This is a genomic window from Patescibacteria group bacterium (genome assembly GCA_041675205.1).
Taxonomy (GTDB): Bacteria; Patescibacteriota; Patescibacteriia; order GWA2-46-9; family GWA2-46-9; genus JBAYUF01.
Genome location: JBAYUF010000005.1, coordinates 1 through 54798 on the forward strand (window position 1 = coordinate 1; position 54798 = coordinate 54798).

Here is a 54798-nt window from a genome sequence, read left to right on the forward strand (position 1 = left end):
CACGCGGTGCCGGCTCTGGAGTTGAATTGATGGCCATTGAGGGCGGGTACGCTCATTTGAAGTTGCCGTCAGGCGAAACCAGAATGGTTCGGCAGGAATGTGCCGCCACTATTGGCAGCGTTGGCAACCCAGACTACCGCCTCATTCGATGGGGTAAAGCTGGTCGTATGCGATATCGTGGTATTCGACCAACCGTTCGCGGTAAGGCTATGAACCCAGTAGACCACCCACATGGTGGTGGTGAAGGTCATAACCCAATTGGTATGAAGCACCCGAAGACGCCGACCGGTAAACCGGCCATTGGGGTGCGGACTCGAAAGAGCAAGAAGTCTTCACGATTGATTATGACCCGTCGCAATTCACGCGGTCGACGTCGTTAACTAGTTGTAATTTTATGTCACGAAGTCTCAAAAAAGGTCCCTACGTAGATGCTAAGTTGCTCAAAAAAGTGAGCGCCTTAAAAGCGAATGACAAAACAGTAATTAAGACGTGGGCGCGCGCCTGTACTATCACCCCAGAAATGGTTGGCTTTACCATTGGGGTCCATAACGGTAAGCAGCACATCCCGGTTCGTATTGTTGAGAACATGGTTGGTCATAAACTTGGCGAATTTTCACCAACGCGTAAATTCTTGCGTCATGGTGGAAAGATTGCAAAGGATATTGAGCAGAAACCGGCCGCTGCCGCACCTAAGACTAAATAGAATTCTATGGACGTAACCGCTTCAATTCGAAATTTACGCATCGCGCCAAAAAAGGTGCGGCTTATTGCCGACCTGGTGCGAGGTCGTAAGGCATCAGTGGCAGTCACTGAGCTTCGTTTTCGTGCGAAGCGCGCGGCGCAGCCAATGCGAAAACTTATTGAGTCGGCTGTGGCGAATGCCGAGCATAATTTTAAGTTGAAAGGTGATGACTTGGTTATTACGCGAGTTATTGTGGATGAGGCTGTAAAAATGAAACGTTTTTTCCCACGAGCATTTGGTCGGGCCACACCGATTCGAAAGCGGGGGAGTAACGTTACCTTAACCGTAAGCGACTCGGTGAAGGCTGCGCCAGTCGTTGCCAAGAAGCCGCACGTAGCGTCTAAATAATATGGGTCAAAAAGTAAATCCAATTGGTTTCCGTCTCGGTGGTATTTATACCTCAACGTCGCGCTGGTTTGCTGACCGACAGCAGTATCGTGATCGGCTTCGCCAAGATGTTGAGATGCGCCGATACTTAAAAGTACGACTGAAGGATGCCAGCATTTCAAAAGTTGAAGTTGAACGTTCGCAGAATGCTATTACCTTGACCTTGCATACAGCAAAGCCAGGGGTGGTCATTGGTCGCGGCGGTCAGGGTATTGAAGAATTGCAACGCGATTTGAAGCAACGATTCATCAAAGACACCAAAGGCACCTTGCAGTTGAATGTGCAAGAGATTGATCGTCCAAACCTTTCAGCGGCTCTGGCCGTTCAGGCCATCGCCGCTGATATTGAGAAACGAATTCCTTTCCGTCGAGCCATGCGACAGACCTTGATGCGGATAACAAAAGCTGGCGCCGCTGGAGCAAAAATTCAGGTTGGTGGTCGATTGAACGGGTCCGAAATTGCCAGAACTGAGAAGGTTGTTTTCGGCACACTTCCTTTACACACACTGCGCGCACACATTGATTACTCGCGAGGTGTGGCAAACACCACCTACGGCGTCATCGGCATTAAAGTGTGGGTGTATCGTGGCCCTGGTGACCAGTCGGCTGCTGCACCTGCTCGTCGAGCGCCGAGACGAGATCGTCCAACCGCTAACGCCTAACTATGTTGCTTCCAAAGAAGGTAAAACACCGAAAGCACCATAAGGGTCGCAGTCGAAATAAGCTTACCGCTACCACGAAGACCGCGGTTAGTTTCGGCAGTGTCGGGCTCAAAGCCATCACTGGTGGCTGGTTGACCTCTCGACAAATCGAGGCATCACGTCGAGTTATTAGTCGGCACTTGAAGCGAGGCGGTAAAATGTGGATTCGCATTTTTCCAGACAAGCCAATTACCTTCCATGGAAACGAGAACACTATGGGTAGTGGTAAGGGTGCGGTTGATCACTACGTGGCGGTCATTCGACCAGGCACCGTACTCTTTGAGGTGGATGGTGTTGCCGCGGCAGCAGCCAGTGAAGCGCTAGAGAGTGCGTCCCACAAGCTTCCCGTGAAAACGAAAGTCGTTACCCGATAACTATATGAGTATGGAAGTCAAAGATTTGCGAGCAAAATCAGATGCCGAACTTACGGTTGTGCTGGATGAACTGCGCCGGTCATTGCACGAGCTGGCCTTTAAAGCGGCATCGAAGCAATTGAAAAACGTGCACACCATTAGCGGCGTGAAGCGAGATATCGCTCGTGTCCTCACGGTGCTTCGCGAACGAGCACAGGTTAGCGTTTAATATGTCTACTATGAATACAATCCCTACAGAAAAGAAACGCATGATGCGCACCCTGAGTGGTGTGGCCGTTCATGATGCCAAGGATAAGACCGTCAGCGTACGGGTGACGAGAACGCGTATTAATACCAAATACGGCAAACGCTACACGGTCAGTCGTTTGTACCCAGTGCATGATGAAGTCAATCAATCCAAAGCGGGTGATGCAATATCGTTTATCGAGTGCCGACCACTTTCTAAACGGAAGCGATGGCGAATTGCTGCCTCGGCTACTCGTAAGGCATAGACTCCTATGATTCAGCAAAGAACAATGCTTATTCCGGCCGACAACAGCGGCGCCAAAAAGGTGCAGTGCATTAAGGTGCTCGGCGGCTACAAGAAACGCTACGCCCGATTGGGTGACGTTATTACCGCAGCAGTCAAAGAGGCGCAGCCACACAGCGCAGTAAAGAAGGGCGACGTCGTGCACGCGGTCATCGTTCGGACCCACAAAGAAACACGTCGACCAGATGGTTCCTACATTCGTTTTGACGATAATGCGGTCGTGCTTATCGACAGAAAATCGAAAGACCCAAAGGGGACACGTATTTTTGGACCAGTCGCTCGTGAGCTCCGTGGCAAGGGGTACATGAAGATTGTGTCTTTGGCGCCCGAGGTGCTTTAACCATATGGCTATGAAGATTCACAAAGGAGACACCGTCCGCGTTATCGCGGGTAAAGATAAAGGACGTGAAGGTAAGGTGCTTGAAGCCATGCCGAAAGTTAGCCGTGCAGTCGTTGAATCGGTTAACATTCGTAAGAAGCATGTTCGTCCACGAAAAGCTGGCGAGAAGGGGCAAATTATCGAGTCGCCAATTTCAATTAATGCTTCAAATCTTGTGCTCATCTGTCCGAACTGCAAAAAGCCAGTGCGAGTGGCCTCAAAGGTGCTTGCTGACGGCAAGAAGCAACGATGGTGCAGAAAGTGTAATACCGCAATAGCGGCCTAGGTATGTCTACAACAAAGTCAAAAAACGAAATGCCCGCCGCCATCACGAAGGCTCTAACCGCCCAGTTTGGCTATACCAACATTCACCAAGTACCGCGGGTGATGAAGATTGTGGTGCACATTGGTGTGGGGCAAGGTCACTCAGACGCAAAAATTCTGGAGACCGCGGAGCAGACCCTTCGCCGCATTACCGGTCAGCAACCAGTAAAAAGTAAAGCCAAGAAATCAATTTCTAACTTTAAGATTCGCGAAGGAATGGTTATTGGTCTTAAGGTAACCTTGCGCGGGGAGCGGATGCGTGATTTCCTAAAGAAACTTGTTACGGTTGCATTGCCTCGTGTTCGAGACTTCCGAGGATTGCCAAAGCGAATCGTCGACAAGACAGGGAACGCCACTATTGGCTTTAAAGAGCACCTCGTTTTCCCAGAGATTCACCCCGACGAAGTCGAGCGAATTCACGGGTTGGAGGTGACGATTGATACAACTGCCAATACTCGTGAAGAAGGCGTGGCACTCCTCACGGCACTTGGTTTCCCATTTCAGACTGAATAATATGGCAACAAAAGCACAGGTAAACAAGTCAAAGCAATCACTCATAAAGCCGAAGTTTAGCTCGCGCGTTGTGCGGCGTTGTTGGCGGTGTGGGCGAAAGCGTGCCTATATGCGTCGGTTCGATATCTGCCGCATTTGTTTCCGTGAACTTGCGCTGAAAGGCGAAATGCCGGGCGTGATAAAAGCCAGTTGGTAATTTCAATTCTATGACAGATCCAATCGCAGACATGCTTACCAGAATCCGTAACGGATTCATGGTTCACAAAACAGAAGTCATCGTACCGTTCTCGGTATTGAAGGCAGCGCTGGCTAAAATTCTTTTAGCTGAAGGCTATCTCATCTCCGTAGAAAAAGTTGGTAAGGATGCTATTCCACCATCCCCTCGACTTAGTAAGCGGGCGAATCGTCGCGGTCGTTCAGACATTCTTCGACTGGTCTTGAAGTACGACGCTGTTGGACGACCGGCGCTTACCGGTATTGACCGGGTCAGCAAACCATCACGACGGGTGTACGTACAAAAGGGTGAGGTCCCAATGGTTCGTTCTGGCCTTGGTGTAGCTATTGTTTCAACACCAAGTGGTCTCATGACCTCACGTCAGGCACGTACGGCCGGCATCGGCGGAGAACTTATCTGTCGCATCTACTAATATGTCACGTATAGGAAAGCAACCAATCGTAATACCGAACGGCGTTACCGTCACTGTCGACGGCTCGCAGGTTATGGTGAAGGGTCCAAAAGGCTCTCTGTCGTTAAGTACGCATCCATTGGTACATCTGGTGGTTGAAGGGTCTGAGATTTCGGTAACCATCGCAGACAGTGAAGATCGACAGCAGCGTTCTCTCTGGGGCTTAACGCGAACCCTTGTAAACAACATGGTTCTTGGTGTTACCACGGGCTTTAGTAAAAAGCTTGAACTGGTTGGTGTTGGGTATAAGGTTGCGGTTGCTGGACGAAAAGTAAACATGAGTCTTGGTTTTTCTCACCCCGTTGAAATTGATTTGCCGGAAGGTATTACCGCCGAGGCAGAGAAGACAACGCTGACATTGTCCGGAATGGACAAGCAGATGGTTGGAGAGATTGCGGCACAGATTAGACGTCTGCGCAAACCTGAACCGTATAAAGGGAAAGGAATTCGCTACGCTGGCGAAGTTGTCCGTCGCAAAGCTGGAAAGGCTGCTAAGGCATCAACATAAACCATATGCCAAAATTAAAGACATTCAATCTTAAGAGAGAGGCCCTGCGGTTCCGCCGAACACATCGGGTGCGCAGTCGTTTTTCCGGTACGTCTGCCCAACCACGACTCGCTGTATTCCGGAGCCTGAAGCACATTAGCGCGCAAGTCATTGATGACGCACTTGGACGAACGCTTGCTATGGCATCTGACAAGGATGTGGACCAAGCGCTCAAAGGCAAAGAGCGTGCCGCCGCTGTTGGTGCGCTTGTGGCGACGCGAGCAAAAGAGAAGGGTGTGACGGCAATTGTTTTTGATCGTCGACGATATCGCTATCATGGTCGTGTACAGGCACTGGCCGAAGCGGCTCGTGCTGGCGGGCTTACGTTTTAAAAGGAACTGGTATGACTGAAGAAGCAGAAAAAGATATTCCAAAGGACGACGTTGCGGCGCCAGTCGTGGCCCCCGTGGTAGTTTCCGCAGCCAGCGACGTTCGAGCACCAGCTCGCGGCGGCGCTCGACGCGGTGGTGGCCGTGATGCCGCCGGTGGGAATCGCCGACCTCGTCGAGATACAGGGGACCGCGATCAGGAGTTTGATCAAAAGATTATCGATTTGGCTCGGGTAACCCGTGTCATGGCTGGTGGAAAACGAATGCGTTTCCGAGCCTGCGTGGCCATCGGTGACCACAAGGGTCGGGTTGGCGTTGGTCTTGGTAAAGGTGCGGATGTTAGTTTGGCTATAGCCAAAGCTGCGGCGAATGCAAAAAAGGATTTGATAGAGATTCCTTTGTATGAAGATACCTTGCCACACGAGATATACATTAAGTATGGCGCAGCAAAAATACTCCTCAAACCAGCACCACGTGGTACTGGGATTATTGCTGGGGGCGCTGTGCGAAGTGTCCTTGAGTTAGGTGGCGTGCCGAACGTGGCCGCAAAGATGCTTGGTTCGCGAAGCAAACTTAATAACGCTCGTGCTACGATTTTAGCGTTGCGGCAGTTAAAGGTTCGACCACCCGCAAAGAAGAAAGCGATTTAAAATATGTCTATAACACTACACAGTTTAACGGGTCAGCCTCGCCGTTCACGGCGCCGAATTGGTCGTGGAAATGCCTCGGGTCGAGGAACAACTGCGGGCAAAGGTACCAAAGGGCAGCGGGCGCGAACGGGCGGTAGCCGCGGTATTGCTCGACGGGCGATGCAGCAGTACTTCCGTCGCATTCCGAAGCGGGGTGGTTTCACGGTTGATCGTCAGGCCGTGGCTATCGTAAAGCTTGGCGACATGAACACCGCCTTTGCAACTGGTGCAACGGTGACGCCTGCCGTACTCGTGAAAAAAGGTATGGCGCCGAGTGGAGCAATCATTAAGATATTGAATACCGGGGTCATTACCCGTGCGGTCACCGTTAAGGGGTGTCGCGTGTCGGCTACCGCTGCCGCAGCTATAACGGCTGCCGGTGGTACGGTTGTCGCTAAAAAATAAGCCGATGGGTGTAATGAACGTGCTTCGGCAAATTTGGCAGGCGAAAGATTTGCGCCGCAGTCTTATGATTGTGGTGGGAATGCTAGCTATTTTCCGCGTTCTTGCACACATTCCTTTGCCTGGTGTCGATCAAGAGAATTTGCGGGCGCTTTTTGCCGGCAACCAGCTCCTGGGGTTTGTGAACATTTTTTCTGGTGGTGGTCTTGAGAATTTTTCTATCGTTGCTTTGGGTGTTGCGCCGTATATTACCGCCTCCATCATTTTCCAGCTTTTGGCTATGGCGGTGCCGAGTCTTGAAGAGCTTTCCAAAGAGGGTGACTATGGTCGGCAAAAGATTAACCAGTACACACGCTACGCTACGGTTCCATTGGCCGCACTGCAAGGCATTGGTATTATCACCCTACTCCGTCAATCGCCAGCCTTGGGTGTACCGGTGTTGCCGGCTATCATGACCCCATTTGTGTATGGGTCGCTCATCATCACCATGATTGGTGGTTCGATGTTACTCATGTGGATTGGGGAACTCATAACTGAGCGAAAAATAGGTAATGGTATTTCGCTTCTTATCTTTGCTGGTATTGTTTCACAGTTACCATCGACCGTTATCAATACCTGGCAATTGTTACGGAGCCCAGGCGGCGGCATTGATACGGCACAATTAATGCAAATTGGCGTCTTCTTAGCCATTGCCGTAATAACTATTTATGGGGTGGTGTATGTAACGGAAGCGCAGCGGAATGTTCCGGTGTCGTACGCCAAGCGCGTTCGCGGGAGTAGAATGTTTGGCGGCGTTGATACGCATTTACCACTGCGGGTTAACCAAGCTGGCGTTATCCCAATTATTTTTGCCATTTCAATTTTACTATTTCCACCATTAGCCGCCCAGTTTTTTGCTGGTGCCACCACGCCATGGCTCGCAAATATGGCTAATGGCATCACGCGCCTTTTCCAGAATCAAACGTTTTACGCCGCTAGTTATTTTGTGCTTGTTTTCATTTTCACCTACTTCTATACCGCAGTCATTTTTCAGCCAATACAAATTGCGGAGAATCTTCAGAAGCAGGGCGGTTTTATCCCTGGTATTCGTCCCGGACGACCGACGGCTGAGTATCTTGGGTACGTTATAAATAGAATTATTTTTGCGGGAGCTCTCTTCCTTGGAACCATCGCCGTTTTGCCACTGGTGATGCAGCAGACCACCGGTATTACAACGCTCGCGATTGGCGGAACGTCGCTCCTCATCGTTGTTTCGGTGGTGATTGAAACAGTGCAGCAAATCAAAGCGCAGCTTGTCATGCGCGATTACGAAAGCTTTTAGATTGCACGCGCTCTGGTTTACTGCGGAAGTTGCTTGCCTGCGTCGTGCTATACTGCACTGATATGATGACGTCCGGTAGACACCGCTATGTATTATTAGGGCCACAGGGTTCCGGCAAGGGGACGCAGGGTGCGTTGCTCTCTCAAGAAATTGGCGTAGAGCATATTTCAACTGGTATTCTTTTTCGTTCTGCTATTGCTGACCGAACTGCGTTAGGCGTAGAAATTGCGGAAACAATGGCGCGTGGCGATTTGATTTCAGACGAGACGGTCAACAGACTCATCGCCGGCGCTTTTGCGAAGCAGTCGAGTGCTCCGTCGTATATTTTAGATGGGTATCCACGGACGCTTCCGCAATTGGCATATCTTGAGAAGCTAGCCGCACCGCGATTGGCACTGCTGTTTACGCTTACCGATGAAGAAGCGGTGAACCGTTTGGCGGGTCGGTTAGTTTGCACGCAGTGCGAAGCGATTTATCATATTAGTCGTCGGCCGCCGAAGAGTAATGGCGTGTGCGATCAATGTGGAGGGGTAATTGCCGCCAGAAGTGACGATACGCCTGAAGCTATTCGACGGCGCTTGAAGCAGTACCACGACGAAACAGAGCCGTTACTTACTGAGTACGAACGAGCCGGTAAACTCATACGCATTGATGGGCGACCTGACGCAGACACCGTCTACGTTGAGGTTCGACGTGTGCTTGGCCTTTTACAATAGTGTGGCGCGCTACACCTCAGCGGAAATTACAATCATTCGTGAGTGCGGCCGCTTGCTTGCACAAATTTTACATGAGGTAATAGCGCAGGTGCGGCCAGGTGTTCAGACTGCGGCGCTTGATGCGTTAGCTCGGGAACGTATGCAAGCAGTCGGTGGGGTGCCATCGTTTCTTGGGTATACTGCTGGTGGTTCTGTTCCATTTCCTTCAACGCTCTGTGTGTCTATAAATGGTGAGGTTGTTCATGGCCCTGCGTTACCATCACGAGAACTGCATGACGGCGACATCGTTGGTCTTGATATTGGTATGCGCTACCCAGCCAAGGGGGGATTCTGTACGGATATGGCAATGACCGTTCCCGTTGGACGCGTGAGTGAAGCAGACAGACGATTACTGGAAGTAACGCGTGAGGCATTGCAGCTTGGCGTGGCGGCTGCTTTACCGGGCGCTACTGTTGGCGATATTAGTCGCGCCATTGAGAAGCGGGTGAAAGCAGCTGGGTATGGAATCGTTCGCGAGCTTGTTGGTCATGGCGTTGGTCGTCAGGTCCATGAAGCCCCCGAGGTGCCGAATTTTTTTGTGCGCGGACCAATTGCGGCGACGGTATTGCAACCCGGCCTGGTTATTGCCATTGAACCAATGGTGAATGCTGGCAGTGCTGCTATTCGGACGCTGAAAGACAATTGGACCATCGCAACGCGTGACGGTTCTCGGGCGGCGCATTTCGAGCAAACTATCGTGATTGCTGAGCATGGTCCGGCTGAAATTTTGACCCCTTTCCTGTGACCGTCATTGCTATTGATTTTGGTGAGCGCTGGCTGGGGGTAGCCGTTGGTAGAGATGAGCCTAAAGTTTCAATGCCACTTTTTACCATTGACAGAAACAGTGAGCCTGATGCAGTTGCTCGGTTGCGAGCTGCAGCAGTGAACGAAGGTGCTGATGCAATTGTCATTGGTGCTCCAAACCCATTGCGTGCAGAACCCGGTGTTGCTGCCTCAGCCATAACACAAGCGGTTAGCGTTTTTGCTGCCTCGCTACGTGAGGCAATGCCCTACACTATCGAATTTATGGACGAGCGGTTTACCTCGAACGCGGCTGCAGTGCTTCGTCGAGATTTCCCAACCGCTGATGAGCATGCTTTGGCGGCTATGCTCATCGCTGATAATTATTTGGGTCACCGCGCATGAGCGCGTACTTGCGAACCCGTGCCGTCGTTCTGCGGCATGAGCAACCCAGAAACGCTGATGTTCGAATTCTGTTTCTGTCCGCCGCGCACGGTAAGGTAGATGCGGTTGCCCGTGGATTGCACTTACAAAAAAGTAAGCTGGCGGCGTCGCTGCAACCGTTTACGGTTATCGAAGCGTCATTTGTGCAAGGCCGGCAGCGGCGAATAGTAACTGGTTCGATCCCGGAACGACTGCAGGTGATTATTCGACAAGATCCAGCTCGGGCATTTTCGGCCGGACTCATCGTTCGTTTAGCGGATTTGATGTTGCCGATAGAGCAACCTGATGCTGCTACTTTTGAGCTAACGGTCGATGCGCTCGAGGCGCTTGATCGTCCCAAGGTCTCACCACAAGGTTTAAATATCCTGCCCTATGCCTATGCCTGGAAATTATTCAGTCGGGTAGGGTATTTACCTGATCTTGCTACTTGTCGGGTGTGTGGCCAAGCATTCGCTACGCAATCGTTGTTCCTTGATGCTCGTGGTGGCGGCGTTATACACCAGACGTGCGCAGCCAATGGGTTTATCGCTATGCCGATAAACGCCAGTATTATTCGGGCGCTTCTGCTACTCACGCAAGCGCCATTAGCTGAAGCCGTTCGAGCGCGTATGAGTACATCATTGCAAGACGCGATTATGCTGGTAACGAGAAGTCTCATGGAAGAGCGGTATGACGTGCCTATGCATGGCTCATTTTGGACTACGCTTTCGTTTGTCCGCCAGCCTGTCCACGAGACCTAATTTCTTGTATACTCAGGTCTATGCTGAGAACACATACTGTTGCCGAACTTATTACTTTGCCAGCTGGAACAACCGTAACGGTGGCTGGTTGGGTACATCGTCGACGCGATCATGGCCCCATTCTTTTCGTAGACCTACGCAATCGAACGGATGTTGTTCAAGTCGTTGTTCGGTTGAAAGATTTTAGTGCTGAAGTACAAGAACAAATTAAGGACGGGCTCCGATCAGAATCAGTTGTGGCAATCACTGGTACCGTCACCGCTCGTCGACCAGGAACGGAAAATGCTGAGCTCTTAACGGGTAACATTGAACTTGTCGCAACCACAGTGACGGTCCTCAATCGTTCCGAGACGCCACCATTTGTCATTGACGACCCGGCGCTCGTTGCAGGTGAAGAAGTGCGCTTAACCTATCGGTATCTTGATTTACGTCGTCAGAAGCCGCTTAGCAATATGCTACTTCGCAACAGTGTTATTCAAGCCATGCGACAGTATCTCTTAGAGCGAGATTTTATTGAAATAGAGACACCAGTCTTAAGCAAATCAACGCCAGAAGGAGCGCGAGATTATTTGGTGCCAGACCGTCGTCGGCCGGGTCAATTTTACGCCCTACCACAGTCGCCACAGCAGTATAAGCAGCTCTTGATGGTGGCCGGTCTGGAACGCTATTTCCAAATAGTGCGTTGTTTCCGTGATGAAGATACGCGAGGCGATAGGCAGCCAGAATTCACGCAATTAGATATTGAGATGAGTTTTGTTGAGCAGGAAGACTTGTTGCAGCTCATTGAGGCGCTCTACATTCATTTGGTAAAAACGTGCACACCAGAAAAAAAGATTCAAGAAATTCCGTTTCCTCGGCTCACCTACAAAGAGGCCATGGAAAAATATGGAAACGACAAACCAGATTTGCGAAAAGATAAAGATGATCCAACTGTTTTGGCGTTCTGTTTTATTCTGGATTTTCCAATGTTTGAACGCAAAGACGATGGAACACTGGGCGCCGTGCATCACCCGTTCACGAAGCCGCGGGTGGCGAACGCCGAAGCATTGCGAGCTGCTGAGCCAACATCCATTCTGGCCGATCAGTACGACTTCGTGTTGAACGGCTATGAGATCGGTGGCGGAAGCATTCGAACGCACGACCCTGAGTTGCTCGCCGCTGTGTTTGAAGTCTTAGGGCATCCACCAGAGGATGTTGAGCGACAGTTTGGGCATCTCCTGCGGGCCTTCCGCTATGGCGTTCCGCCACACGGCGGTATTGCGCCAGGTATAGACCGATTCATAATGCTCTTGGCAAATGAACCAAACATTCGTGAAGTCATCGCGTTTCCAAAAACGGGTGATGGACGAGACCTCATGATGGATGCACCAAGTCTTGTTTCAGATGAACAGATGAAGGAACTGCATCTTTCCGTTCGGAAGTAGGGTTGTTCGTCAGCGTTTTTGATGATGTATTCGGTAACGTTAGAACGGTTTGAAGGACCGTTAGATTTGCTTTTGAAGCTCATCGAGAAAGAAGAGCTACTCGTTACCGATATCTCGCTCGCCAAAGTTACTGAGCAGTATTTAGCCTACATTGATAACACGCCGACGCTGCGGGCTGATGATCTGGCCGATTTTTTGGTAATTGCCGCACGACTACTGCTCATTAAATCTCGTGTACTTTTGCCACACCTTTTCATGGCTGATGAAGAGGCCGTGACTGATACGCTAACAGAAGAGCTAGCGCGGTATCGACTGTATGTCTCCGCCGGGACCTTGTTGTATCGACAGTATCGGGCGAACCAAGTCTGCTTTGTGCGTGAGCGCATGGCCAGAGTGACTGTGGCGAGCTTCAGCCCCGCGTCTAACGCTGGTTTAGAGTACCTGGAGCAAGCATACGTAGGGATTCTCGCCGAAATTGGTAGGTTGGTGCGTCCGAAGCCGGAGCTCATAACACGAACAATCAGTCTTCAAGAGCGGATTACCGTATTGCGTACGCTGTTTTCAAACGCAAATAGTGTAGACTTTAGACAGGCGCTGGCGAATACAAAAACAAGAACCGAAGTCATTGTTACCTTTCTGGCCCTTCTCGAATTAGTGAAGCAGCGACACGTTGTCGTTGCACAAGAAGAGGGGACTGATATTATTCGTATAACTCGCTATGACAACAGCACCACTTAAATCACAACTCGAGGCAATATTGTTCGTGGCCACTCGGCCGCTTTCAATTGATAAGTTGGCTGGTATCGTACATGCTGAAGCGGCAGCCGTTGAAACAGCGCTCGGCGAATTGGCGGCAGAGTACGACGAACGGGTGGTGCACGCTGGTGGCGTCCAGCTGCTGCGACACGCTGGTGAAGTGCAGTTGGTCACCAGCAGTGCCGTGAGTGACGTCGTAAGAGAATTTTTAAAAGCGGAAACCACTGGCGAGCTAACGAAGCCGGCCGTGGAAACCTTGTCTATCATTGCCTACCGTGGGCCAGTAACGAAAAGTGATTTAGAAAAAATAAGAGGGGTAAATTGTACGTTGATATTGCGCAACCTCATGATGCGCGGACTAGTTATCGTTGAGGAGGATAAAAAGAAAATGCTGCTCTACTACACAGTGTCGAGTGATTTCATTCGACATTTAGGTTTAACGTCAATTCAGCAACTGCCACAGTACGAAACGCTCCATCGTCCTGAGGTTGTCGATCAGCTTTTAGCTGAGCGGACCGATGAAATACGAACCACTGTCACTGAGTGATTCTCGGGTGGCGCTCGTTGTCGCGCTGGTGGTGCTTGCCGTGCTAGCGAATGCGTTGCTTTTCGTTGGCTCTTTTCCTGGTGTCCGTGTGTCTGCGGCTACAACAGCAACGTTACCAGTACAGCGAGACGTATACCGACCGACTGTGCCGGGAGCGCTACTGTCCGAGGTAACAGCCATGAACGTCTATATGAGTAGTGAAGGGTCGTCACCCTTGCCGCTCATGAAATATCATGCCGATGACCCGGTACCGTTGGCCAGTCTTACAAAGCTCATGACCGCGCTTATTGCCTTGACGTATAATCCGGCCTGGGACGAGTCGGTTACCATTCTGGCAGAAGATAGGCGACCGGGTGCGCGGCAACGCTTGCATCCTGGTGACACGGTTACTGTGGCAGATCTTTGGAAGTTATTACTCATCGCCTCAGACAATGATGCCGCTGCGGCGCTTGCACGAAGCTTGGCTGGGAGCGAGAGCGCGTTTGTTAATGCCATGAACGCTTTGGCGAACTCGTGGTCATTGTCAGCCGTTACGTTTGCTGATGCCAGTGGCCTGAGTGATGGGAATCGAGCATCAGCCCGAGACTTTGCGGTAATTGCTCGCAAGGCTTTTTCGGAAGAGCGCATCGTTACCGCAGCAAGTGTGACCGACAGCACAGTGTTTATCGGTGGTGAAGCTGAACGCATTTTTAATACCGATCAAGTACTGCAAGATAATGCAGAAACAGCCACCTACGGCTGGACGCTCACGGCGGGCAAAACAGGGCACACTGAGGAAGCTGGTTATAACATAGCGCTATTAGCTGGAAATGAAACAGGGGAAGCGGCGCTCATGGTTTTACTTGGCGGAAAAACAGCAACAGATCGTGCCGAGGACGTACTCCGTTTAGTACCCTGGGCACTTACCACGACAAAAAATTTGCCAACTGGTGAACGACACGATGAACGTCTGCTATACTAATTGCTATGAAGATGCCGATAGTTGTCGCCAATTGGAAAATGTATTTGAACGTACCTGAAAGTGTTGCCTTGGCTCAGAAACTGGTGCGGGCACCGCGTCTGCCTGTTACGGTCGTCGTTTGCCCGAGCGCTATAAGTATCTCAGCCGTGGCTGATATTCTGCGGGGTAGCGCTACCAGCCTTGGTGCGCAGTTGGTTAACACAGCGGTACGCGGTGCGCATACGGGGGGTGTATCGGCGGCAGATTATGCTTCTCTTGGTGCCACCTATGCCATTGTTGGCCATTCAGAGGTACGTCGACGAGAGGGAACTGATGTGCATGCTTTGCGTGAGCAGTGCCTAACAGCACTCGCCAATGGCTTGACGCCCATACTATGCATTGGGGAGACGCTGGAGCAGCACAATGAAGCAAGCTCGATACTGCGTGAACAATATACACAAGTAGTTGGTTCAGGACTCCCTGGTTCTTTTTTGGTTGCGTATGAGCCACTATGGGCAATCAGCGCCACGTCCGGCGCGCATCCGCTGTTAATTGAAGACGTTGCCGAGTCTAGTGCACTGCTTCGGTCGTTTATTGATGACGCGGTGCCTGTTTTGTATGGCGGCAGCGTGGACCAAACAAATGCGGCAGGGTTCATCGGCGCACATGGTTTTGATGGTGTACTCGTTGGTGCGGCGAGTACCGAGGCGGTTTCATTTCAAAATATTATTGCTCAAGTAGCTCGTTAAGTATGCTGTACGACGTTTTACCCATCCTCGTTCTCTTCGGTGCTATTGTTGGTTTTGTGATAACGGTTGGCAGACGGTGGTCGGATATACGCTTAATGAAGATTGAACATCTTCCTGAAGTTATTACAGCTACGAAGAAGCGACAGTTATTGCTTCGTGGTTTGCAACGTCGTTTACGCGAGCGAACAGGGCACCTTTGGCAGCGCACTGCGGCGCTTCGCGCTGAAACGGGGGAACGTCTTGGTGACTTCTATGAACGGCTTCTCGAATTAGATCGCCGGTATCGACATGCGAATCCTTCATCCGCCGCAGATGTCTCAACGACCGATATTGCCTCGCTTTTAGCTGTTGCAAAGAACGCCGAACAGACAGGTAACAAAGAAGAAGCGGAACGCACGTACCTCGATATCATTACGCATGACCATCGCAACACGGAAGCCTACCGAGGTCTTGGCCGTATTTACTGGAACGCCGGAAACCGCGAAGAAGCTGCGCAGTCGTTCGAATATGCGCTGCGGCTTGATCCACGTGACGCCGAAACGTATGCATTGCTCGCCGCAGTGAGCGTGGAGCTAGGTGCCTTGGCGCGAGGTTGTAGTGCCTATGAGCAAGCCGTCTCCTTTGAGCCCGATCATGTGCCGTATCGTATTGGTCTCGGTGACACGCTTGTCAGTATGGAAGACTTCCCAAGTGCCATTGCAACATTTGAAGCGGCGGTGGCGTTGGAGCCGTCAAATCCTCGTTGCCTTGACCGACTCATCGATGTTTGTATACTTGGGGGTAATAAGCGGCTTGCGACTAGCACTTTACGGCACTTAGCCACGGTTAATCCTGACAATAATAAGCTTCAGGAGTTCGAGGATCGTATAAAAGCGATGCCTCGAAAACGCCGGACGACTGAGCCGTCGAGCTAGACCAAACAAGCTGTTTTTTACGTCTTTGTAGGCCCACTTAGCTCAGTTGGTAGAGCATCTCCATGGTAAGGAGAAGGTCCGCAGTTCGAATCTGCGAGTGGGCTCCATTCGACTCGGTTTGCCTATGGCAAACCTCGCTCATGGCAAGCCATCTATATTGAGTCGAATGTCCTGAGCGACTGTAAGGAGTCGAAGGGCGAGTGATAAGTTTTAGTCTGGGTGGTTACCGAAGTAGTCAAACGGACCTGACTGTAAATCAGGTGGCCCTGTGCCTTCGAAGGTGCAAATCCTTCACCACCCACCAGCCTTCGCTCAAGCTTCGGCTGGCGTGCCAGCCATAGTTTCAACGACGGTTGGCGGCCAGACGATATAGTAAAGCGGCTGTTCGCCGTAGTTTTAACGAAGGAGAACAAATTGTCAGTTGCCATAAGTAAATATACGCCGCCTTAGCTCAGCTGGTAGAGCAACACTTTTGTAAAGTGAAGGTCCCCGGTTCGAGTCCGGGAGGCGGCTCCAATAGCGTACATTTTGATTTATCAAAATGTTTGCAACGTCAGTAGTCCCGCCAGCGGGCGGGGCTCCAGTAGTGTATAAAACAGGATTAACTACTAAAAAATGTTTCTTTTCTTTTTCAATCCGTTTTTGCTAGGGTACTTTATTTTACCCGCGTCATTGTTTGCTCTGGCGGTCGGTTTCTATAAATATCGTCAAAAGGAATTATCCGTCAATCAGAAAGCAAAAAAAACTGCCTTTGTTTCAGCAGTTCTGGTTTTTGTTGTGTACACTGCCTACACAATTTATCTGATTTCAATCTCGACTAATTCAACCGCAATTTTGGGCGTAATAGAAATACCATTCTCTGGCATTCCGCTCGCATTATTTGCTTACGCAATTGAATGGTCCCTAGCATATTTGTTTTTTTCTAAAGTTACAAAGGAATCATATACCGGAGAAAATCATTCGCGACGGATAATCATTGCGGCTGTCGTAGTTGCACTCGTCGTAATTCTAGGATCGGTGGAAAGCTATAGAACCGCTCTTGCCATGAAAGTCAGCAATAGTACAAAGGCAGGGGAGATACAAAAAGTCTACGATTCTTTTTTTGTGAAGTACGATGATAAAATTCTGAGCCAAATTGCAAGTAATGAGTACACTCCTGTTGAGGTTTTAAACGAACTTGCCCACGATGATCGCGAACGTGTTCTTCACGAGGTTGCTCGTAATCCAGCAACGCCTCTCGAAGCGCTACGCTTTATGTATGAAAATCAGGGCAGCGAAAGATTTGGTGACAGATACGTAGCGTATGATCTCGCAGTTAATCCTAGTACACCGCTCGACATATTGCTTGAACTTAGCAAGAGCGATGATGATGTGGTTCGAAGCAATAGCACATATAATCCCAATCTTCCCCTTGAAATTTTGTGTGAGCTAAGCAAAGAGCAAAAGGGCGTAGTGTCGTCGCAGGCCAAGTCAAATATCAAAGCCCGCGGGGTCGCCTGTCCTTAGTTGACAGTTACCCCATTTTCTATCACACTGTGTTGACTTACTAGTATCAAAACAATAGAACGATATGTCCCAGGATAACCTGATAAAATTGGAGTGCACGGTTTGCAAGCGTGTTAACTACCATACTTTTAAGAATAAGAAGAAGATTAAGGAGCGTCTTGAGATCAAGAAGCACTGCGAATGGTGCAAGAAGCACACGTTGCATAAGGAAACGAAGTAACTAGTCGTGGATGGCTTATGGCAAGTAGCTGTAAGTAGCATTCATTCCGGGAAAGAATTAAACTATCAGGGTGTTATGACAATCTAGCGTTGCCATTTGCCAATGGCCTTTGCTAACTACGGGGGCGTAGTGAAGTGGCATCATGCGGGTCTCCAAAACCTAAGTCGTAGGTTCGATTCCTACCGCCCCTGCCAGAAAAATCCGTCACCATTTGGTGTACGGATTTTTCTGTTATTGGAAGGCGGAGTCGAACCTGGGGAAGGGGTCGGGGAACGGGAGTTCCCCGTGGCGGAATTATTCAAACCGAGGGGTTTGAAAGAGTCGCGGAGCGACGATGGTTCTAGCGAAGCGGATTCTACCGCCCCTGCCAGTTTGAGCTAGCACAAGAAGCATCGTTTCAAGAGAGTACACGTTAGGATCAATACCCAGGCGAAAGCCTGGGTATTGGCGTATTAGGGCGAAAGAATTGAATTTGCATATATGATATTATGTCCTTATGCGCGATGATGAACAGCCGGTATGTCCCAACTGTGGTTGGCCACTCCACATAGGCCAGCATGGGCCCCATCCTGAAGATGCTCCGAGAGAACCAACTCATCCATTGCCGGAGGATTTGGCTCATCGGTTTGTGAACGGCACTATTTTTAATGATGCTGAAGTAGTAGCTGAAGGAGAACATGGTGATATCTATCGAGGCTTTATTCGGGAGGAGCCGAATATTGGTATTCAAGCGGCGAAACTTCGGATAGATTTTCAGAAATCTAGTTCTTCAAATGCTGACACTCCAAAACAGGTACGCTTTGAATACGTACAGCCGGATAAAGTTGATTCAGAAAGTGATGTATTAGTGGCAGAAATGCATATCGCTCCATGGGGTAAAAATAAATTTGTTTTACAGCACCGTTACGTTCAACCTGAGTTTCAAGGTAAACTTGGTCTTGGGACTAAACTTTTGCAGCAGGTAGAAAGTTGGTTAGCGCAAGTGGCGAGTGAAAAGAAAGAGGATGTGATTCTCGAAGTAGATACAGGCCAGAAGGGAGTGATTTCTTGGGTCGAGAAAAATGGTTTTTCTGTTGATCCTGATCAAGTCAAAGAATTGCAGGAGGTTGTGGATCATCCTGACCGATATGCGCTCGAAGACGTTCCTGATGTTGACGGATTGACTAAACCCGAATTCATTTTTAGAAATGATACCCCGGGCAGAACCGTTATTGACGCAGTTCGTTTTACTTTTAGTAAGAAGATTTCTGGTTGAACAGAGTCCGCTCGAGGTGCATTGTTTTGATCATTGAAACAAGGCCCCAAAAGCCTTACTGGTGTTGACCGATTGAGGTTCGATCTCGAGGTGGCCTGCCAAAAGAGTTCTGTCTGTGAAAGGCCTTTTTAATACAGTAATCATTGACAAGGGATGCCTTTTTCCATACAGTGCTGCTCGTCGTGGATGTAGAAGATTCGTAAGTTTCAATTCACAACTCAGGGCTTGGTCGGCTCTGACCCACAGAGAAGCCGAAGAAATTCGGCAAGGAGGAACCATGACCGCAATCCGAAGAGTAGTTGATATGCTGGGGCTCAATTGCTTGCCGTTACTCGTCTCGTTCCGCAAGGCACATGACGATCGACGGCAGGGAGGTGCTCGCAAGCCGCGTCGCATCGCGCCTCGTGTGCTCATCCGCTGCGGATGCTGCAAGCAACGCGTCGAGGTGTGTGTTGATGAGCATCCGACGGGAGATCCTCATGTTGACATGCTCGAAATCAACGGCGTCTATGGCAGCATCGACCAGTGGCGACAGGTGCTGCTGCCACTCCTCGGTGTACCGATGCCGGACGCTGAGCGTCGCGAAGCTCGTCTCGCGCTCGTTCGCCGTCGTATGGTGAACGACGGCAGGATGAGGGAGGCGGGAGACTGCAGATCGTGTGGCGATCCGGCGGAAGAGCCTGAAGGCGAAGACGTTCCCGCCGGTCTCTGTTCGGAGTGCCAGGATATGCAGAAGAAGGGCTGGCTCAGCAACACGGAGCCCTCGCGACCACTGGTGCCACGCGCATCGGATCGGAGAGAGCCTCTTACCCGAAGTGGCCCGGCGTATTCGCTTTACGATCCAGCGCGTCAGGGCTGATCGAATGTGCGTGGGGCGGGTTCGGTTGGTTGCAACAAGCTTCCGACCGACCCGCCCTTCGTCCTTTTCAAACATTTTTTTATTTGAAGTTACTGAGCTCGAGGTGCGGCGTTTCGTTCATCTAAAATAGACCCCAAAAGCCTTACTGGTGTTGACCGATTGGGGGTTCGGTCTCGAGGCGGCCTGCCAAAAGAGTTCTGCCCGAGGAGGGCGGGACTTTTTTGTTTTTATTTTATTCAGATTCAATTTCTCTGTCTGATACCAGGTCTTTCGGCGAGATATGACAGTATCAGAATCTATATAAAATCGGTTTTTTGAAAATGCTGCCAGTCTTTTTGTTGCCATGTTCCGCCCCAGTCCCATCCATATTTCTTAAAAAGCTTAACCACATGGCCGTCCGCTACTATTGCTCCTGTCGCACCGGGGTCATATGTCGCCCCTGGAGGAAAGACTGTTCCATCAATCGCGACGTAAGGGTTTGTTGCCGGGTTGATATCTATAGCAAGGCCGTATGAGTGATTAGACGGCTTATTTGTGCCGTAGATCAAGCGGTAGTTAAATGCTGAAGTGTTATTCGCAGCCATGCTGTTCTCGTCAATCCAGTTGTAGGCGACAATCGGAAGCATTTTTTCAATTGGGAAGCGTATCTCATAAAGTTGCTTGAAAATCTCCAGTACTTCTTGTTGCACCTTTTTATTTATAACTAGTTGTCCTGTATGTGTTCTTTTGTCAAAAGAAATGTAGTCGATAGTCAAAAGAGCTTGGCTATGACGAACTTCGTCGGGCATTTGTCCAGCCAAGGATTCTTCTATTGTCATTGCGCTATCAATAATTTTGCTCATGTTTGCTCTCAGCAAGGTTATAACTTGCATATAAATATTATCATAAATAGGAACTCGTGATCGGGCCGTGTCACTTTTGTCACTTTTCACTAAATCCGCAGGTGCTCGAGGTGTGTCGTTTTGATCATCGGAAAAAGGTTCCAAACGCCTTACTGGTGTTGACCGATTCGGGTTCGGTCTCGAGGTGGCCTGCCAGAAAAATCCGTCACCGTTTTGGTGGACGGATTTTTCTGTTGTTGGGTGAAAGGAATCGAACTTGAGAAGGGGGTCGTAACTGCAAGAGGAGAAGAAAAATTAGATTATGATAGAATAAGGTTATGAAAATTGCAGATATCAATAAGTATAGTTGGATAAAAAATTGGGGTGGAAACTGGAGTTTCCTGACGTGTTTTTACTTTGCCAATTACTATACAGGTGAAATGTGGAAGCAGATGGGTAAGGGTATAAAAAAAGCCGTCATCATTTCGAATAATGGATATGGTTTTTGTTATTTCGATCCTAGTGATCGAGAATTATATGGAAAATACATAGGACTAAAAATAGGTAAGAATAAAGCGGCAGCTTTGAAATTTAGTAATGAACTAAAAAATCAAGCCGACACCTTGATTGAATATACTCACAAGTTAAGGAAGATGAAGACCGTTTCCTCAGTAGAGTATTATGATTTTCTGAGAAAATTTCTAGCATATTCTGGCCCGCACATGAGCATTCGGCCTACAGTTGATTATCTGCCAGAAAAACAGGTGAGACTGGTTCTGCCAATTTTCGAAAAAACTAGATTGTACGTAGAGGATGTTTATTTTGCGACAGAAGTGTTTATGCGTCATTGGGCCGAACAATTATCTGAACGAATGCGAGTCAATCCAAAATTCATACTCTCTTGCACGCCGTCCGAAATTAAGAATTATTGGCTTCATCAAAAGCTACCACCAACAAAGATTTTAAAAGCGCGATTTGTATCAAGCGGTATTATTTTTGATCGATTAGAAAACAAGGTTTTTGTTGGCCGCACCGTGGAAAGAATTGAAAAACTTCTTCAAGGCAGGCCGGACAAAAAAGAAATTAAGGGCCAAACAGCCTACGGAGGATTGGTTAAAGGTAACGCAAGAATCATTTTTAATCCTACGGTTCATAGCGCGCGAGTTTTTCAGAAGGGCGATATATTAATTACTGGAATGACAAGGCCAGAATTTTTACCTTTGATGCGAAAAGCTGGTGCAGTTGTTACAGATGCTGGAGGTATTTTAAGTCACGCTGCAATTACAGCCCGTGAAATGAAAATACCGACCGTCATAGGCACTACTGTTGCGACCAAAATTTTCAAAGATGGTGATATGGTTGAAGTTGATGCCACCCACGGAGTAGTAAGAATACTAAAATCACAGTAGCTCGAGGTGCATCATTTTTGCCATCAAAATAAGGCCCCAAAAAGCCTCACTGGTGTTGATTGATTGGGGTTCGATCTCGAGGTGGCCTGCCGTAGAAGGAGGAGTGTCCGAATGGCTGTTCGTCTTTTCTGTTATATGAGTTGTCTAGACAGGTGTGTGTGCCTTCACTATACTACTTACTATATGGATGAATCACTTATCATACAAAAGCTGGTTTCCTTGGATGAAAAGATTAGTGGTATTGCGACTCAAGACAGCCTGATAAAACTTTCTGATGACATCACGCAGGCACTTGATGACCAGCTTGTTATTTTGCAAAGATTGGATTAAGAGAGGCTTTTCACTATGGAACGAATAAAGAGAATTGAAGCGGATGTTGAAGAATTAAAATTACAACTGAAAGTGGCTTAAGAGCTTCGACTTCATCTACCGCCCTTGCCAAAAGAGTTCTGCCCGTCGGGGCGGGACTCTTTTTACGTGAGAGAATATTGAAAAAGAGGGTATTTTTTATTGTAGAAAGATAGTACAGCGAGAATCAGAGGTATGGTAAACTGATTTTGCTGACTAAATGACTCTATGAGAACTAGAAAAGAATTAGAGAGGTATGTTACTTCAGTCGGAAAGGATATTAAGGATTGTAGAATAGCTGTCGGTTCACTCATTTTTGACAAGGAAAATAAAGTCATACTACTTGAACGTGGAGATAGTTCACGCGATAGTGCTGGTAAGTTTGAAGGTGTAGGCGGGGGTGTTGACGCCGCCGAAGAAAATTTGCACGAAGCGCTACAACGAGAGATACATGAGGAAATCGGTGAAGTTCAGGTTGATATAAAAGAGTTACTCACCGTAATGATTCTACCAGGCTCGACGGGCGGTACGTGGGTTGTTCCAATTTATTTATGTAGATTAAAAAGCGGGGAGCCAATAGTTATGGAGCCTGATAAGATAGTTAAAATACATCATTTCAAGCTGGGGGACATACCCTACAATAAGCTGAGCGCGTATCAGAAAAGTACGATGGATGCTTATCGTGAGAAGTACGGCCAAGAAGTATTTGACGTTCTTTCGAGTTGACTTGCAGAAGGGATTATCTGTTTGGACTCACTACGTAAGCGAAATATGAAGTTTGATAATTTTGAAATTTACGAAAGAATTTATAGTAGCCATTGGTTTCTGACTTCCTACAATGGAATCGGATTTATTTTTGATTTCCCAAAAATCGGCGGTGGCAATTTTCTAAAGAAAGTCATTTATGTGATGGAAAATCAGATGTGTCGCTATATATTTAATCATAAGGAGTTTGAGCTGGCTGCCAACTATACTGCCGATAAATTAATCAATAATAACAAATGGAGAAAAGAAGTTTACGAAAAAATTGATTATTTTACAAAACAGTATTTTGATGCAGGAGAAAATTTAAGAGATTCAAATTTATCTTTGCTCTCTAACAAAGAGCTAATTAAACGCATTCGACGAATAATTGTTTTTCAGCATTACCATCAAGTCTACAGTGTTTTGGCCAATGGAGTAGTTTTAGATGGCCGCAATCATATGTCGAATAAAATTCGAGATGAATTACGAAATAATTTAAACTTCCCTCCGAAGTTTGAGAATTATTGGAGCACATTAACTCAAATTACGAGGATGAGTCTTCGGCAGAAAAAAGATTATGAAATTTCTCTTTTAGCAAAAAAGGTTGGAATACTAACTCAGAAACAAATTGAATCAAAATTAAAAAAGCTGCATAAAGAGTATTGTTGGCTCGACTATAATAATATGGGACCGGCAACGTCGTTTGATGCGTTTCGACAGCAACTTAAAATGGCAAAGCGGAGCGATAAGGACTTGAATGTACCGAAGCGTTTGGCAGTTTTGAAGAAAAAACAAAGACAATTGATGTCTACATTGAAATTTAACCGAAGGTCTAGATTTTTGATTGCATTAGCCCAACAGGTGATTTGGCAGAAAGGGTATCGAAAGGATGTTCAGTATCATGGATTTTATTGCTATGAGCCCTTGTTGCAAGAGCTCGTAAGAAGAAAAAAAGTTTCTGATTGGCAAACATTGAGTTTCCTATTCCCTTGGGAACTTGAGGGTTATATAAAATCAAATAAACCGACCACTGCTGAATTGGAACAAAGGCGCAAGCTTTCAGTCTTTATGGTGACAAGAGCGGGACATTCAATCATGGTAGGAAAAAAAGCAAAGATGACTGTAAAAAAATTTGGATCACTTGAAAATTTTACAAGTGTAACCGAAGTAAGGGGTCAAGTTGCGTATACAGGATTAGTTCGCGGTAAGGTTAAAATCATTCAAACTCCGTCAGACATGGTCAAAATGAACAAAGGGGATGTTCTCATGTCCCAGGCAACCAGTCCTGATTTACTGCCCGCAATGAAAAAAGCTGGTGCAATTGTTACGAATACCGGTGGTTTAATTTGCCATGCTGCAATAACTTCTCGCGAATTAAAGATTCCTTGTGTAGTTGGCACAGCAAAAGCAACCTTAGTCTTTAAAGACGGAGATTTGGTAGAGGTTGATGCAACTAGCGGAGTCGTAAAAATAGTAAAATCAGAATAGCTCGAGGTGCGTCGTTTTCGTCTTCGAAACAAGGCTCCAAACGCCTTACTGGTGTTGACCGACCGGGGTTCGATCTCGAGGTGGCCCGCAGCAACAAATCTGCCTTAAACGGCAGGTTTTTTATTACTCAAAACGACAGGCATCGTGAAGTTAGAACTGTGATAGAATGTATGTATGACCTTTTTACAAAAAACTATATTTGTTCTGATTATCCTGCTTATCCCCATAGCCTTTTTGCTAGGAGGTTTTCTTGGCAATTTGAAATATGCAGCACCTTTGGCACACTGTAATCCTGCCTCCGTGCCATATGAAAACGCTGAAACCCAAGAAGTATCTCTACCGATGAGTACTATGTTCAGAAACTATTATGGACATACGTATAATTTTAGTGGTCATATTGTGCCTAAAGGGGTCAGTCTAAAAGATTATTATTCAACATTTAACTCTGGTGGTTTTCATTATCTTAAAACTACCAATGGAGAGGTAGTCGCTTGTGGATTTTATAAGTAGCGAGCGGGGACTAATCGCAAATCAGGAACATAAATAAACTCACACTGCCGCTGAATAATGGTTTTGACGTCCTCCACGATGCCCTGCCATCAGAAACGACCCGTAAACTCGGGTCGTTTCTGGTAGAGGGGAGTGGGACATAGAACTGTGATAGAATATTTAAGTATGCAAAAAATTACTACAAGCGAGTACGCGGATTTGACACAGCACGAACTAGAGGCGCTGAAACATGAGTTTAACCTTGCGGATGCACATACTCATCAATCGCAATCGCTCACCCAGCGGAAGATTATAAGTCGACTACCAAGCCTCTGGTACCAATCGGAAAGAGCCACACAGGTCGAAATGGAGAATAAATTTATTCGTTCTTTTTTTCAGTATCATCAACAGCCTACGGCATTGAAAACACCTTCATTGTTAGTCTATGCAGCCTCCATTGGGATGGTAATTGTCTCTAACTATTTCAAGAAAAAACAACTGTCCGTTCAGCTGATAACCCCTTGTTTTGATAATCTTCCTGACCTACTAAGAAATCTTGGAGTACCAATTAAGCCGTTGCGAGAAGAGTTATTAGAGGACGCTAGTGCTATTTATCAGAATCTAGAGCGACATTGTAAAAGTGACGTTATTTTTCTTGTCTCTCCCAATAATCCGACGGGGTTTGAACTTACAGGTAACGTAGGCACTGACTATAAGGCACGATTTAAGGAACTGATTCGCTTTGCCAAGAATCATAATAAAATCCTTGCGTTCGACTTTTGTTTTGCTTCGTTTATAGTGCAGGATGCAAAAGTACCTACGTTTGATGTCTACAGCCTGCTAGAAAAATCGGGTGTGAGCTATATTGCCATTGAGGACTCTGGGAAAACGTGGCCGCTGCAAGATGCCAAGGTGGCACTTATTAAAGCGAGCAAGAATCTTTATCCTGAGCTCCACAATATTCATACGGCGTATTTGCTCAACGTTTCACCATTTATTTTGAATCTTGTAAGCGAGTATTGTGAAGATTCGATAAAAGACAAGGGTTCTAGTATCAAGAACCTGCTTGAACGAAATCGCAAGATTGTTAAAAAGGAATTAAGCGGAGACCTGCTTGAGTTTATGGAACCTGGCACACTTGTTAGTGTCGCGTGGTTCAAGATTAGAAATTCGAAGATTATGGCAACGACCTTGCAGAAGCATCTCTATCGCAAGGCAAGGGTGTACGTATTGCCAGGAACATACTTTTTTTGGGATAAGCCGACCAGGGGAGAAAGGTATATACGAATTGCCTTAGCGCGTGACACGATTATGTTCAAAAAAGCAATCGCAAAAGTTAAGAAGGCTCTCTATGCATACAGGTAAAGAACTCGCGATTCCTTTAGTATCCCCTATGCTTGACGGGGCGATAGATAAAGAGTCCATCAGACGCCTTGTGTCATTCTGCGAACCGTATGTGGATATATATGTTCCATGTCTTTCTTCGGGTGAAGGTGAGAAACTTAGTTCGAGTCAGTGGTCAGAAGTGGTTAGTGCAGTGAGAAGCGAAACAGACAAACCCGTCTATTGTGGGATTTTGAAAGAGGGAAAAGAAGAGGTACAACAGTATTTGGTTTTGGCGGCCAAGTATGGGTGTGAGGGCGTTGTTATTAAGGTGGAGATGCTTCATCCAAACAATGGTTTGGATTTTTCTGGCCTGAAGCTCATTCTTTATAATCAAGAGGGGTCTAAAGCAACGGCGGCTGAATTACTACAACTATCAAGGCATCCTCAAGTAGTCGCAATTAAAGACAGTTCTGAGAATGTAAGTTTATTCAACGAGCTCTCGGAGTCTTTAGCTCGGGAGGGGAGTGCGGTGAAATTATATCAAGGAATGGAAACCACGATTCTTCAAACGCCTGACGCCGATGGGATGCTCATTTCATTGGCTAATGTAGAGCCGAGCTTTTGTAGAAAACTGCTATCGGAGCAAGGTGGAAAGGCTGCACAAGAGCTCGATGGCTACATTGAGCGCTATAATCTAAAAGACGGTCAGTGGTATAAGTCCTTAAAAGAAGCCCTGTATAGTATGAAAGTCATTAACTCTCCGCAACTTGTTGGCCAGGAGTAATATGAAAAATATTTACGTAGATTCAGGCGTATTTTTGGCGATGCATAGCATTGATGAAAAAATCCGTGTTACGTGCAAGAACTTTTTTGTTGCCAATTTTTCAAAGCAGTTGTTCATGTTGCTGGAAGATGTTGGGCAGTGTGATGCCGTGATTTGGAAGGAAGAAAGAGAATTGCAGGATGCTTATTATCCATTCATGGACAACTTGCATACGTTGATGAAAATCGAGCGAGTTCCTTATAATAAGGGCGCCTTAGAGAATATTGATGAGCTACGGATAATTGATAGTAGTTTCTCTATCAGCGACCTTCTGACCTTGTCTCATGTTAAAGCGAGTGGTGCAGTACTGTATACACTTGGGGTATCTCGTTTGAAAATTGATAGCATATGTAAAGCCTTGCCTGAACAGGAGGCGAGTGAACTTAGTTTCGAGCAGCAGCTTGAGCGACTATATCAAGAGTCTTTAAAACTAAGAGTGGGTCAGTAGCTCCGTGTATACATATCAGGACGGTAACTAGATAAAGCAAAGTTCTGCAGTTGAAGTTCTAGTTTGATAGCTACCCAATTCTAGGTTCAAACTTGTGTACTAGCCCTGCCATCAGAAATGACCTATAAACTCGGGTCGTTTTTGATAGAGCGAAACAGGACATGGAACTGTGATAATATAACTTGATGAAAGACAAAGTCATTGTTATTACGGGTGGAAGCAAAGGCCTCGGCAAGGGTCTCGCTAATATTTTGGCAAATAACAGTAATAGAGTAGTCATTTGCGCTCGACATGAAGTTGAATTAGATAAGACTGCGAAAGAGATTGGCGCAATCCCTTTTCTTGCGGATGTGGCAAAAGAAGAGGATGTAGAATTGCTTGCCGCCTATGCTGTAAAAGAATTTGGATGCATTGATTTATGGATAAACAATGCCGGCATTTGGTTGCCCCATGCATCGATTGAAGACACCGATCTAAAAAAAGTGCAAGAGATGTTTTTGGTTAATGTGTTTGGTACGATGAATGGCTCAAAGATTGCGCTTACGCAAATGAGGAAACAGGGTCATGGAACGGTCGTTAACATTATTTCAACAAGCGGATTAATTGCTCGGCCTCAGTCGTCAGGATATGCGGCAAGTAAGTGGGCAGTTCGTGGATTTACTGATTCAATTCGTGAAGAAGTTAAGGGCACGGATATCCATGTTCTGAGTGTGTACCCCGGGGGCATGCAAACAGATCTATTTGGCGAACAGAAACCGGAAGAGATGAATAAGTATATGACGTTCGAATCAGTGGCAGAGAAAATTATTGAAAATTTAGATGCCCTGGAACCATTGACGGAACTAATCATCAAGCGCACGTAAGTTCTGTTCGTTTTTGATAGAAGGTGACGATGATTCTAGTCCCGCTGTGCGGGACGGATTCAACTATTTCCGAGCCGCTCCTTGTTACGATACGAGACATAGTTGAGTACCTCAAAATCCTATTTATGCGATACGATTACAAAATTAGCCGCGCTGTTTCATTCGCCATTGAAACGCACGAAATTAACCAAAAACAAAAGCGGAAGGGAAAAGATATTGCCTACATCACGCATCCTCTCACTGTTGGGCTTATATTGTCGCGCTGCGGTGCTAGTGACGAGGTCGTAGTGGCGGGCATACTGCATGATACTGTTGAGGATAGCGTTGACGATCACAAAGTAACTATCGCGATGCTTCAAGAACGTTTTGGTAAGAAAGTTGCTGAACTCGTTACTAGTGTCACCGAAACAAACCGAGCGCTGCCATGGAGTGAGCGCAAGCGTGAAGCACTCGAACATGTTGCATCATTTTCACATGAGGCGTTGCTGGTGAAATCCGCCGATGTCATTAGTAATGCAACCGAAATCATAGATGACCACAAGCATGATGGCGACTCAGTGTTTGCTCGTTTTAATGCGCCAAAGATTGATGTTCTTCAGAACTACTTATGGGTAATTACGGCCATTATTAAATGTTGGCCAGACAGCCCACTTGCAGAAGACTTGCGTTCCGTTGCTAATGGACTACAGGATATGGCTGCGCTTCATTTCATGCAGAACCATCGAGCTATTGTTATTGAGTATCGGGATTACAGTGAAGACATGCCTATTCAGTGCCCGGTGTGTGATTGGAGTGGTACGCCCAAGGAAAGTGGACTCCTCAATACTGACAGCCAGGCAGCGCTTGATGTCTCCTGCCGTAATTGCGACAAGATTCTGCTCGTCGTAGAGTATGCCTCTGGCAATGAGGTGGGTAACGAAAGTGAGATTGCATTTATTCCCAAGATGAAAAAGAAAATGGACGAAAGTAGCTAGGCATTGCTTCGAAGCACTTTCTTTTTAAGCTAGAGTGATCCTGGATCAAGCACCGCAAGCGTTTTCAAGTCTGGTACATAAAATCCGTTTGACTGCCGTATACTGGTTCTAACGTCCTCTATGATGCCCGCCAGTTTGAGCTAGCACGAGAAGCATCGTTTCAAGATAGTTAGAAATCAACACCCAGGTGAAAGCCTGGGTGTTGATGTTTGATAGGTAAACCAGAAAAGTTTGGAACTGTGATAAAATTACATAATGCAAGATGTTAACTTTTCAGTTGATGGAAAAAAGCTCACAGGTAACACTTTTTTCCAGAAACACTTCAGTTAAAAAATCCAGCCGCTTTGATTATTCATGGATGGGAGAGTAAACAGGACAGAGGTTTTTTATTAGCGGAGGCGCTCGCTGAACAACGTGACTAAAAAGTTTTATCACAAATTGCCAGGAGGGGGAGTTGAGGAAGGTGAAGACATTGAGACTGGATTGCGTCGAGAATCGTTTGAGGAGATTGGTTGTACAATTGAGTATATTCATGAGCTAGGAACTATTGAAGAATATCGAAATGAATGCAGAAACGGGGGAGGTCGGCATCAAATCTCACATTGCTTCATCGCCGAAATTGCTGGAGATACTTGAAGTTGCTATCGAGAAATTAGAAAGCGAGGCAAGTGTTGAAGATTATGAGGGCAAATTTATAAGATTAAGAGATCTTTTGTTTCTTAAAGAAGCAAGTTCGTGGATGCAGATCAATTGAAGCCCCTTCTTGATAGCTGTTGTTCTGCTGTGAGGTGGTTTTTAATAATAAAGTAATCATTGACAAAGAAAGTTTTTTTCAATAAGGTGTTGCTCGTCGTGGATGCGGAACGATTTTTAAAAACGAAGAAAGATTCAAATATTCGGTACGGAGGAATCATGAACGAGGTGAAAACATTGGCACAGGTCTTGGCAAGGATGACCTCAGAATTCATGCAAAGCGAAGCATTCAGGTTTCTCGCGAACCGGAGGCAGTATACGAATGAAGTGGTGCGTCGCGTCGATACATCCATCCCTGAGCTGAGGGTATTCGTTCAGGCAGTTATCTGTGTCTTCGGTAACAGAGGTGCTAGTGGGCTCACATTTGCCCTGGGTATCATCTTCCACTTGGTGGACCAGGATACACCAAGTCGGGTGTGGCTTGAAAAGCACTTGCTGTTGCTTGATGACGAGATTGTCGAGAGGGCCGTCGACACGTTGCAGGAGGAGCCCCGCTGTCTCGTTGCTGCGGGTGAGCGTTCATCCGCAGGTGCTTATGAGGTTGCGGGCACTATAGAAGGCATGGGTACTTTCGAGGGTGAAGATGCAGCCAGGGGCGCATTTGCAATCTTCGGATTACTGCAACAACTCGACAATGCACCCGCTGATGACGATCCTGGCTCTGCGTACTTGATTTAATCACCACGGGTAACACTCAGTGGTGCTGACAGGGGGGCGGTCTGATTGGTTGCAACAAGCTTCCAAACGGCCCGCCCCTCGTCCTGTCCAAATATTTAATTTTCATTTGAAACCATAGTTCTCAAGGTGGCCTGCCATCAGACATGACCCGTGAACTCGGGTCTTTTTTGGTAGAGAGGAGTAGCACATGGAACTGTGATAGTATTCGTACGTATGGAACTATTTCTAACATCGAGCGTTCACGCTGTGGCGCAAGACATTGCCAAGAAGATTAACCTTGTTAAGGCAAACAAGCTAGTGTTTATCACTACTGCCGCTGAGCCGAAAGAGGAAGGGGATTTAACCTGGCTTTATAACGATAGACAGGCGTTGGTCGATGCTGGCTTTAATGTCGTTGATTATACAATTACTAATAAGAACAAAAGCGAGCTAGAGCGTGACCTTGAGGGTTTCGACTACATCTATCTCTCAGGAGGGAATACCGCTTATCTTTTACAACAATCTCAAAAATCAGGATTTGTTGCTTTGGTAAAAGAACTCGTTCAGAAGAAAGGTAAAGTCTACATCGGGACTAGTGCAGGCTCAGTCATTGCCGGGCCGAGACTCTCTGATTACTACATTGACGAATCAACAGAGTTGGAAGACAAAAAAGGATATGGGTTTGTAAATTTTACAATTGTTCCGCATTGGGGTTCTGGTGATTTTAGAAAAACGTACTTAGGCGAGAGATTGAAGATTGTGTATAAAGAAGATCAAGTGCCCCTACTTCTTCTTACTGATAATCAATACGTTCACATAAAAGATGAGCAGATGAAGATCATTGATGTGAAAGAGTAAATCGTGAGTTTTTTATGAAGTTGCTAAAAACAATAAGTGATACAGAAAACCCACCCTGGGGGTGGGTGGGTGGGAAAAGGTGAGGATATAGAGACCGGGTTGCGCACGAGACAATCTGCTAGAAGATAGTGAGTAGCAACCTTGTTGAATAGTAGGACAGCGATTATTCCGTAAGGCTTGATGTAGGACGGAGCCCCATACCTCGATTCAGGGGCCTAAGGTGAGCAACAACAATTGAAACAGCAAGGGAACACCGAGCAACACGATACCCCAGCCAATACCTCGCCCGAGTTGGATCCATGGAAAGGGGAGCCTTTTGGCCAGTACACCCGGAAGCAAGATGCCTATTACGATCAGAGGCAACCAGATAATCTCGCTGCGAACACTCGACCTGAATGTAGCCTGAAAGAACAAGAAAACGGTAACAGTGAGCAGGAGTAGAGAAGGGCTTACCAGAAAGCCGACTACGTATTGAATCAACGGGTAACGATATCGGGGTGTCATATGAATCAAGTATACGCTTGGTGGACCGGTGACTGTGTGGATAAGTGGTGTCGAGCCGGCCGGAGAGTGAACGTCGGGATCTTGGCGGTTCCAGCCGTCGACGGGGCGGATTGGCTTCGTTCAGCAATTCTTCCGACTGACCTGCTCCTCGTCCTTCTCTGACCTCCAAAATAGTTCTCGCTAGGATGAAATTTTAATTATGTTAGAATAAAATCATGAAAGATAAAGTCATCGTTATTACTGGCGGTAGTAGAGGTCTTGGGAAAGGGATGGCACAGCTTCTTGCGTCTAAAAAGAATACAGTAGTAATTTGTTCAAAAAATAAAACAGAAGTTGAAAAGACGGCGAAAGACATAAATGCCACTGCCTTCGTTGCGGACGTTACCAAAGAAAGCGATGTTAAAGCCCTGGCTGATTTTACAGTGAAACAATTTGGAGGTATTGATGTTTGGATAAACAATGCTGGCGTATGGTTGCCACATGCAACAATTGAAGAGGTAGACATGAAACGAGTAGACGGTATCTTTGCGGTAAATGTGTTCGGCACTATGTATGGCGCAAAAACCGCCTTGCTTCAAATGAGGAAACAGCAATGCGGAACCGTTGTTAATATCGTTTCTACGAGTGGTCTTGATGCGAGGCCGACATCCTCAATCTATGCAGCCAGTAAATGGGCGGTACGAGGCTTTACGGATTCCATCAGAGAAGAGTACAGAGAGACGAACATTAAGATACTGGCAGTATATCCAGGCGGAATGCAGACGGCTTTGTTTGATGAGAAAAAGCCAAATGATATAAACACATACATGAGCTTTGAATCCGTTGCAGAAAAAATCGTTGCCAACCTGGAGTTGGCGGAACCTTTAGAGGAATTGATTATTAAACGGCCATCTTGAGGGCGGGTATATGAAACATTACATGAAATTATCAGCAGAACCTTTTCAAAAAATTAAGAGCGGCTCCAAAGTAATAGAGTCACGATTATATGATGACAAGAGAAAACTAATTTCGGTGGGCGATGAAATTGAATTTAGTGAGAATGAGTATCCAGAAAGTAAGGTATGCACGAAAGTTTTAGAACTCCTACGTTATCCAACCTTCGCTGAGCTTTTTGCAGACAATAATCCGGTTCTATTCGGTGACAGCAGCAGAGATTCTCTTTTGAAAATAATTAGAAAGTATTACTCCGACGACGACGAGAAAAAGTTTGGGGTGGTTGGCATTCGTATTGCTTTAGTTGACAAAACCGCATAAATTCAGTAGGTTTTCGCCGTACCCAATCACGGGTACCAAAACCCTAGTTGCTTAAGGGTTGATGCCCTAGCAACACACAGAGAGGGGTTCTTTCAAATGGTAGACATTCGAAATGTCACACGCGATGACTTACCTGTTGTCGCCGAGATGATGCACGAGGCGCTCGATCCGTACTACGGAGGAGATCACCGTGCACACGCGAAACGTATCGTCGAAACCGCCGCAGAAGGGAGTGCGGATACGAAGGGGCATTTTTCAGCAGCGCAGATCATGTACGTGGCGGAAGAAGAAGGGCAGATTATCGGCCTTCTCAACTTCGTGGTCAAGCATCAAGGGACGCTGAAGGTCAGTCCGCTCATCGTCCTCGAAGCTGCGCGAGGGAAAGGCGTCGGTCGTCTTCTGTTGCAGAAAATGGAAGCGTACGCGAAGGAGTACGGTATTCGGCAGATTTACTGTACCGTTGCAGCTCAGAACAAGCTCGCGTTGTCGTACTTCCTCGGCCATGGCTTCATTCGGGCGGGCATGGCGCATGGACACTACCGGCCCAACGCAGACGAGTGCATGCTGTACAAAGTTGTTGAACATGGACCGCTTCCCGAGGAACGTCTCATCTCCGTGCTACCGATGATTGACGACGAAAAACCGCAAGTGCGCGCGTTCGTCAAGGCTCGTCTTGCGCCATACTTCGAAGGCGTCGATGACCGGTGGATGGATGCTCTCTTCGCAGGGTACGCGCGCAAAGACAGTCGTGACCCCAATGAAAAGTACAAGATCATTTGGGTTGCCAAAGCATCCGACGGCACTGTCCTTGGTGTTGCCGCGGCCACACCGAAGAAGGGGGAGCCAATCAAGTTGATGCCACTCGTGGCAGAAGACATCCGGGCATTCTCAGCCCTCGTTGCGGAGCTCCCTGGTTTACTCCGCGAGTATGGGCATAAGCTCTACACGCATACCGTACCAACGAGTGTTGAAGCTGAGACGCTTCAGCACCATGGATGGCAGGTGGAAGCGATGATGCCCGAGGCATACAAATGTGGCGTGGTCACCCAACAATGGGGACTCGCACTAGAGGAGAAGGTTATGAAAACAATGCGAGTGAAGCGACAGTATTTCGACGCGATCATGGCTGGCACTAAGCCGATCGAAGCTCGCGTGGGGTACGACAACATCCGGCGGATCCAGGGCGGAGACAATATTCAGTTGGAATGTGGACGACTCTCGGGGGTCGTGCAAGTTGTCGACGTACGCGTCTACCGCACGTTCGAGGAGATGCTCCAGACGGAAAATGCTAGGAACATCGTTCCTGACAATCCGGTTGGCGCGCTGGAAGTTCTCCAGCACATCTATCCACCCGAGAAGGAAAAGCTTGGTGTCTACGTGTTTGAGCTGATGGTGCTGAGGGGTCCGGTTTCTCGGTAGGTCGGTTTCGTAGAGCGGGCGGTTATCAGTAATGGTAACCGCCCGCCAGTTTTTTCCTACCTTCCATGGACAGGATTTTTTCTTTTGTTAACTACAGCCTATTCGTAAAGTTTACAATGCGGTAGTCTGAACTCAATAGATTATGCGTACAAATTCACAAGTTATATTAGGAGTGATTGTGGGCGCTGTTGTTGTTGCCGCCTTGGTTTATGCTTGGCAGCGTTTCGCAGTGTCTGACGAACCGCAGCCAATTAATTCAATTAATAAACTGGGCGAAGCCTTTCAGCAGGAGGGGAACCTTGTTAAAGATGGTCCAGGCTTCAAGCCAGGTGTTTGGTATCTCATATATGAAGCGCCGGGGCAGCCGGGTTTGAGTGTTGAACTTTCTTTTGATGCAAATAGTACCTGTGTGATATTAGAAAAAAGCTCGGCTTGTCAGCTGTCCGATTTACAAATAGGGGACCGCGCAGCAGTGGAAGGCTATATCTTGGAATCGTTAGTGAATGTAGAAAAAATAATAGTGATTTCGCGAGCAGACCAAGTTCCGGATAAAAGCGATCTCATTCAAGCAACCATGCCTGTCGCAAATCAAGTCGTTGCCAGTCCGCTTGTGATTGCAGGAAAAGCGCGTGGCACCTGGTACTTCGAGGCATCATTTCCCGTAAGTTTGTATGACGCCAATAATAAACTTTTGGGGTCCACGCCTGCGCAAGCCGAGAGCGACTGGATGACGACGGAATTCGTGCCATTTAGGACAACGTTAACGTTTACGAAACCAACAACCGCAATCGGAACGTTAGTGCTTCAAAAAGATAATCCATCCGGCCTGCCAGAGCATGACGATGAGCTTCGCATTCCTGTTACGTTTTCAACGGCAACGCGACCCATAAAACTCTATTACTATAATCCCAATCTCGATAAAGACGGCAGCGGTAACATTTTATGTTCTGCCAACGGGTTAGTGTCTGTTGAGCGAGTAATTCCCGTTACCACAGTACCCATTCAAGACACGGTTCGACAGCTGTTACGTGGGGACCTAACGGTTACGGAAAAAATACTGGGCATCTCAACCGAGTTTCCGCTGGCAGGTGTTGAGTTGGAGGGAGTGTCACTTTTGAACGGCGTCCTTACATTAAATTTCAGCGATCCTCAGAACAGGACGGGTGGCGGTTCTTGTCGGGTGGGCATTTTGTGGGCGCAAATTGAAGCTACTGCCAAGCAATTTCCCGAAGTGAAAAGTGTCCGTTTTACGCCAGAAGAGCTTTTTCAACCGTAATATTTTTCCATAAACTCAGTTTATGGAAATCGACGAATTACAACCTATTGCAGGTGAAAAGAAGTATATAATTTTCGATCTTTCTGAAGTTTTATTAACGGGCATTAAAGATACTGGTTTAGCGCTTGCTGAGAAGCATCAACTGAGCGTTGCAAAAGAGCATACCGCCGCATGGACTCACCACGCGACACCCTTGTTGACGCCGTTAGTAAAGGAATTTTTCAATGGGAACGTGAGCGAAGATGAATACATCAACGAAGTTCTCGCCACCTATCCGCAACTTGGTGAGGCTGAGTCACTGAAGCAACATATTAGAAATAACTTTAAGGAAGTCGAAGGAACGAGGGATATTATTATAAATCTAAAAACATCAGGTTACACGCTGGCTCTATTCTCCGTCCATGCGAAAGAATGGGTGGACTATTGTGAACAGAAATTTAACTATCATGACCTGTTTGATGTGCGTGTTTATTCCTATGAAGACAAGGTTTCTAAACCAGATCCTGTTTCATTCCAAAAAGTACTTTCACGTCTCGCAGCTGATCCAGCAGAGTGCCTCTTTATCGACGATTCAGTGTTCAATATTGAAGCCGCAAGAAATTTAGGCATTCATTCTATTTTATTCACAACGGCCGATGAGCTGCAGAGTGAGTTGAGGATAATGCTGCCAGATCTCGCACCATAGTGCGCCATTTATACCAGTTTTGCTGTTTTGCGAACCACGACCTACAGAAGAGAACATGATAAACTTCAATTATGAACGCTGAACAACAGGGCGTTAATTTTACATCCTGGCAACTAATTAAGGATATTTTTCAACTGACTAAGCCTTATAAGTTTAGGTTTATTGTCGCGTCGTTAATTAGAGTAGCGGGCGACCTTGCGCAACTTTATCCGGCGTTTGCTTTTGCCTCTACTGTTGTATTTCTGACTCACTATAGTGCCGGGCAGTCGCTAACTCCTTTATGGGTGATTATAGGTTTATGGTTTGGGGCAACAATAATTCGAGCACTCAGTCAGTTTTTCTCGAAATTTAGCGGCTACTGGATTGCTGAAAGAGTCGCCTTAGACGTTACCTTAAAAGCAGTTCAGCACCTGTTTCTTCTTGATATGGTGTGGCATGAGCGAGAGAATTCCGGAAATAAAATAAAGAGGGTTCAGAATGCCGCAGATGCCTACACTAAGATTTTACGTCTTTGGTTTAACAGCATTATTGAGGTTATTGTAAACCTTGTTGCCATCAGCATAATCATTTCACGGTTTGACCATACGGTATTAGGGGTATTAATAGTTTTTTTGATTAGCTACTTCATTATCTCCGCAATCATGACCCGAAGGGCGGGGAATGCATCGTATGCGGTGAACGCCCGTGAGGAAGATGTGAACGGATTGTTATTTGAAGCAATCAATAATATCCGAACAGTTAAGGTCATGGCCATGGCGAAAACGTTATATGCAACGATTGTAAAGGGTACCGAAGCTTTGTTTGGCAAGATACTCATACGAATCTTTTGGTATCAATCAAGAAATTCCTTCCTCTCGTTTTGGGCAGCAGCATTTAAAATTGGCATCATTGTAATAATCGTCAAAGGCATTATGGTGGGCAACTATGAAATAGGATTTCTCATTTTGTTCAATAGTTATTTTTCAGATTTGAGGGAGTCAATTGATGAACTTTCTGTCGCGAGCGTAGATTTTGTAACCTCACGTTTTAGTATAGCGAGAATGAGGACCATTCTAGACGAACCAGTGACGATAGATGATGAAAATAAAAAAAATATACTTCCCACAGAGTGGCAAAAAATTGTATTGAAGAATGTATCGTTTGCCTATGGCGAGAATGAAGTTCTGAATGACATATCCTTTGAAGTACGACGTGGGGAAAAAGTTGGCATTGTTGGACTTTCCGGAGCCGGAAAATCAACATTGTTTAAACTGCTTCTTAAAGAGCGAGAAGATTATAGTGGCGATGTCTTCTTTGACGATTTATCAATTAAATTAATTAGCAAAATTGACTACTTCAAACATGTTTCCGTTGTGCTTCAGGATACAGAGGTTTTCAACTTTTCTCTCAAAGATAACATTACAATCACAAATAATAAGAAGAAAACAAATCAAAAATTACTGCAACAGGCGCTCACAACCGCCCACATGGCTGAGGTGGTTAACAAACTCCCCAACGGCCTAGATACGATTATAGGAGAAAAAGGCGTGAAACTTTCCGGTGGGGAAAGACAGCGGTTGGGTATCGCTCGAGCGGTGTTTAAGGAGCCACAAATTCTCCTTCTCGATGAAGCTACTTCACACTTAGATTTGGAATCAGAACAGAAAATTCGTGATTCGCTACACAAGTTTTTTGAAAATGTAACTGCAATTGTCATCGCCCATAGGCTCACAACAATTAAAGAGATGGACAAAATATTAGTTATTGAAGACGGAAAAATTGTCGAAAGCGGCACTTTTGACGAACTTCAGGCACGCGGCGGTAGATTCCGAGAACTGTGGGATAAACAGAAATTGTAAATTACGTCGTAGCGTTTTTGCTCTACATGTGCGAAAATTAAACTGAACAGAGTAGAATATAATGGCACGCTAGACTCGTTTCGGGAGAATAAGAAATTCACGAGAAGTTTAATAGGGGCTGTTTGAAGTTAACTGTGATAAACTCAAAATGAAGATTTTATAATGGTAGTATTTATATTGTTTAATACATTCATAGCGAGTATATATGGATACAACGATTTTCCTCGCCAAGATATGGGGACCTGTTATCTTAGCTGTTGGGCTTGGCGTTTTTGTGAGTCGTAGCTACTACATTAAAATATATAGAGACTTAGAAAAGGAAACGCTCGCTGTGCTTATCTTTGGCATGGTAGGGATGGCCGCCGGTATTGCCCAGGTACTTTCGCATAACGTTTGGGGCACACTTTCACAAATTATTATCAGCCTGCTCGGCTGGGGGCTACTTATTAAAGGTTTAACATTTGCCATTACTCCTCGAATCGTTGATTGGAGCGGCAATTTGGTTAGCAACACCAAGCTGATTTCTTTCGTGGGAGTATTCACTCTTGTAGTTGGTGCGTATCTCTCCTCGGTTGGTTATTTCGGTTTTTAGCTATAAAGCAAAGAGCTACATTGCGTGATGTCTTTTTTATCTGAAAGAACATGGGCACGACACGCTAACCCATGGAGCGGATGGACGCGGGTGCTGACTATGCCTGTGCTTGCCGCAGGACTCTACAGGCATAGTTTTTTAATTCTTGGAGCGGCGGTGGTTTGGATGGTAATTAATCCGATGGTTTTTTCGAAACCAAAAAGAGTAAATAACTGGATGAGCAAGGGAGTACTTGGTGAGCAACGGTACTACCGAGAGGGAAAGAAATTTAAAAGGGATTTACCAACATTATTGAACGTTATCAACGTTCCTGTTTTTGTTTCTTTTTTGTACTTTGGTTGGCAACAAGAGTTTGTGCCGATGATTCAGGCGGGTCTACTCACCATGACTATTAAGTTCTGGTTTATTGATCGGATGTATCGTTTGGCTGATGAGGTTTAGTAAGTCAACGTATGAAGCTATAACGCGCAAGCCCCAGTCAAAAAAGTTCTGCTCATGAGGGCGAAACTTTTGTTATCCTCATATTCTAAAATGTAAAGTCAACTTGACATACAAATTGTGAAGGTTTACGCTAAGGACAGTATTCAAAGTGTCTCTTGGTTCACTTGAGACGCTGCTAATAATTTTATGAATAACAAAATAATCGCAATTGCAGTTACCGCGCTTGTCGTGATTGGTGGTGTCATTATGTACGCCAACCGCCCAGGTACAGCACCCGTAGACACGTCCGATAGCATGATGAATGAGGATAGTAACGTACCGGCTGACGCTATGATGGGCGACGAGGCAACAGAAGAAGGAGAAAAAATGATGCTCGACGACGGCACGTCAAAAGACAAAAATAGCATGATGGAGCAAAAGGATGATAGCGCCATGATGAAGTCATCGGCTGGAACTTACGTCGACTTTTCCCCAGAAGTTTTAGCGGCGGCGCAAAACGAACAAAAAGAGGGACGTAAAATTGTACTCTTTTTTCACGCAGCATGGTGCCCTTTTTGTATAGCGGCGGACAAGGATTTTCGTGAGACGCTTGCAATGAATAGTTTTCCAGCCAATGTGACGCTCATAAAAACTGATTACGATACGCAAAAGGAGCTAAAGAAGAAATACGGCGTAACCAATCAACACACTTTTGTGCAAATCGATTCAAACGGCAATCAGATTACAAAGTGGGTGAGTGGGGAAACTGCGTCGCTCATTGCTAACGTTCGGTAGTCGTTCAACAGATTTCTATGGTACATATTGCCCTTGCATTCGTTGCCGGCGTCTTAACCATAGCGGCGCCGTGTATTCTCCTGCCTCTGCCAATTATCTTTGGTGGCTCTGTCGGAGTGAGAAGTAAAACCCGGCCGTTGTTTATCACGTTAGGATTCGTGGTCAGCTTTTCGGTGGTGGCCTTGCTGATCTCCTATTTAACGCAGCACCTCGGGCTTGATCCGAACACATTGCGTACGGCCGCCGTCGTGTTGCTTGGGGCCTTTGCATTGTTCATGATTTGGCCGACGCCGTTTGAGCGGCTCATGGCGCACTTCAGTGGGTTACTGAATCGAGCAGCAGTGATGGGACAGCAAACAGGACAAGGAAACCTTGGCGGGTTTGTACTCGGTATGATTATTGGGATTTTGTGGGCTCCTTGTGCTGGCCCAATTCTCGGGTCCATATTGACGCTGGTCGCTTTGCAAGAGAATCTCGGCGAAGCAAGCCTGCTGTTGGTTGCCTATGCAGTTGGTGCTGGTTTACCTATGCTGGCAATTGCGTATGGAGGACAGGCACTAACGACAAAAATTAAGAGTATATCCAAGTACGCACAGCGATTGCAGCAGGGTTTCGGTATCATTCTTTTACTTTTGGCCACAGCTGTTTATTTTCAATACGATACGGTTGTTCAGGCCGCCTTGGTCAAGCGACTGCCTGTATTTAGTGTGACGCTTGAAGAAAAACTTACGTCAGCCTTTTCTCCTGCAGCACCTGGTACGAAGAACGATTACGGCGCTGCACCGGATTTTGTCGGCATAGCGAACTGGCTAAACACTGATCCTCTAAAAATCGCCGATTTGCGCGGCAAGGTTGTCCTTGTCGATTTCTGGACCTATAGCTGCATTAACTGTATTCGTACTTTACCGTACATTACAAAGTGGTATGACAAATACCAGGACGAGGGTCTTGTCATTGTGGGTGTGCATACCCCTGAATTTGCATTCGAAGAAAATACCAATAACGTGGCTACTGCTTTGGTGCAGCACGGAATTAGGTATCCTGTGGCTCAAGATAATGATTATCAAACCTGGCGGGCGTACAACAATCGCTACTGGCCTGCTAAGTATCTCATTGACCAAAATGGACGCATTGTTTACACCCATTTTGGTGAAGGAAACTATGAGGAGACAGAGGCGGCAATTCGGTCGTTGCTAGGACTTAGTTCGGTCGATGGCGAAGAAGAAAAGCCTCGCGCTAGCAGTAAGTCCCCGGAAATGTATTTGGGAACTGATCGCATTGCGAACCTAGCACCCCAGCAAAAACCATCGGCTGATGCAGCAACGTACATTTTACCCCCATCGCTACTACTCAATCAGTTTGCACTGGCGGGGGAGTGGCGATTTAGTCCGGAGTTTGTATCGACGGTGGCACCTGGTGCTCGTGTGCGTTTACGATTTAACGCTGGTAAAGTTTTTATGGTTGCTAGCGCATCGAAACCAGCAACCATCTCGGTGCTGGTCGACGACGAGCCGCAACCCGATGTTGTTGTTAGCGCCGCAACACTGTATACATTATTTGATTCGGATGATTATCGTGAACATACCCTTGAGTTCATTGTCCCAGAGTCTGGTTTTGAACTCTTTACGTTTACCTTCGGATAGTCGTTATGCCTGTGTATAATGACATCAAGAAAATGAGGATGGCCAAAGGTATCACGCAAGATGAATTGGCAACTGCAGCTGGCGTCTCTCGTCAAACGATTGTGGCTATAGAGAAGGGGAACTATACACCCTCGCTCCTACTTGCCATGGACTTGGCCCACATTTTTAAGGTGCCGGTCGAAAGGCTTTTTAGTATAAAAAAATAGTTATGAAAATAATTTATTACAATCTGTTCCTTCTGATTTTCTTTATACTTTTTGCAGGTTTTTTGATGAGTACCCCCATGGCAACAATGAGTATGACTGAGGGCGTGACCATCGCTATCGTACTCGGTTTGTATGTTGTAGCGATGTCGCTTGTTGGTGAGGGCAAAGTTGTTGATGAACGAGGAATGCTTCACCGATACCTAGCCAATCGTTGGGCTCTTGTGTCCGGAACGACCGTGTTAACCCTCGGAGTCGTATATCAGCTATTTGTCAGTCATGAACTCGACTACTGGCTACTCAGCACCTTAATTGCTATTAATGTCGTCAAAATTGTCGGTCTAATATATTCTGAGTACCGGCGATAAACACTTCTGAGTTACTAGATTTTTTTAAATTCTAATGTGCTCACGCTGTGTCATCGGTTCCACTCAATAGGAAGTTGGCCTGTAAAAGGTTTAAGACCAAACAGTACGTCGGCCACTCCTTGCCCTTCGCTCCCTGGCAGCCATGAGGCTACGACACCATCCCAGGTGCTACTGTAGGGTGAAATTTCTAGTGGTCTTCCAGCAACAATTAGTACAACCAACTTCTTACTTTGCTTTTTTAATTTATTGATTGCTGCCAGGTCTTCGTTACTTAAGCGAGGATGTTCATTGTCACCCCATCCTTCGGCGTAGGTTTTTTCTGAAACCACCGCGATACCTACATCTGCAAGACTCTGTTTTGATGCAAAATTAGCATCTACGTTGTATTCAACCTGTGTGTCCTTCGATACAGTGTTTTTTATCCCTGCCAGTATTGTGGTGCCTGGCAGCCAGTTACCATCGACCCCTTGCCACTCTACTGTCCACCCGCCGCTCTGGCGCCCTAAATTATCGGCCCCTGAGCCAGCGACAAAGATTTTCTTTACAGACGAAGACAGTGGCAGAATATCGTTACTGTTTTTCAATACTACTTGCGACGCTGCAACGGCTTGTCGTGCTAACTCTTTATGCTTTTGATTACCAATCACAGAAAGACCGTTCGCCGTTGCAGCCGGCCGATCAAACAGACCTGTTTTAAATTTCACAGTGAGAATTCTACGGACGGCATCATCCAGACGGTCTCTCGATATGTCACCGTTGTGTATGGCCGCTTGCATATTTGATACAAAATCTTTGTACTCAAACGGGGTCATTACCATGTCTACCCCTGCATTAATAGCCATGACAAGAGACCGATATCTATCGTTATCTAATATATATACGGCATACCAGTCCGAAACGATAAATCCAGAAAATCCGAGCTCCTTTTTTAAGACGTCGGTTAACAGGTACTGATTTGAAGGATTTTTAATCCCATTCCATGCAGCGGTACCCACCATGATTGTTTGTACGCCTTCGGTGACGGCTTTATGAAAGGGGGTTAAATGAGTTCCGCGTAATGCTTGTTCGTCGAGCGTGATATTTCCTTCCTCTATTTTAAAATCCTTATTGCGTGACGTTCCGTATTCCATGGCGCCGCCGCCAAGAAAATGTTTCGCCGTCGCTAGGACGTTAAAATAACCAGTAGACGATTCTTGCGTCCCGGCTAAGTACGCCGCACCTAATTGCGTGACGTTGTCCGTATCTGACCCAAAGGTTTCGTATGTTTTGCCCCACCGGCTATCTTGAGGAACGTCGAGGTTAGGGGAGTAACTCCAGTAAATTCCCGTGGCAGCCATCTCTTCAGCAGTAGCTTTGGCAATGCGTCGTACAAGGTCTGCGTCTCTCGTGGCGCCTAATGCGATAGCGTGAGGAAAAATGGTGGCACCGAAAACGTTATTGTGACCATGAATTGCGTCAGTCCCATAGAGAAGTGGAATGCCTAAGCACGTATTAGCAGCTGCAGACTGAAACGTTTGTACCATTGCAAGCCATGCTTGTGGGGTATTCTCTTTCGGCGCACCACCACCACCGCTTAACAGGGCACCCAGGTTGAAGTGGCTAATGTCGTTAACATTTTGAATACTATCTTTTTCAATGATTACCATTTGGCCAATTTTCTCTGCGTCGTTCATCCGCTTCATCAAGTCGTCTACCCGTTCCTCTGTCGATAGTGCTGCGTTCAGGTACTTGGCGTCCACGCCGTCGCAACGAGGCTCTGAAGAAAAATCAATAGGTACGATGGCAGATTTCTGATTCTGAACGAGGAAAAAAGCAATCATCGCTCCGATTAGCGTCATGAGCAGAACACCATATATCATGACGGTATGTTTGAATTTGAACATACTGCGAGCGTAGCACCCTTTGCTTGGAATGTCTTATGCTGTATTAAAAAATAGCTTCGCAGAAGGTTTTTGGATGAATGTAGCGTATAGAACAGCATTCAGCGTAGTGCTGAGGGGGGATTTTGAACAGAACTTATTTCTTTTTGACTTTTTACTCAGCTTTCATTGGCTGGTTTTTTATGTAATTAAACATACAAGAATATTAAGATTGGTTGTGTCGGCGCGTATCTGGGTGTACGGTAGTAATTGCATATAGAGATTTGTGCTCATCTCGACAACGTGACAGAACCTTGCATAATTTATTTATTATAAGTTTATTTCAATGGATGTAGAAAAAGGTTGGCATACAAAGATAACGATGTGGCAGTGGCTGGCACTCCTTGTCGCCGCAGCGGTCGTAGTTTCGGCGGTAACGTACTATGCTCTTCCAATATCAGATTCTGAGAATAATGACGTGGCTTCAGATCAGGCTGCCCCTATCGAGAACGAGCAGCAAGAGACAACCGATGTCGGTACGCCAGAGGCAACTACTTCTGACAAGCCCGGTGTTTCAGTAAAGGCACCTGTGGTTTCGTCAAAGCTTACCTATGAGCAAGCGATAGCGGTTTCAGAGTATCGTTTCCAGTTTGATAACAATTGTAACGGTAGCACAGGAATTACGAGTGGCGGAGCACTGAATGTGAAGCAAGGGGCCAATATCATGCTGGAGAATCACGGTGATGCTTCGCACGTAATCGCGCTTGGCAATGACGCACACACCATTGCCGCTGGTGGTTTTGTGGTGACGAAAGCTCCGAAGGTCACCAAGACAACAGGGCTCTATATTACGTGCGACGGTGGAGGAGCCGGTAACCTTTTCGTGAATCCGTAAACGAGAATTGGTCATAAAAACGAGTAAAGTAGTTAGTGACAAACGAGCGACCATACGGCCGCTCGTTTGCGGTATGTATTGGCGGGAAGGAACGGTCACTTTTTCTGAATAGACCCGGCGTGCTATTATTAAATCATTATTAATAAGTTCGTAGCGTACCGAATATGGCAAAGGGAAATAACGCCCAGCAAAGGAACAAGAAAAAGCCCAAGAAAGAGAAGGCTAAGTAGTTGAGGCAATAACTCGCCAACAATGACTGGACGAGATAGAGCAGCCGTAGCGGTCGGCAAGGTGGTAGAGGTTGTCTTGAAAGCAGACCAAGAAAGTGGCAAGCGAACAAAAGGTGTTGTTGCTGAAATATTGACGAGTTCATCGTTTCATCCTCGGGGCATTAAAGTGCGTTTAGAAAATGGATTGGTGGGCAGGGTGCAGGAGATAATTACGCAATAGTCGTGAATACGGTAGTGCAAAGAAAATAGATGCGAGCTGAAAAAAACAGTGCCTACAGTTTTCGTGTCAGTAATCGTTCTCGTCGAACGCGCATTACTATTTATCCTGATGCGAGCGTGGTCGTTAGTGCTCCGAAAGAAGTGAGTGCGCATCAAGTTGAACAGTTTATAGCGAAGAAAGCGCATTGGATATTAAAAAAAGTTGCTTATTTCAAGCGCCAGCATTCTTTACCGTCTGTTTTCGCAAAAAATAATCATTTTCAAGACCATAAGGAACAAGCGCTTCTATTGGCGCGCGAGCGAGTCACGTATTTTAATGAGAAGTATAATTTCGTATTTAAAAAAATCTACATTAAAAACCAAAAAACAAGGTGGGGAAGTTGTTCAAAAAATGGGAATTTAAATTTTAACTACAAAATTGCGTTGCTCCCGCAGCACTTTGCAGATTATGTAATCGTGCATGAATTGTGTCATCTAGGGGAGTTCAATCATTCTGCAAAGTTTTGGGCATTGGTGGCGCGTACTGTTCCGGATTACTTGGACATTCGAAATATGATGAAAAAGGAAACGATCAATGTATATGCAAGGTAGTCGAACGGGTCGTGTTTCTTGGGATGCTGTTGTCATTGGTGGTGGCCCAGCCGGAATGATGGCGGCTGGCCGCGCCGCAGAGTGTGGCCATTCTGTTTTGTTACTGGAAAAAAATGCCACGCTTGGTAAAAAATTACTTATTACTGGCGGCGGGCGATGTAATGTGACGAACAATAAAGAACTTCGCATTATGCTGGCCAAATATAAAGGGAAAGATAAATTTCTTTTCTCAGCTTTTTCACAATTTAGTATCGAGGATGCACTGTCATTTTTTCACCGTCGTGGTATGGCGACCAAAGAAGAAGCGGAAGGCCGTATTTTTCCAGTTTCAAACAGCGCACAGTCCGTCTGGAATGTTTTGGTACAGTATATGAAAGAAGGGGGAGTGCGAGTGCAGACAGCAGCTGCGGTGATGGCGGTAGAGGCTCGAGACGGGCAATTCATAATAAAATTAAAGGATAAAAGTGAGATTAGCGCGAAGGCGTGCATCATCGCCGCCGGTGGCATTTCACGGCCGGAAACAGGCTCAACCGGTGAAGGTTTTTTGTGGCTTAAAAAAATGGGTCACCGTATAGTGGAGAATGATTTTGCACTTGTCCCCGTTGCGTTGAAAGATTCTTGGGTAAAAAAGCTGGCCGGTGTATCACTGCGAGATTGTAAACTCACCACATTTCAAAACGGGCAAAAACAGGAAGCCAGTAAAGGGACACTTCTTTTTACTCATGTTGGCATAAGCGGCCCGATGGTATTGAATATGAGTAGAGGTATCGGTGAGCTGCTGAAGTATGGTGAAGTTAGTATCATGCTCGATCTGTTCCCTAAAGTTGATGGGGGCGAACTGAAACAGCAGCTGCAGACGCTACTCGTGACAGAAAGTAATAAGAAGATTAAAAATGTTCTTGGTAAAGTAATACCAAATGCCCTTGTGCCGGTTTTGCTGTCGCTAGCTGGCATCGACGGCGAAACACCAAATCACAGCGTGCGGTCCGAATCACGAAAAGCGCTTATACGCTTAATGAAAGCAGTTCCACTCTCTGTTAAGGGCCTTCTTGGCAAAGATAAGGCGGTTGTTTCGTCTGGTGGCGTTTCTTTAGAAGAAGTTAATTTTAAAACAATGGAATCTCGCACCGTGCCGGGTTTGTACGTAGTAGGGGACATGTTAGATATTGACCGTCCGTCGGGTGGCTATAGCTTGCAGTTGTGTTGGACAACCGGCTTTGTGGCGGGAAGCAGCTGCTAGGGTGGAACAAATAAATAGCGCATACTGTAGCTATGAACAACTATTCGCCAAACTATCCAAGCGGTTTTGTCTTTGTCGGTTTTGTTATTGCCATAGGGCTTTTTGCAGCTTTTGTGCTCCGAAGCTTTTATGGCAACCAGGCAGCTGGTCAGCAATCTATTTTCTCAGTCGGTCAGAAAGCGATTAATCAAATTAAAGCGCTGCCTGTGCCGAGCGTCCCTGACGAGTTATCAGACGGCAATGTGGGCAGTAAAGAGCTTCTTGATTTAAGTAATCAGAACCTCGACAAAGTTCCTGTGTACGCATTGCAAATGAAAGAATTAGAGGTGCTTGATTTGTCTGGTAATAAACTCACTGGTGCACTGCCAGGAGAGATACGTTTTCTACAAAACCTCCGAGAGCTCAAACTGAGCGGTAACAATATGACTGGTATTCCGTCAGAAATTGGTCAGCTGAGCAAACTCGAATCACTCGATTATTCGTACAATAAAATCAATGGCTTACCGAATGAGCTCGCTAATCTAAAAAATTTAAAAACGCTGAACCTGACGGGTAATCAGTTTTCACAGCAAGACCTTGATGGCATTGTAAAGCAACTACCCAATCTCCAGGTTATTTATTAATTGACGGGCACGAAAAGATTGTTTTATGAGCGAACAACCAATAGACGCACAAAAAACAAAAGGCATGTGTCCACACGGAAATTTTTTTTCTTCACCCTGTGGGGCTTGCAAGCTCGAAGCGGGTAGTGGCGTGGAAGACGCGCAAGAGCTAGCTGTTCCCGAACTTTCAAGGGTAGATGCGGCAGACCGAGCGGCGATTGCGGCGTATTATCAATTTGAACTTGATCAAGGGTTTTCTACCGTGCGACCAGAAACAACGCTTGATAGAATGATTGATTTTCGACAGCAACAGATTGCCGAAAATAAGTTGCGAGTCGTCATGGTTAAAGATGGAAATAAACTTGTGGCGACCAGTGTTGTTGTGCTTGAGAGCGGCACTATGGGAAAAAGTATTTTAGACAATGAAGCCTATGCGGCTGGCGCGGTCGTCGACCCAAGTTTTCGTAGCGGCGGCATTGGTAAGCGCGTAGCAGCAGAGCAGGAAAAGATTGCCAGAGAGGCTGGTAGGGATTCCATGGTAACGATAATTAAAGACGACAATTATCCGAGCATGCGGCTGCGCATGGGCGTGGGCTATCAGCTAGATGGCGTTGAGGAAAGAGAAGACGAAGTAGATTATCATTATCGGAAGGATTTGCAGAAGGAGATGGGGGAAGCCAGAGATTGGAAAAGAGAAATGGAGAGTGGTAACTTGAATTTTATAGAAGATGAAATCAGTGGTGACTCGCCTGACCAGTTTTTACTTCGGCCAAATGATTTGCCACGCATTAAAGAAGCGCTACAGAATAACTATCGTGGCGTTTACTTATTACGTCCTGAAGATTTTTCTGAAACTACGGTATTGACCGAAAATGCAGTTGTTTTTGTGAAGCAAAAAAGCGAGGTTAAAAATAATGCTAGTAGTTGAGATTACCATAAAGCCACTGCCTTATGTGTGGGTTATTTACTAAATTGCGCATCGTGTTAAGTAGATAAGCATCTTTTCCTTTCCCCACTTCATTGCTTTAAAGCATTGACAGGGGGAGGGGGGTGGTGTTATGGTGGGGAACATATGGCACGAAGACGTTTTTCCGAAGATGAATACAGACAGAATCCCTGGTTCCGGCAACTCTGCCAGGCGCTCTTGTCGTGCCGGACAGAGGCCGAATTAGCTGATTTTTTGCGTGACATAGCCACCCTGCCAGAGTTGCAGTCCTTAGGTGAGCGGCTAGAAGTTGCTAAGCAATTAGCAAAAGGGAAAACCTATCGCGACATAGTTGATACAACAGGAGCAAGTTCAGCAACAATTTCACGAGTGTATAGTTTTTTGAGTGACGGCGCAGGTGGGTACAAACGAATCTTAAAGAAAGAGCATACCGGCAAATCACCCTCCAGGGTTGGTTTGCGTCGTTCTTAATTTTTTTAAGCACGTTGTTAACGAGCCCTGTCACGAGGGCTTGTTTTCGTTTGTGGTCAACGAAAAAATAGTGTGGAGTTGAAAAGTGTCGAAAAGAATACTTGTGGTTAACCCTCCCCGCATCGGGCGTGAGGACTATGGCGATGTCGCTTTTGACGAGCACGGAGTTGAGGTGACCCCAACGCAGGGTGAAACTGCCACGAGATTGGTTTATCCGCCGTCGGTTGAAGTTCTTACCAATTCGAGTGGGATCACCAACCGCCGGCTTCGTCTTAATCTTCAGCCGACCAGTGAGGAGCAAGTTACGTTCGACTGCATCTTTGGCTGGTACTCCTGGGAGGAAGGGTTCGAGAATCGACAAACCGATCCGCGTCTGGCGCCGTAGAAGGTGACAGTCGCAAGATTTCACGTCGTTACCATTGGAGGTAAACAGCAATGGATCCTTTAAAGTTGGTACTTTGTAATGGTTCTCTTTCGGCCAGTCTGCGTGTGTATCTCGGACGGGCAGGCTACGACATAGGTAAGGCTGATCGCAGAGGATATTGTGGAACATCCACAGATGGAAGCATCGAATTTTGGGAACGAGACCGTCGTATGGTTCCGTATCTTGTGGCAGGTGGGTACGACGCTGGTATCACTGGCCTTGATCTCACGCTTAACAGCTGTGTTCAAGGTCTGCGACAGATAGCTGGTCTCTGCTTTTCAAGAGCGACCAACAATCCAACGCGTTGGGTGCTGGCAAGCAAGGGTACGTGTGATCTATCCGGCTCGCTACGAATCGGATGCGAGCTAGAGAATTTACCCGCGCTTCTTCTGCCGGCATGTCCTTACCCAATTCGTGATTACCAAGTGGTGAAGCTTGAAGGCAATGAAGAAATGGCCATTGAAGAAGGTCTCTGTGATCTGATTCTCGTGGTTACTGAAACTGGCAGCACACTTCAAGCCCTCAGTCTTACCATCCTGCCTGGTTGCGAACGTTTGCTCGTTAGCGTTCCTCAAATCATCGCAAAAGGTAATCTCTGTGATGAGAAAGAGGAGGCCTTGCAAGCGCTTAGCTTCGCTCTTACGGCAGTGATCGGAGGGTCGGCTCATGTAATGCTAACGTTCGACATTCCCAAATTTGCCCTCAGTTCGCTTCAGCTGCCTGGTGAGGTAGCGCCCACGGTATCACCGCTTTTACGCGAAGGCTGGTGTGCCGTGCAGATTTGTATCGATAGAAGCGATATTGGGAAGGTCGGTCGTTTAGTTGAGTTGGCAGGAGGTCGTGCCATCGTCGCACAAGACATCCTGGCCTACTCCGACTCAAGTCGTACAGCGAGGTAACAAGGGAATTTCAGCGTAAAAAGGGGCTGTCTGACAATGTTCAGACAGCCCCAACTACTATTAACGTGGACATCAAATTGTGGAGTATAATGAAAGAACAAGTAAAAAAAGTATTTATGGACGAGAAAAGACACACACCAATTGATGAGATTGAAAAAGATCTCGACCATGCGGCGCTAAAAGAAGCCGAGCATAGTAAGATGTTAGCCTATTTAGAGAAGGCAAGAGATCTTGGAAAGTTTGATGCAACAAATCCAGGCATAGATCAGAGTATGACGCCTAGGGAACACCTTCACATCGGAAGCTCAGTTGAGGGGTTGGGTTATCATCCAAATTTACCGTTCGGCTTTCTTGGTGGTAGCTCACTAGAAGTAATCAATAGAGTTCGAGAGGAAATGAATAAAGATGGAGCACGTCGGTTTTTTTGTGAAACCCCCGAAGGGAAACCCATGTATGTATTAGTTGAGTTTCTTCCACTGACAGAACAGGCATTACTAAGCGAAGAGCCAACGGTAACGTTTAAAATAGTGGGTGCGATGTCCCACGTAGATGAACCAATGCCAATTCCAGCGAATGCTGAAGCGTACCTGATTGCAAAAATGCAAAAAGTGCAAATTGCAGCAAAGAAGGAACCAAAGTCGTATGGGTGAATACCCATGATTAGACAAGAAAAAATACCAACGGACAATGGTGGATATATTGCTGCGGCTATACATCACCCACCACAGACGACAGATTGCTTAGCCATTCTTTGCCCTGGCTGGTTAGATTCAAAAGAGTATAATCATTTGGTATTTTTGGCCGACGATTTAGCAAACGAGGGTTACACGGTTGTTCGTTTTGATCCAACAGGCACTTGGGAAAGTGAAGGCGATACACCACATACCGTTTCTGAATACCTCAATGATATAAGATCTGTTTTGGAATATATGCTTGAAACGGGCAGTTTCAAGCACGTGCTTCTCGGTGGGCATAGCCGTGGGGGAATGGTTTCTATTCTTTACGCTATTCGTGATTCTAGAATCTCTACTGTCCTGGCCATAATGACCCCCTACAGTATTGTCAGAACACAAACAAAAGACACCATTGAAGCATGGAAAAGTAAGGGTTACCGCATTTCTTTACGAAACGTACCAAATAGTAAAGAAATAAAAGAATTTCGCGTGCCGTATTCACACGCCGAAGATGCAGAGATGTATAATGTTCTAGAAGAGGTTAAAAATCTTCACACGCCATTGCTTCTTGTGACAGGGGATGTAGACACAGTTGTGTCACCCGATGATGTTAAGCAGATTTATGACAAAGCCAATGAGCCAAAGCAGTTCTTGACCCTGGAAGGCATTGGGCACGATTATCGTCATAATGATGATGAAATTAAAATCGTGAATGAAGCTGTATTGAAAGCTTTAGAATCTTTCGAGTAACTATGACAAAATTTTTTCTTGCCGCTCTTTTAGTCATTGGATTATTTATTACGTACCAGTGCGTTCGGACGATGCGCTACATTCGTATTGGGAGAGCCATTGAACAAAAAACAATTCCTTTTTCACGTTCGGTGGAATCTCCTCAACTGCGCATACTTGTTATCGGGGATAGTAGTGCGGTTGGGGTTGGGGCAGGAGCGCCAGAAGAATCAGTGGCAGGTCGACTTGGAGCATTTTATCCAGATGCAGAAATTGTGAATGACGGCGTGAGCGGCGCTAGAACCGCCGAGCTCATCCCACGTTTAGCCGCTCGTGCTGGTCAGCATTTCGACCTCGTTCTTCTTCAGATTGGCGGCAATGATATTGTTCGGCTGACGGACGTCGATGAACTTGCGAAAAGTATTGAGGGCGTTCTCGACGGTGCTGTCGCAATTAGTGACCACGTTGTACTTGTCAGCTGCGGTAATGTTGGCACAGCAAAACTGTTTCCACCCGGAGTGCGTGCGATTCACGAGCGACGGACGCGAGTTGTGAGGGAACTATTTATGCGCACCGCGAACGAAAAACGGGTTCCATACATTGATCTTTTTCGTGAGGCATATGCGGACCCCTTTGCCCGAGAACCGAAGCGGTTTTATGCGGCAGATTGGTTTCATCCAAGTGGCGAAGGATATGGGGACTGGTTCGGTTTCATAGAGCGTGCTTTGCCAGATTTGGCAAAATAGCAGTGCTTCTCGCAACTGGATTTTAAGTCGAAAAGATGCTAGAATAACTCAATGAAATTGAATATACAAACAAAGTTGCTTGTCCTTTTGCGCGTCACTTTGGGCGCGCTATTTGTGTATACCGGCCTACTTAAACTGTTTACGCCGGGCTGGTCGGCGGCGGGTTATTTAGCCGGTGCAAAGAATTTTACTGCTCTGTATGCCTTTCTTGGTCAGCCGGGCATTATCGAATGGGTCAGTCTTATAAACGAGTGGGCGCTCACGCTTTTGGGCGTGGCACTTATTACTGGTTTGTTCCTTCGGGTGGCTGCACCTCTCGGCGCCTTACTCATGCTGCTGTATTACGCCGTTTTACCTTTTCCTTTCCAAAGTCCAAATAGCTTTTTAATCGATGAGCACATTATTTACGCGCTAGTACTCCTGGTGTTGGCATCTGCGAACGCGGGTCGTCATTTAAGCATTCAGGCACTTTGGCGGTCACGTCGTACACTATGAGCACAGTCATTACTTGGATTCGAACCCACTACGTTTGGTCGGCTGTTATTGCGGTTGTCATAGTTGGTATTGGTTTCGGCATTGTTCGAAGTCGTTCGGGTGGAGATACGACGTTTGAAACGATTGTTGCGCGTAAGCAAAATATAACGCAGACCGTTGAAGTAACCGGCAAGGTGAAGCCTGCGTCGGCGGTGGACCTGGCGTTTGAAGGCACGGGGCGAGTGGCGGCGGTTAGCGTTATCGTTGGCGCCAAAGTGGCACAAGGGGATACGCTGGTTCGATTGGAAGGTGCCACATTGTCTGCCTCGGTTTCTGAAGCGAATGCAAATGTCACGAGTGCCTTAGCTCGACTTAAGCAACAAGAGGCATTATTGGATGCGGCTCGGGCAGAGTATGACGAGCTTCTTCGTGGCCCAAGAACTGAGGAGCGAACTATTTCTGCTACGAAGGTGGCTCGTGCTGAGCAGACATTGGCGGACAGTAAGAAAAAATTAATTGATTCCACAAGCACCTCTGACACGGCGCTGCGTAACGTTTACGCCAGTGCTGGTGACACACTGCAAGATGCGTATCGAGTCGCAGACGATGCGTTGGCGAAGCAAGTTGATGATTTTTTTCTTGACCAAGGTTCAGGTACGCCACGACTTTCTTACGTAACCGCTGACACACAATCTGGAATCGATGCCGAGAATCAGCGTCTGGCGGCTGGCTTGGCAGTGCAGTCGCTAGCCACACTTGCAACTGTCGACGTTACAAACGGTGCTGCGGTTACAAGTGCGCTTTCTGTTGCTGTTAGTAAGCTGCGAATTGTGCAAGCTATGTTGGAACGTTTAGCCGACACCTTGAATGTATCGACTAGTTTAAACAGCACTTCACTCGCAACGTATAAAGCTAATCTCAACACGGCTCGAACAAATATTAATGCGTCAATTAGTGCAATTAATTCACAGTCGCAGAGTATAAGTGCTCAGCAGGCCACAAACCAGGCCGCTACCACCACAGCGCAGG

At 46.7% G+C, this 54798-nt stretch carries 72 protein-coding genes and 4 tRNA genes (1 of these 76 only partly in view); 73 read left to right on the forward strand and 3 right to left on the reverse strand.

All coding sequences use genetic code 11. The features are described 5' to 3' along the window. From rplB to WC052_03990, 34 genes are all read left to right on the forward strand, one after another. On the forward strand, nt 1–380 hold a 380-nt coding region (rplB, locus tag WC052_03825), incomplete at its 5' end, for a 50S ribosomal protein L2 (GenBank protein ID MFA7286759.1). A 14-nt stretch (nt 381–394) separates the two neighbouring features. Then, nucleotides 395–703 (forward strand): 30S ribosomal protein S19, encoded by a 309-nt coding sequence (gene rpsS, locus WC052_03830; GenBank protein ID MFA7286760.1) that lies wholly within the window; start codon nt 395–397, stop codon nt 701–703. A 6-nt stretch (nt 704–709) separates the two neighbouring features. Continuing rightward, nucleotides 710–1090, forward strand: a complete 381-nt coding sequence (gene rplV, locus WC052_03835; protein MFA7286761.1) for a 50S ribosomal protein L22 — start codon at nt 710–712, stop codon at nt 1088–1090. A 1-nt stretch (nt 1091) separates the two neighbouring features. Then, nucleotides 1092–1790, forward strand: coding sequence for a 30S ribosomal protein S3 (rpsC, locus tag WC052_03840; GenBank protein MFA7286762.1), 699 nt, complete (start codon nt 1092–1094; stop codon nt 1788–1790). Nucleotides 1791–1792: 2 nt separating this feature from the next. Further along, nucleotides 1793–2203 (forward strand): 50S ribosomal protein L16, encoded by a 411-nt coding sequence (gene rplP, locus WC052_03845; GenBank protein MFA7286763.1) that lies wholly within the window; start codon nt 1793–1795, stop codon nt 2201–2203. A gap of 10 nt (nt 2204–2213) precedes the next feature. Next, entirely contained in the window at nt 2214–2411 is a 198-nt protein-coding gene (rpmC, locus tag WC052_03850; GenBank protein MFA7286764.1) for a 50S ribosomal protein L29, read from the forward strand. A gap of 10 nt (nt 2412–2421) precedes the next feature. Then, complete coding sequence (gene rpsQ / locus WC052_03855) at nt 2422–2694, forward strand: 30S ribosomal protein S17 (protein ID MFA7286765.1); 273 nt, start codon at nt 2422–2424, stop codon at nt 2692–2694. Between the two features lie 6 nt (nt 2695–2700). Further along, the gene (gene rplN, locus WC052_03860; GenBank protein ID MFA7286766.1) at nt 2701–3072 is read left to right on the forward strand and encodes a 50S ribosomal protein L14; all 372 of its coding nucleotides are present in this window, start codon (nt 2701–2703) and stop codon (nt 3070–3072) included. A 4-nt stretch (nt 3073–3076) separates the two neighbouring features. Further along, on the forward strand, nt 3077–3397 hold the full coding sequence (gene rplX / locus WC052_03865) for a 50S ribosomal protein L24 (GenBank protein ID MFA7286767.1): 321 nt from the start codon (nt 3077–3079) through the stop codon (nt 3395–3397). A gap of 2 nt (nt 3398–3399) precedes the next feature. After that, on the forward strand, nt 3400–3948 hold the full coding sequence (rplE, locus tag WC052_03870) for a 50S ribosomal protein L5 (GenBank protein ID MFA7286768.1): 549 nt from the start codon (nt 3400–3402) through the stop codon (nt 3946–3948). A gap of 1 nt (nt 3949) precedes the next feature. Then, on the forward strand, nt 3950–4144 hold the full coding sequence (locus WC052_03875) for a type Z 30S ribosomal protein S14 (protein MFA7286769.1): 195 nt from the start codon (nt 3950–3952) through the stop codon (nt 4142–4144). A 10-nt stretch (nt 4145–4154) separates the two neighbouring features. After that, nucleotides 4155–4595 carry a 30S ribosomal protein S8 gene (rpsH, locus tag WC052_03880; GenBank protein ID MFA7286770.1) on the forward strand — a complete coding sequence of 147 codons (441 nt, stop codon included), beginning with the start codon at nt 4155–4157 and terminating at the stop codon, nt 4593–4595. A gap of 1 nt (nt 4596) precedes the next feature. Next, nucleotides 4597–5142, forward strand: coding sequence for a 50S ribosomal protein L6 (rplF, locus tag WC052_03885; protein ID MFA7286771.1), 546 nt, complete (start codon nt 4597–4599; stop codon nt 5140–5142). Between the two features lie 5 nt (nt 5143–5147). Further along, nucleotides 5148–5513 (forward strand): 50S ribosomal protein L18, encoded by a 366-nt coding sequence (rplR, locus tag WC052_03890; GenBank protein ID MFA7286772.1) that lies wholly within the window; start codon nt 5148–5150, stop codon nt 5511–5513. 11 nt (nt 5514–5524) lie between these two features. Beyond that, on the forward strand, nt 5525–6160 hold the full coding sequence (rpsE, locus tag WC052_03895; protein ID MFA7286773.1) for a 30S ribosomal protein S5: 636 nt from the start codon (nt 5525–5527) through the stop codon (nt 6158–6160). Between the two features lie 3 nt (nt 6161–6163). Continuing rightward, entirely contained in the window at nt 6164–6604 is a 441-nt protein-coding gene (rplO, locus tag WC052_03900) for a 50S ribosomal protein L15 (protein ID MFA7286774.1), read from the forward strand. Between the two features lie 4 nt (nt 6605–6608). Further along, a complete protein-coding gene (secY, locus tag WC052_03905; GenBank protein MFA7286775.1) occupies nt 6609–7922 on the forward strand; it encodes a preprotein translocase subunit SecY in 1314 nt (437 codons plus the stop codon). Nucleotides 7923–7984: 62 nt separating this feature from the next. Continuing rightward, the gene (locus WC052_03910; protein MFA7286776.1) at nt 7985–8638 is read left to right on the forward strand and encodes a nucleoside monophosphate kinase; all 654 of its coding nucleotides are present in this window, start codon (nt 7985–7987) and stop codon (nt 8636–8638) included. A gap of 1 nt (nt 8639) precedes the next feature. Beyond that, nucleotides 8640–9422 (forward strand): type I methionyl aminopeptidase, encoded by a 783-nt coding sequence (gene map / locus WC052_03915; protein MFA7286777.1) that lies wholly within the window; start codon nt 8640–8642, stop codon nt 9420–9422. Next, nucleotides 9419–9823 carry a RuvX/YqgF family protein gene (locus tag WC052_03920; protein MFA7286778.1) on the forward strand — a complete coding sequence of 135 codons (405 nt, stop codon included), beginning with the start codon at nt 9419–9421 and terminating at the stop codon, nt 9821–9823. The genes map and WC052_03920 overlap by 4 nt, the downstream gene beginning before the upstream one ends. After that, on the forward strand, nt 9820–10602 hold the full coding sequence (gene recO / locus WC052_03925) for a DNA repair protein RecO (protein ID MFA7286779.1): 783 nt from the start codon (nt 9820–9822) through the stop codon (nt 10600–10602). The genes WC052_03920 and recO overlap by 4 nt, the downstream gene beginning before the upstream one ends. Nucleotides 10603–10622: 20 nt before the next feature. Continuing rightward, complete coding sequence (gene aspS, locus WC052_03930; protein MFA7286780.1) at nt 10623–12026, forward strand: aspartate--tRNA ligase; 1404 nt, start codon at nt 10623–10625, stop codon at nt 12024–12026. A gap of 21 nt (nt 12027–12047) precedes the next feature. Beyond that, on the forward strand, nt 12048–12764 hold the full coding sequence (locus WC052_03935) for a segregation/condensation protein A (protein ID MFA7286781.1): 717 nt from the start codon (nt 12048–12050) through the stop codon (nt 12762–12764). Continuing rightward, nucleotides 12745–13329, forward strand: coding sequence for an SMC-Scp complex subunit ScpB (gene scpB, locus WC052_03940; protein MFA7286782.1), 585 nt, complete (start codon nt 12745–12747; stop codon nt 13327–13329). Before WC052_03935 ends, scpB begins: the two co-directional genes overlap by 20 nt. Beyond that, on the forward strand, nt 13301–14290 hold the full coding sequence (locus tag WC052_03945) for a serine hydrolase (protein MFA7286783.1): 990 nt from the start codon (nt 13301–13303) through the stop codon (nt 14288–14290). Before scpB ends, WC052_03945 begins: the two co-directional genes overlap by 29 nt. A 5-nt stretch (nt 14291–14295) precedes the next feature. Beyond that, on the forward strand, nt 14296–15018 hold the full coding sequence (locus WC052_03950; GenBank protein ID MFA7286784.1) for a triose-phosphate isomerase: 723 nt from the start codon (nt 14296–14298) through the stop codon (nt 15016–15018). A 2-nt stretch (nt 15019–15020) separates the two neighbouring features. Further along, nucleotides 15021–15932, forward strand: a complete 912-nt coding sequence (locus WC052_03955; protein ID MFA7286785.1) for a tetratricopeptide repeat protein — start codon at nt 15021–15023, stop codon at nt 15930–15932. A gap of 31 nt (nt 15933–15963) precedes the next feature. After that, nucleotides 15964–16039: transfer RNA gene (locus WC052_03960), tRNA-Thr, on the forward strand. A 110-nt stretch (nt 16040–16149) separates the two neighbouring features. Then, a tRNA-Tyr gene (locus WC052_03965) sits at nt 16150–16236 on the forward strand. A 136-nt stretch (nt 16237–16372) separates the two neighbouring features. Then, nucleotides 16373–16448, forward strand: a tRNA-Thr gene (locus WC052_03970). Nucleotides 16449–16547: 99 nt separating this feature from the next. Continuing rightward, entirely contained in the window at nt 16548–17438 is an 891-nt protein-coding gene (locus WC052_03975) for a hypothetical protein (protein MFA7286786.1), read from the forward strand. Between the two features lie 64 nt (nt 17439–17502). Beyond that, nucleotides 17503–17658 carry a 50S ribosomal protein L33 gene (gene rpmG / locus WC052_03980; protein ID MFA7286787.1) on the forward strand — a complete coding sequence of 52 codons (156 nt, stop codon included), beginning with the start codon at nt 17503–17505 and terminating at the stop codon, nt 17656–17658. A gap of 120 nt (nt 17659–17778) precedes the next feature. Continuing rightward, nucleotides 17779–17852 (forward strand) — tRNA-Trp (locus WC052_03985). Between the two features lie 302 nt (nt 17853–18154). After that, nucleotides 18155–18913, forward strand: a complete 759-nt coding sequence (locus WC052_03990) for a GNAT family N-acetyltransferase (GenBank protein ID MFA7286788.1) — start codon at nt 18155–18157, stop codon at nt 18911–18913. Between the two features lie 328 nt (nt 18914–19241). On the opposite strand, the gene WC052_03995 is transcribed toward WC052_03990, so the two are convergent. Further along, nucleotides 19242–19847 (reverse strand): hypothetical protein, encoded by a 606-nt coding sequence (locus WC052_03995; GenBank protein ID MFA7286789.1) that lies wholly within the window; start codon nt 19845–19847, stop codon nt 19242–19244. A gap of 221 nt (nt 19848–20068) precedes the next feature. Then, nucleotides 20069–20614, reverse strand: a complete 546-nt coding sequence (locus WC052_04000) for a M15 family metallopeptidase (protein ID MFA7286790.1) — start codon at nt 20612–20614, stop codon at nt 20069–20071. A gap of 317 nt (nt 20615–20931) precedes the next feature. Between WC052_04000 and WC052_04005 the strand changes: the two genes are divergently transcribed. The 26 genes from WC052_04005 to WC052_04130 all read left to right on the forward strand — a co-directional run bounded on the left by WC052_04005 (nt 20932) and on the right by WC052_04130 (nt 42770). Next, on the forward strand, nt 20932–22002 hold the full coding sequence (locus WC052_04005) for a PEP-utilizing enzyme (GenBank protein MFA7286791.1): 1071 nt from the start codon (nt 20932–20934) through the stop codon (nt 22000–22002). Nucleotides 22003–22185: 183 nt separating this feature from the next. Continuing rightward, nucleotides 22186–22332 carry a hypothetical protein gene (locus tag WC052_04010; protein ID MFA7286792.1) on the forward strand — a complete coding sequence of 49 codons (147 nt, stop codon included), beginning with the start codon at nt 22186–22188 and terminating at the stop codon, nt 22330–22332. A gap of 246 nt (nt 22333–22578) precedes the next feature. Then, nucleotides 22579–23076, forward strand: a complete 498-nt coding sequence (locus WC052_04015) for an NUDIX domain-containing protein (GenBank protein MFA7286793.1) — start codon at nt 22579–22581, stop codon at nt 23074–23076. 45 nt (nt 23077–23121) lie between these two features. Then, nucleotides 23122–24582, forward strand: coding sequence for a PEP-utilizing enzyme (locus WC052_04020; protein ID MFA7286794.1), 1461 nt, complete (start codon nt 23122–23124; stop codon nt 24580–24582). Nucleotides 24583–24756: 174 nt separating this feature from the next. Continuing rightward, nucleotides 24757–25092 (forward strand): hypothetical protein, encoded by a 336-nt coding sequence (locus tag WC052_04025; protein MFA7286795.1) that lies wholly within the window; start codon nt 24757–24759, stop codon nt 25090–25092. Between the two features lie 165 nt (nt 25093–25257). After that, complete coding sequence (locus WC052_04030) at nt 25258–26436, forward strand: aminotransferase class I/II-fold pyridoxal phosphate-dependent enzyme (GenBank protein ID MFA7286796.1); 1179 nt, start codon at nt 25258–25260, stop codon at nt 26434–26436. After that, entirely contained in the window at nt 26423–27181 is a 759-nt protein-coding gene (locus tag WC052_04035) for a dihydrodipicolinate synthase family protein (GenBank protein MFA7286797.1), read from the forward strand. The genes WC052_04030 and WC052_04035 overlap by 14 nt, the downstream gene beginning before the upstream one ends. Nucleotide 27182: 1 nt before the next feature. Further along, complete coding sequence (locus tag WC052_04040) at nt 27183–27668, forward strand: DUF6190 family protein (protein MFA7286798.1); 486 nt, start codon at nt 27183–27185, stop codon at nt 27666–27668. Nucleotides 27669–27853: 185 nt separating this feature from the next. Continuing rightward, nucleotides 27854–28531 (forward strand): SDR family oxidoreductase, encoded by a 678-nt coding sequence (locus WC052_04045; GenBank protein MFA7286799.1) that lies wholly within the window; start codon nt 27854–27856, stop codon nt 28529–28531. Between the two features lie 29 nt (nt 28532–28560). Further along, on the forward strand, nt 28561–29505 hold the full coding sequence (locus tag WC052_04050; protein MFA7286800.1) for an HD domain-containing protein: 945 nt from the start codon (nt 28561–28563) through the stop codon (nt 29503–29505). Between the two features lie 562 nt (nt 29506–30067). Further along, a complete protein-coding gene (locus tag WC052_04055; protein ID MFA7286801.1) occupies nt 30068–30259 on the forward strand; it encodes a hypothetical protein in 192 nt (63 codons plus the stop codon). A gap of 59 nt (nt 30260–30318) precedes the next feature. Further along, nucleotides 30319–30936, forward strand: a complete 618-nt coding sequence (locus WC052_04060) for a hypothetical protein (GenBank protein ID MFA7286802.1) — start codon at nt 30319–30321, stop codon at nt 30934–30936. Between the two features lie 213 nt (nt 30937–31149). Beyond that, a complete protein-coding gene (locus WC052_04065; GenBank protein ID MFA7286803.1) occupies nt 31150–31773 on the forward strand; it encodes a Type 1 glutamine amidotransferase-like domain-containing protein in 624 nt (207 codons plus the stop codon). Nucleotides 31774–32277: 504 nt separating this feature from the next. Beyond that, the gene (locus WC052_04070; protein MFA7286804.1) at nt 32278–32439 is read left to right on the forward strand and encodes a hypothetical protein; all 162 of its coding nucleotides are present in this window, start codon (nt 32278–32280) and stop codon (nt 32437–32439) included. Between the two features lie 53 nt (nt 32440–32492). Then, entirely contained in the window at nt 32493–33173 is a 681-nt protein-coding gene (locus WC052_04075; GenBank protein MFA7286805.1) for an SDR family oxidoreductase, read from the forward strand. A gap of 10 nt (nt 33174–33183) precedes the next feature. After that, entirely contained in the window at nt 33184–33531 is a 348-nt protein-coding gene (locus WC052_04080; protein MFA7286806.1) for an ASCH domain-containing protein, read from the forward strand. A gap of 96 nt (nt 33532–33627) precedes the next feature. Beyond that, nucleotides 33628–34950: a GNAT family N-acetyltransferase gene (locus tag WC052_04085; GenBank protein ID MFA7286807.1), complete on the forward strand. Its 1323-nt coding sequence runs from the start codon at nt 33628–33630 to the stop codon at nt 34948–34950. A 142-nt stretch (nt 34951–35092) separates the two neighbouring features. Further along, nucleotides 35093–36226 carry a Gmad2 immunoglobulin-like domain-containing protein gene (locus tag WC052_04090; protein ID MFA7286808.1) on the forward strand — a complete coding sequence of 378 codons (1134 nt, stop codon included), beginning with the start codon at nt 35093–35095 and terminating at the stop codon, nt 36224–36226. Nucleotides 36227–36248: 22 nt separating this feature from the next. Continuing rightward, complete coding sequence (locus tag WC052_04095; protein ID MFA7286809.1) at nt 36249–36911, forward strand: HAD-IA family hydrolase; 663 nt, start codon at nt 36249–36251, stop codon at nt 36909–36911. A gap of 71 nt (nt 36912–36982) precedes the next feature. Continuing rightward, entirely contained in the window at nt 36983–38749 is a 1767-nt protein-coding gene (locus tag WC052_04100; GenBank protein ID MFA7286810.1) for an ABC transporter ATP-binding protein, read from the forward strand. Between the two features lie 205 nt (nt 38750–38954). Further along, entirely contained in the window at nt 38955–39341 is a 387-nt protein-coding gene (locus tag WC052_04105; GenBank protein ID MFA7286811.1) for a hypothetical protein, read from the forward strand. A 27-nt stretch (nt 39342–39368) separates the two neighbouring features. After that, on the forward strand, nt 39369–39782 hold the full coding sequence (locus tag WC052_04110) for a DUF6653 family protein (GenBank protein ID MFA7286812.1): 414 nt from the start codon (nt 39369–39371) through the stop codon (nt 39780–39782). Between the two features lie 186 nt (nt 39783–39968). Beyond that, a complete protein-coding gene (locus WC052_04115; GenBank protein ID MFA7286813.1) occupies nt 39969–40556 on the forward strand; it encodes a thioredoxin family protein in 588 nt (195 codons plus the stop codon). 17 nt (nt 40557–40573) lie between these two features. Continuing rightward, the gene (locus WC052_04120; GenBank protein MFA7286814.1) at nt 40574–42199 is read left to right on the forward strand and encodes a cytochrome c biogenesis protein DipZ; all 1626 of its coding nucleotides are present in this window, start codon (nt 40574–40576) and stop codon (nt 42197–42199) included. Nucleotides 42200–42204: 5 nt separating this feature from the next. Continuing rightward, nucleotides 42205–42405, forward strand: coding sequence for a helix-turn-helix transcriptional regulator (locus WC052_04125; GenBank protein ID MFA7286815.1), 201 nt, complete (start codon nt 42205–42207; stop codon nt 42403–42405). Between the two features lie 2 nt (nt 42406–42407). Continuing rightward, nucleotides 42408–42770 (forward strand): hypothetical protein, encoded by a 363-nt coding sequence (locus WC052_04130; protein MFA7286816.1) that lies wholly within the window; start codon nt 42408–42410, stop codon nt 42768–42770. A 50-nt stretch (nt 42771–42820) separates the two neighbouring features. On the opposite strand, the gene WC052_04135 is transcribed toward WC052_04130, so the two are convergent. After that, nucleotides 42821–44653: a glycoside hydrolase family 3 protein gene (locus WC052_04135; GenBank protein ID MFA7286817.1), complete on the reverse strand. Its 1833-nt coding sequence runs from the start codon at nt 44651–44653 to the stop codon at nt 42821–42823. Between the two features lie 322 nt (nt 44654–44975). Here WC052_04135 and WC052_04140 point away from each other — a divergent pair, with 322 nt between their 5' ends. The 13 genes from WC052_04140 to WC052_04200 form a co-directional block, all read left to right on the forward strand. Then, on the forward strand, nt 44976–45524 hold the full coding sequence (locus WC052_04140; protein MFA7286818.1) for a hypothetical protein: 549 nt from the start codon (nt 44976–44978) through the stop codon (nt 45522–45524). Between the two features lie 252 nt (nt 45525–45776). Beyond that, nucleotides 45777–45974: a YwbE family protein gene (locus tag WC052_04145; protein ID MFA7286819.1), complete on the forward strand. Its 198-nt coding sequence runs from the start codon at nt 45777–45779 to the stop codon at nt 45972–45974. A gap of 29 nt (nt 45975–46003) precedes the next feature. After that, nucleotides 46004–46564 carry a SprT family zinc-dependent metalloprotease gene (locus tag WC052_04150; GenBank protein ID MFA7286820.1) on the forward strand — a complete coding sequence of 187 codons (561 nt, stop codon included), beginning with the start codon at nt 46004–46006 and terminating at the stop codon, nt 46562–46564. Further along, nucleotides 46554–47804 (forward strand): NAD(P)/FAD-dependent oxidoreductase, encoded by a 1251-nt coding sequence (locus tag WC052_04155; protein ID MFA7286821.1) that lies wholly within the window; start codon nt 46554–46556, stop codon nt 47802–47804. Before WC052_04150 ends, WC052_04155 begins: the two co-directional genes overlap by 11 nt. A 32-nt stretch (nt 47805–47836) precedes the next feature. After that, entirely contained in the window at nt 47837–48427 is a 591-nt protein-coding gene (locus WC052_04160) for a leucine-rich repeat domain-containing protein (protein MFA7286822.1), read from the forward strand. A 25-nt stretch (nt 48428–48452) separates the two neighbouring features. Next, on the forward strand, nt 48453–49334 hold the full coding sequence (locus WC052_04165) for a GNAT family N-acetyltransferase (protein MFA7286823.1): 882 nt from the start codon (nt 48453–48455) through the stop codon (nt 49332–49334). A gap of 144 nt (nt 49335–49478) precedes the next feature. Beyond that, nucleotides 49479–49823 carry a YerC/YecD family TrpR-related protein gene (locus tag WC052_04170; GenBank protein MFA7286824.1) on the forward strand — a complete coding sequence of 115 codons (345 nt, stop codon included), beginning with the start codon at nt 49479–49481 and terminating at the stop codon, nt 49821–49823. Between the two features lie 435 nt (nt 49824–50258). Further along, nucleotides 50259–51146 (forward strand): hypothetical protein, encoded by an 888-nt coding sequence (locus WC052_04175; GenBank protein MFA7286825.1) that lies wholly within the window; start codon nt 50259–50261, stop codon nt 51144–51146. Between the two features lie 89 nt (nt 51147–51235). Further along, nucleotides 51236–51796: a hypothetical protein gene (locus WC052_04180; GenBank protein ID MFA7286826.1), complete on the forward strand. Its 561-nt coding sequence runs from the start codon at nt 51236–51238 to the stop codon at nt 51794–51796. A 6-nt stretch (nt 51797–51802) separates the two neighbouring features. Beyond that, nucleotides 51803–52570 carry an alpha/beta hydrolase gene (locus WC052_04185; protein ID MFA7286827.1) on the forward strand — a complete coding sequence of 256 codons (768 nt, stop codon included), beginning with the start codon at nt 51803–51805 and terminating at the stop codon, nt 52568–52570. 2 nt (nt 52571–52572) lie between these two features. Continuing rightward, complete coding sequence (locus WC052_04190; protein ID MFA7286828.1) at nt 52573–53295, forward strand: GDSL-type esterase/lipase family protein; 723 nt, start codon at nt 52573–52575, stop codon at nt 53293–53295. A 51-nt stretch (nt 53296–53346) separates the two neighbouring features. Continuing rightward, nucleotides 53347–53790 carry a DoxX family protein gene (locus WC052_04195; protein ID MFA7286829.1) on the forward strand — a complete coding sequence of 148 codons (444 nt, stop codon included), beginning with the start codon at nt 53347–53349 and terminating at the stop codon, nt 53788–53790. Further along, a protein-coding gene (locus WC052_04200) for an efflux RND transporter periplasmic adaptor subunit (GenBank protein MFA7286830.1) crosses the window boundary here: on the forward strand, nt 53787–54798 show its 5' portion. It continues 743 nt past the right edge of the window; only the first 1012 of its 1755 coding nucleotides appear in the window; it begins with the start codon at nt 53787–53789; the stop codon falls past the right edge of the window. Before WC052_04195 ends, WC052_04200 begins: the two co-directional genes overlap by 4 nt.

Bases quoted from the DNA above. Each gene is read 5' to 3' on its own strand.
- WC052_04085 (MFA7286807.1), top strand. From the start codon at position 33,628: ATGGTAGACATTCGAAATGTCACACGCGATGACTTACCTGTTGTCGCC.
- WC052_04155 (MFA7286821.1), top strand. From the start codon at position 46,554: ATGCAAGGTAGTCGAACGGGTCGTGTTTCTTGGGATGCTGTTGTCATT.
- WC052_04025 (MFA7286795.1), top strand. From the start codon at position 24,757: ATGACCTTTTTACAAAAAACTATATTTGTTCTGATTATCCTGCTTATC.
- WC052_03875 (MFA7286769.1), top strand. From the start codon at position 3,950: ATGGCAACAAAAGCACAGGTAAACAAGTCAAAGCAATCACTCATAAAG.
- WC052_04000 (MFA7286790.1), bottom strand. From the start codon at position 20,614: ATGAGCAAAATTATTGATAGCGCAATGACAATAGAAGAATCCTTGGCT.
- WC052_04010 (MFA7286792.1), top strand. From the start codon at position 22,186: ATGGATGAATCACTTATCATACAAAAGCTGGTTTCCTTGGATGAAAAG.
- WC052_04070 (MFA7286804.1), top strand. From the start codon at position 32,278: ATGAATCAAGTATACGCTTGGTGGACCGGTGACTGTGTGGATAAGTGG.
- WC052_04165 (MFA7286823.1), top strand. From the start codon at position 48,453: ATGAGCGAACAACCAATAGACGCACAAAAAACAAAAGGCATGTGTCCA.
- WC052_04185 (MFA7286827.1), top strand. From the start codon at position 51,803: ATGATTAGACAAGAAAAAATACCAACGGACAATGGTGGATATATTGCT.
- WC052_04065 (MFA7286803.1), top strand. From the start codon at position 31,150: ATGGAACTATTTCTAACATCGAGCGTTCACGCTGTGGCGCAAGACATT.
- rplX (MFA7286767.1), top strand. From the start codon at position 3,077: ATGGCTATGAAGATTCACAAAGGAGACACCGTCCGCGTTATCGCGGGT.
- WC052_04045 (MFA7286799.1), top strand. From the start codon at position 27,854: ATGAAAGACAAAGTCATTGTTATTACGGGTGGAAGCAAAGGCCTCGGC.
- WC052_04075 (MFA7286805.1), top strand. From the start codon at position 32,493: ATGAAAGATAAAGTCATCGTTATTACTGGCGGTAGTAGAGGTCTTGGG.
- WC052_04150 (MFA7286820.1), top strand. From the start codon at position 46,004: ATGCGAGCTGAAAAAAACAGTGCCTACAGTTTTCGTGTCAGTAATCGT.
- WC052_03990 (MFA7286788.1), top strand. From the start codon at position 18,155: ATGCGCGATGATGAACAGCCGGTATGTCCCAACTGTGGTTGGCCACTC.
- rplP (MFA7286763.1), top strand. From the start codon at position 1,793: ATGTTGCTTCCAAAGAAGGTAAAACACCGAAAGCACCATAAGGGTCGC.
- WC052_03910 (MFA7286776.1), top strand. From the start codon at position 7,985: ATGATGACGTCCGGTAGACACCGCTATGTATTATTAGGGCCACAGGGT.
- WC052_04055 (MFA7286801.1), top strand. From the start codon at position 30,068: ATGAATGCAGAAACGGGGGAGGTCGGCATCAAATCTCACATTGCTTCA.
- WC052_04145 (MFA7286819.1), top strand. From the start codon at position 45,777: ATGACTGGACGAGATAGAGCAGCCGTAGCGGTCGGCAAGGTGGTAGAG.
- WC052_04160 (MFA7286822.1), top strand. From the start codon at position 47,837: ATGAACAACTATTCGCCAAACTATCCAAGCGGTTTTGTCTTTGTCGGT.
- WC052_04015 (MFA7286793.1), top strand. From the start codon at position 22,579: ATGAGAACTAGAAAAGAATTAGAGAGGTATGTTACTTCAGTCGGAAAG.
- WC052_04080 (MFA7286806.1), top strand. From the start codon at position 33,184: ATGAAACATTACATGAAATTATCAGCAGAACCTTTTCAAAAAATTAAG.
- WC052_04175 (MFA7286825.1), top strand. From the start codon at position 50,259: ATGGATCCTTTAAAGTTGGTACTTTGTAATGGTTCTCTTTCGGCCAGT.
- rpmG (MFA7286787.1), top strand. From the start codon at position 17,503: ATGTCCCAGGATAACCTGATAAAATTGGAGTGCACGGTTTGCAAGCGT.
- WC052_04190 (MFA7286828.1), top strand. From the start codon at position 52,573: ATGACAAAATTTTTTCTTGCCGCTCTTTTAGTCATTGGATTATTTATT.
- WC052_03935 (MFA7286781.1), top strand. From the start codon at position 12,048: ATGATGTATTCGGTAACGTTAGAACGGTTTGAAGGACCGTTAGATTTG.
- recO (MFA7286779.1), top strand. From the start codon at position 9,820: ATGAGCGCGTACTTGCGAACCCGTGCCGTCGTTCTGCGGCATGAGCAA.
- WC052_03975 (MFA7286786.1), top strand. From the start codon at position 16,548: ATGTTTCTTTTCTTTTTCAATCCGTTTTTGCTAGGGTACTTTATTTTA.
- WC052_04130 (MFA7286816.1), top strand. From the start codon at position 42,408: ATGAAAATAATTTATTACAATCTGTTCCTTCTGATTTTCTTTATACTT.
- WC052_03995 (MFA7286789.1), bottom strand. From the start codon at position 19,847: ATGTTTGAAAAGGACGAAGGGCGGGTCGGTCGGAAGCTTGTTGCAACC.
- aspS (MFA7286780.1), top strand. From the start codon at position 10,623: ATGCTGAGAACACATACTGTTGCCGAACTTATTACTTTGCCAGCTGGA.
- WC052_04180 (MFA7286826.1), top strand. From the start codon at position 51,236: ATGAAAGAACAAGTAAAAAAAGTATTTATGGACGAGAAAAGACACACA.
- rplR (MFA7286772.1), top strand. From the start codon at position 5,148: ATGCCAAAATTAAAGACATTCAATCTTAAGAGAGAGGCCCTGCGGTTC.
- WC052_04095 (MFA7286809.1), top strand. From the start codon at position 36,249: ATGGAAATCGACGAATTACAACCTATTGCAGGTGAAAAGAAGTATATA.
- rpsS (MFA7286760.1), top strand. From the start codon at position 395: ATGTCACGAAGTCTCAAAAAAGGTCCCTACGTAGATGCTAAGTTGCTC.
- rpsQ (MFA7286765.1), top strand. From the start codon at position 2,422: ATGAATACAATCCCTACAGAAAAGAAACGCATGATGCGCACCCTGAGT.
- WC052_04005 (MFA7286791.1), top strand. From the start codon at position 20,932: ATGAAAATTGCAGATATCAATAAGTATAGTTGGATAAAAAATTGGGGT.
- rplN (MFA7286766.1), top strand. From the start codon at position 2,701: ATGATTCAGCAAAGAACAATGCTTATTCCGGCCGACAACAGCGGCGCC.
- WC052_04105 (MFA7286811.1), top strand. From the start codon at position 38,955: ATGGATACAACGATTTTCCTCGCCAAGATATGGGGACCTGTTATCTTA.
- WC052_03945 (MFA7286783.1), top strand. From the start codon at position 13,301: ATGAAATACGAACCACTGTCACTGAGTGATTCTCGGGTGGCGCTCGTT.
- WC052_04090 (MFA7286808.1), top strand. From the start codon at position 35,093: ATGCGTACAAATTCACAAGTTATATTAGGAGTGATTGTGGGCGCTGTT.
- WC052_04110 (MFA7286812.1), top strand. From the start codon at position 39,369: ATGTCTTTTTTATCTGAAAGAACATGGGCACGACACGCTAACCCATGG.
- rpsC (MFA7286762.1), top strand. From the start codon at position 1,092: ATGGGTCAAAAAGTAAATCCAATTGGTTTCCGTCTCGGTGGTATTTAT.
- WC052_04030 (MFA7286796.1), top strand. From the start codon at position 25,258: ATGCAAAAAATTACTACAAGCGAGTACGCGGATTTGACACAGCACGAA.
- rplO (MFA7286774.1), top strand. From the start codon at position 6,164: ATGTCTATAACACTACACAGTTTAACGGGTCAGCCTCGCCGTTCACGG.
- rpmC (MFA7286764.1), top strand. From the start codon at position 2,214: ATGGAAGTCAAAGATTTGCGAGCAAAATCAGATGCCGAACTTACGGTT.
- WC052_04125 (MFA7286815.1), top strand. From the start codon at position 42,205: ATGCCTGTGTATAATGACATCAAGAAAATGAGGATGGCCAAAGGTATC.
- rplE (MFA7286768.1), top strand. From the start codon at position 3,400: ATGTCTACAACAAAGTCAAAAAACGAAATGCCCGCCGCCATCACGAAG.
- WC052_04170 (MFA7286824.1), top strand. From the start codon at position 49,479: ATGGCACGAAGACGTTTTTCCGAAGATGAATACAGACAGAATCCCTGG.
- WC052_04050 (MFA7286800.1), top strand. From the start codon at position 28,561: ATGATTCTAGTCCCGCTGTGCGGGACGGATTCAACTATTTCCGAGCCG.
- secY (MFA7286775.1), top strand. From the start codon at position 6,609: ATGGGTGTAATGAACGTGCTTCGGCAAATTTGGCAGGCGAAAGATTTG.
- rpsE (MFA7286773.1), top strand. From the start codon at position 5,525: ATGACTGAAGAAGCAGAAAAAGATATTCCAAAGGACGACGTTGCGGCG.
- WC052_03950 (MFA7286784.1), top strand. From the start codon at position 14,296: ATGAAGATGCCGATAGTTGTCGCCAATTGGAAAATGTATTTGAACGTA.
- WC052_04120 (MFA7286814.1), top strand. From the start codon at position 40,574: ATGGTACATATTGCCCTTGCATTCGTTGCCGGCGTCTTAACCATAGCG.
- WC052_04140 (MFA7286818.1), top strand. From the start codon at position 44,976: ATGGATGTAGAAAAAGGTTGGCATACAAAGATAACGATGTGGCAGTGG.
- rplF (MFA7286771.1), top strand. From the start codon at position 4,597: ATGTCACGTATAGGAAAGCAACCAATCGTAATACCGAACGGCGTTACC.
- WC052_04115 (MFA7286813.1), top strand. From the start codon at position 39,969: ATGAATAACAAAATAATCGCAATTGCAGTTACCGCGCTTGTCGTGATT.
- WC052_04135 (MFA7286817.1), bottom strand. From the start codon at position 44,653: ATGTTCAAATTCAAACATACCGTCATGATATATGGTGTTCTGCTCATG.
- rplV (MFA7286761.1), top strand. From the start codon at position 710: ATGGACGTAACCGCTTCAATTCGAAATTTACGCATCGCGCCAAAAAAG.
- WC052_04100 (MFA7286810.1), top strand. From the start codon at position 36,983: ATGAACGCTGAACAACAGGGCGTTAATTTTACATCCTGGCAACTAATT.
- rpsH (MFA7286770.1), top strand. From the start codon at position 4,155: ATGACAGATCCAATCGCAGACATGCTTACCAGAATCCGTAACGGATTC.
- WC052_04035 (MFA7286797.1), top strand. From the start codon at position 26,423: ATGCATACAGGTAAAGAACTCGCGATTCCTTTAGTATCCCCTATGCTT.
- scpB (MFA7286782.1), top strand. From the start codon at position 12,745: ATGACAACAGCACCACTTAAATCACAACTCGAGGCAATATTGTTCGTG.
- WC052_04040 (MFA7286798.1), top strand. From the start codon at position 27,183: ATGAAAAATATTTACGTAGATTCAGGCGTATTTTTGGCGATGCATAGC.
- WC052_03955 (MFA7286785.1), top strand. From the start codon at position 15,021: ATGCTGTACGACGTTTTACCCATCCTCGTTCTCTTCGGTGCTATTGTT.
- WC052_04020 (MFA7286794.1), top strand. From the start codon at position 23,122: ATGAAGTTTGATAATTTTGAAATTTACGAAAGAATTTATAGTAGCCAT.
- WC052_04195 (MFA7286829.1), top strand. From the start codon at position 53,347: ATGAAATTGAATATACAAACAAAGTTGCTTGTCCTTTTGCGCGTCACT.